The organism is Nocardia aurea (assembly GCF_003123685.1).
Taxonomy (GTDB): Bacteria; Actinomycetota; Actinomycetes; order Mycobacteriales; family Mycobacteriaceae; genus Nocardia; species Nocardia aurea.
Window position 1 is genome coordinate 56726 of the sequence record NZ_QCYJ01000003.1, and the last position, 57089, is coordinate 113814.

The following is a 57089-nucleotide window of genomic DNA, read 5'->3' on the forward strand; positions in this document are numbered from 1 at the left end:
CCGGCAGCGCGAGGCCGAGCACGCGGCGGCGGGAGCGCCTCGTTGAGTCGCGCCGTATTCGTCGGGGACAGCGCATGAGACGAGTTGTCATCACCGGGATGGGCGCGGTGACGCCACTGGGCATCGACGCCCCGACCACCTGGGCGAATATGATCGCCGGCCGCAGCGGCATCAGTCGGTTGAGAACCTTCGACTGCACCACCTTCCCGGTGCGGATCGCCGGTCAGGTACCCGACCACTTCGACCCGGCGGTCGCGGTGTCTCCGCGTGCCGACCGGCGTTGGGTCAATCGCCCGGGACTCTTCGGGCTGGCGGCGGTGACCGAGGCATTGCGCGATGCCGGGTTGGACGAGGAGATCCCGTACGACTCGGACCGGCGCGGAGTCGCGATGGGGGCCAGCGCGGGACGGCCGAGCGTCGACCTGCTGCTGCGTATCGCGGGTGCCCGGACTCGATCGGGAACCGGAGACGCCTTCGTCACCCAGGCGCCGAGTCAGGTGATGACCGGTAACCAGAACGTCCCACTCAACGCGATGGCGCGTCTGCTCGGGGCCCACGGTCCGATGGTCGGAATCCACACCGCGTGTGCGGGTTCCGGACACGCGATCGGCGAGGCGTTTCGGCTGGTCCAGGAGGGGGACGCCGATCTGATGGTGGCGGGCGGCTACGACTCGCTGACCGCGTGGGCGGACATCATCGGCTTCGGCGTGCTCGGCGCGCTGACCGACAAATACAACGACAGGCCGCAGGCAGGCTCGCGTCCGTTCGACGCACACCGGTCGGGATTCGTGCTCGGAGAGGGGGCGGGGGCCTTCGTGCTGGAGGACCTGGAATCGGCGCGCGCTCGCGGCGCGCGCCCGCACGGGGAGATCCTGGGGTTCTCCTCCACCCTGAACGCCTGGCGGATCACCGATTCGCCACCCGACGGTGCTGGCGCCACCGAGGCGATGGAGGCGGCGATCGCCGAATCCGGTGTGGGTACAGCGGGTATCGACTACATCGTGGCCCACGGCACCGGGACGCCGGGCAACGACCTCTCCGAAACCCGGGCCATCAAAAAGGTTTTCGGCGATCATGCCTACCGACTCGTGGTCAGTTCGCCCAAGTCCATGGCGGGCCATCTCACCGCGGCCTCGGCGGCGTTGAACGTGATCGCCGGACTCGGTGCGATTCGCGAGTCGATCGTGCCGCCGACGACCAATCTCGACACTCCGGACCGGGCACTGGATCTGGACTATGTGCCCCACATCGCCCGTGCGATGCCGGTGCGGGCGGTCGTGGTCAACGCCCTGGCCTTCGGTGGTTCTAACACCAGTCTCGTCATCGGAAGGGCCGCTTGATGAGGCGTGTGATGATCACCGGAATAGGGTTCGTGACGGCCTTCGGCGAAAGTGTCACCGCGACCTGGGAGGCGTTGACCGCCGGTCGCAGCGCCGTGGGCCCGTTGCGCGCTTACGACACAGGGCCGCTGCGCACCCGGATCGGCGCGGAAGCAACCGATTTCGACCCGGCGCGATTCATGTCGGCACGCACGATGCGGATGTCGACTCGCGGTGACCGATTCGGCATCGCCGCGGCACGGCTCGCCCTCGGCGACGCGGGACTGGACAAGGACGCACTGGGCATCCGCACCGGGCTGTATCTGGGCGGCAACAAAGACGTCTGCGATCTCGATCCGCTGATCGCAGGCATCGTCGGCATCCGGGATGTGGACGGGGAATCGAGTATCCGGATGATAGGGGAGCTCGCGCCGTCGGTGATCCCGCCGCTGATCTATGTGGAGGGGTTGCAGAGCGCCGTGTGTTTCCACGTGTCGTTGATGTTCGGCATACGAGGTCTCAACGCCTATTACGCGGGGGCCGCCGACGCGGGAGCCACCGCGATAGGCCGGGCCATGCGCACGGTGCGCCGCGGCGAGGCGGACATAGCGGTGGCGGGCGGCTGCGACGATGCCACCACGTGGTGGGCCATGTCGAAGATGGACGGCCTCGGACTGCTGACGACACACAATGAACTGGTTCAGCGGGCGTGTCGTCCCTTCGACCACGACCACAGCGGCGCGGTACTCGGCGACGGGGGTGTCGTCCTCGTTCTGGAAGAACGCGAGCACGCCCGCGCACGTGGCGCCCGGTGCTACGCCGAGGTGACCGGTTTCGGCATGGGCAACGAATCGGTGCGCGCGCCGGGCAGTTCCGCCGACGGCCGCGGCCTGGTTCGGGCGATCGATCGAGCGCGTACCGACGCGCGGGCGGTCGATGGTGTCGGGACCGTCGATCAGGTGGTCGCGCATGGATCGGGAACGCCGCTGGGCGACATCTCCGAAATGCGGGCACTGCGAACGGCTCTCGGGTCCGATGTCGACCGCGCGCAGATCACGAGTCCGAAACCCCAGACCGGTCATCTCCTCGGCGCCGCGGGCGCGTTGAACGTCGCCGTGGCCGCGCTGTCGCTCTACAGCGGCGTCATCGCGCCGACGTCGAACTTCGAGAAACCCGCTGTCGATTGCGATCTCGACGTCGTGGCGGGCGAGGCCAGGGAGTCCGCGCCGGGCAACGCTCTCGCGTTGGCACGCGGGCTAGAGGGCCAGGCCGTCGCGATCGGGCTGACCACAGCGAGTTGAAAGGACAGACATCAATGCCGACCACCTCATCCGATACCCGTCATGTTTCGGTGCTGGCCACCGGGGCGTACCTGCCGGGGGATCCGATCGACAACGCCGCGCTGACCGCGCTGTGCGGTGCGCTGCCGCCCGATGTCCTCGACGAGATCCAGGTACGGACCAGACACTGGATCATCGACCCGGCGACCGGTGAACATCGGACCGGCACCGCGGATATGGCGGTCGCGGCGGCCCGACAGGCGCTGCGACGTGCCCGTGTCGACGCGGCCGAAGTCGACCTGCTCGTCATGTCGACCGCCAGTCCCGAGTTCCCGCTGCCGGCCGCCGTGACCTATGTGCAGGAGAAACTCGGGCTGGAACAATGCGCTGCCATCGAATTTCGCGCGGGCTGCGTCGGGGCCGTACAGGGGCTGGACTACGCGCGGAGGCTACTGGCAGACGGCAGCTACCGCACCGCCGTCGTGATCGGCGCCGAATCGATCTCCCCGCTGTTCGCTCCGATGTTCCTCGGCCAGGACCCGGCGAAACTGCGTATGCGTGACCTGCTCACGATCTATACCTTCGGCGACGGCGCCGGTGCCCAGGTGCTGCGTGCGGGGGAGTCGGGAAGTGCCGACGTCGCAGCGGAATTCACGTTCGCGACCCGGTGTATGGGTGGTGCTCGTAAACCCGGTATGCAGATCATCGGCGGCGGGACGGACGCACCGGCCGCGGTCCAGGTGCGCCGCAAGCGGCTCGTCGAGATGAAACTCGATGTGTCGGGCACCCAGAAGTTCGGGCCGCGTGTCTTCGCGGAGGCCATGGTGGATATGTTCGCCCGTTCGGGTTCGGCCGTGGCCGATATCGACGCCTACGTGGTGCCCGAGGGCAACGCGGAGTACTTCGCCAAGGAATTCGCCGCCGCCGGAGTCGCGGACGCCGATCGCGCGACCCTGGCCAAACGGATGGTCGAAAACCTGGCCGATGTCGGTGCGACCGGGTCCGCGGCGGTGCCGCTGGCCCTGGACGCTGGCTGGGTCAGCGGGCGCGTACAACCGGGTGACACTGTCATGCTGCTGGCGATCGAGGCCAGCCGATATCTGTACGCGGGCCTCACCATGACCTGGGAGGCCCCGACGCCGGATGGAGCTGCCGGTGTCTCCTGAGCACAACCTCGAGATCGTGCGGTCGGTCTACGACGGTTTCGTCAACAGGGGCGACACCACGGTCTGCGATCGGCACTATCGAACCGACGTGGTGGATCACCAGGGCCTGCCGGGAGCACCGGACGGCATCGACGGCGTCAAATACACCATCGCCGGACTGCGCGCCGCCTTCCCCGATCTGCACGTGAGCATCGACGCGTCCAGTGCCCACGACGACTATGTCGTCATCCACTGCACCTGGCGCGGAACATTTCTGGGCACCCTGCTCGGTGTGGCGCCGACCGGCGCTCCGGTCGAATTCCGCGGGGTGGTGGTGTGGCGGCTCGAGGCGGGACGAATGGCCGAGCGCTGGGCGATCGGGGTCGACAACGGGATGATGGAAGCGCTCGGTCTCGGCTTCTTCGGCAAGCGGCGGAGACAGCGATCATGAGTGGACGGCCGACTGTACTCATCGCCGGGGGTGGAATCGGCGGACTCGCCGCCGCACTCGCCTTGCAGCGCGTGGGGATCGCCACCAGGATCTTCGAGCGCGCCGAAGCCCTGCGCGACGGTGGTGCTGGACTGCACATCTGGACCAACGGAACCCTGGCGCTGGATTACCTCGGCGTGCTCGGATCGGTGCTCGATATCGCCCCCGTGCAGCGGGTCTGCCACTTCGGCACTTGGCGCGGTGAGCTGTTCGGCCGGTGGCCGGTGGCCGATTTCATCGACCGTTACGGGACACCGACGGTAGCGATCCAGAGATCGGCCCTGCACGCGATCTTGATGACCGCGCTGGCACAGCGGGAACCGGTGCCGCAGGTCAGGACGGGCGCGGAGGTCGTCGCGGTCCAGAGCGACGATACCGGCGTGACAGTGGAATTGTCGGACGGAAGTGTGGAACGCGGCGATCTGCTGATCGGTGCGGACGGTGTACACAGCACGGTGCGCTCGGCGCTGTTCGGCCCGTCGCCCGCGCGTTACAACGGGCATATCGCATGGCGCGGTGTCGCCGAACTGCGGCACGAACTCATCCCGCCGGGCAGCTTCTACGGATTGTTCGGACCGGGAACGCGTTTCGCCTTCTATGACGTCGCGCCGGGCAAGGTGCACTGGATGAGCGTGGCCAACGGTCCCTCGGGCGGACGTGACGACGCCGCGGTGCGGCGGTTGCTGGCCGAGCGCCACCGGGGCTGGATGCCGCCGGTCGAGGACATCCTGGCGGCCACGCCGGCGAGCGCGATCATCCGCAACGATGTCTTCGACCGGAAACCGGCCAGGTGCTGGGGCCGAGGACGGGTGACCCTGCTCGGCGACGCGGCCCACCCGATCACCTTCGACATCGGGCAGGGAGCCTGCCAGGCATTGGAGGACGCGCTCGTGCTCGCCGGTCACCTCGGCGACACGGACGATCCGGTCGCGGCGCTGCGGTCGTACGAATCCGAACGTCGTAGGCGCACCTCGCCGATGCAGCGAACGGCTTATCTGATCGGGCAGGCGGGCGCCTTCGAACATCCGCTGCTGATCCGCACCCGTGAAGCGGTACAACGAGTGGTCTGGCCGATGATCGCGTTCCGGATCGCCGAACGAAACCATATTTCCTACGGCCGACGCTGGCGTGTGCCGGGGGCGGCCGTCGACAGCGAGACGAGACGATGACGGGTAACAGCACCGACGAATATTTCTTCGCCCAGTTCGCCGACACCTGGTGGTCCCAGGATTCGCAGATGAGTGGACTGGCTTCCTTCCAGCGACCGCGCTTCGCCTATTTCGATACCCACGTCGACGAGTGGGCGGGCAAACGGGTGCTCGATGTCGGGTGCGGCGGCGGATTCACCACCGAATTCCTTTCCGCCCGTGGAGCATCGGTGACCGGCGTCGATCCGTCGACGAGTCTGATCGCCGCGGCCCGGCGGCATGCCGAACAGACCGGGAAACAGATCGACTACAGCGTGGGAACCGCCGAGTCCCTGCCGTTTCCCGATGCCGCCTTCGATATCGTCACCTGTGTAGACGTGCTCGAACATGTGGCAGATCCGGCCCGGTCGATCAGCGAGATCGCGCGAGTTCTCACGCCGGGCGGGGTGTTCTGTTTCGACACGATCAACCGAACCGTTCGCTCGCGGATCGTCATGATCTGGATTCCCGAGTATCTCCTCGCGGTAGGCACAAAAGGCGTACACCTGTGGAAAGACTTCATCACGCCCGGCGAATTGCGCGGTTACCTCGCCGACGCAGGTCTGGCAGGCGAGGGGAGCTTGCGCGGGCTGACGATACTCGGAAAGCGCCGCGGCAAACTCGTCATCAGGGAAACCGGCGATCTATCGTGCACCTATATAGGAGTCGCACGGAAACCGCACTGACGAAAAGAAATAGAGAACATGGTTGAATCATCGATTTCCATCTCCGAGGTATCGGATACAGCGATCTGGATGGCCGCATATCGTGCCGAGGAATCGCTGCGGCCGGATGCTCTCTTCACCGACCCGATCGCTGAGAGATTGGCTGGAGAATTACGCGGGGCGGTGTTGTCATCCAAAGTGGCGGTGCCGGGCAGTCGCGGTGGATGGCCACCCGTGGTGCGCACGGCGTTGATCGACGGCCTGATCGCGAGATCCCTGGCCGAAGGCTGTGACCGCGTGCTGAACCTGGCGGCGGGTTGGGATACCCGTCCCTATCGACTCGATCTGCCGCAGGCCCTGTCGTGGTTCGAGGTCGATCTGCCCAAGATCGTCGACGCCAAGAACCGGGCGCTGGTCGATGAGGAGCCGCACTGCCGCGTGACGAGGAGTTCGGTCGACCTGACCGATCCGGCAGCGTGCGCGGCCTTCGTCACAGCCGCGGTCGATGGTGCGCGACGACCGCTGGTGATCACCGAGGGTTTGCTCCAATACCTGGAGCCCGCCCAGGTTCGCGGACTGTCGGAGGTTCTGCTCGCGGCCGGGGTGCGCTGGTGGATCACCGACCTGTGGACCCCATCCCTGCTGTGGTTGGTGAATCGCACGATGGGCAGGCATCTCGGACAGGCGCAGTGGGCTTTCGGGCCTGCGCGAGGGGCGGCCTTCTTTCAGGGCTGGACTCGGACGGACAACGAGTCGATCTTCTCGGCCGCGGCGCGGTGGCGTCGCTCGCCGGTGTGGCTGCGCCCGGCCGCCGTGCTGCCGGACGCGCTGCTGCGTTCCGGTGTCGTGCGGCTGTGTGTCGCGGAATGACGACCGTAATTCGCGTTACGTCCCTGTGAACCCTCGGAGAAAAGGTATTTGCCGCCGGTATTGGTGCATGCTACGCTCGCGAAACTATATGAACAGTGGTGTTCGCTGGTAGATATCTTTATCGGTAGGGGACATGGTCGAATTCAGACTGCTGGGGTTCGTGGAGCTTGTGGTCGACGGTCGGACCATAGATCTGGGGCCTTCCAAACAACGCGGAATTATGGCAGTCCTTCTCGCCGAACCCGACCGTCCGATATCCACCGATATTCTGGTCGACCGCGTGTGGGACGATCCGCCGGAAACCGTCCGGCATTCGGTATACACATACGTGGCCCGGTTGCGTCGGATTCTGCGCGCGGCCACCGGACATACCGAGACCCCGGTGCAGATCCGGCGTACCTTCGGCGGATACCGGCTGGAGGTGAACCCGGACCGCATCGATCTGACCGAATTCCGCCGCCTCCTCGCTTCGGAACGAGCCATGGACGCCGACCACCCCGATCGGGCCGCCACCCTGGCGCGGGCGCTCGACCTGTGGCGCGGTGAGCCGTGTGCCGGGCTCGACAGCGACTGGACCAGGAATTTTCGCGAGAGTCTGCGTCAACTACGGCACGAGGTGGTGATCGATCGGGCCGATACCGGGCTGCGATCGGGTGAACTGAAAATGGTTTCGGCCGATCTGCGCAAAGCGCTGATGGACAGCCCTCTGGCCGAGGATCTACACGAACGTCTGCTGACGGCCTACTACCTCGACAACCGAAGTGCGGAGGCGCTCTCGCACTACGACCGGATGCGCCGAGCGTTCGTCGCCGAACTCGGCGTGGATCCGGGCCCTCGGTTACGCGAACTACATTCGCGGCTGCTCGGCCGACAGCAGCCCGGCATCCCCCGTCTCGTCTCGACCTCGACGCGCGCGCCCGCCGAGGTCGCCCGGCTACCCGACGCGATGACCTTCCGTGGGCGCCAGGGCGAAATCGACCGACTCAGGCAAGCATTCACCGAAGACACCGGTCACGGAGTCCGGCCCGTACTGGTCACCGGAGGCCCCGGAATCGGCAAATCCGCCCTGGCGGCACAGACCGCGACCCTGCTCCACGATCGATTCCCCGACGGTGTGCTGCGCGCCGATCTCGGCGGCCTGACCTCCGAACCCGCCCCTCCCGGAGCTGTACTCGCGCGCCTGCTCCGCGGGCTCGGTCTTTCCGACACCGAGATCCCCGCCGACGCCCTCGCCCGAGCCGCTCGATATCGGGAACTACTGGCCGAGCGCCGCATGCTGGTACTGCTCGACGACGCCGCCAGCGACGAGCAGATCGCACCGTTGCTCACGGTCGGGCCTCGCAGTTCCGCGTTGATCACCAGTCGAGTGTCGCTCGGCCTCAACCGCATTCACACCGTGGTGCTGCGCGAACTCACGATGGCCGAGAGCATCGAGATATTGGAAGCCGATGTCGGGACCGAGCGGATCCACGCCGAGGAATGGGCAGCGAGTGCCCTCGTCCGCTGCTGTTCGGGCATTCCGCTCGCATTGCGGGCGGTCGGCGCGAGATTGGCCGCCCGCCCCCACTGGACCGTCGCGGGCCAACTCGGGAGGATGTCGGACGAGCAGCAGCGATTGAACGAATTCAGCTACGGCACGCTCGATATCCGCCGCAGCATGGCTCCCACGGTCGACCGACTGGGTCCGCGCGCCGCCGCCGCGTTCCGATATCTCGGCACCACCCTCGGTCCGCGCGAACTCTTCACGACCGTCACTCTGCCGGGCAATTCCGGCGCGTCGGGGATGGACGCCCTCGACGAACTGGTCGACGCTCACCTGCTCTCGGTCGTCGAGCAGACCGACGGCACCCGCGCCCAGTACCTCATGCTCGAGATCCACCGGCTGTACGCGAAGCAACTGGCACATGCCGCTGCCGCCGAACCTCTTCTTGCCTGAGTGGTACCCGCTCAGCCCGCGCACTCACCACAACGCCTCCCCGGCAATCGGATTCGCCCGAATCGACCCGGACCGTCGTATGATCCGGTGACGATGCCACCGATCCATGCATCAGGTCCCAGTTGTCGGACAATCGATCTCGGATTTTCGACTCCCGCGTGTCTCGTTCGGCGGTGTGTACGCGAGCGTCGACCGGTGTCGACGGCGGCGAAAGTCAGCTGTTCACACGACAATAGGACGGCGAGATCGCGCCTACGATCAGGTCCTCGTCGTCATTTCGAGCTCAGCGTGTGGCTGGCTGTCCGGCGGGTAGTGATCAGAGGAGGCTTGATGCGAACCAAGGGCACGCACAAGAACGGACGGTTCGATAGTCGGCTGCCCGCGACGCTGAAGATTCTCGGAGTCGCTTTGGTGCTGGGAGCGGGTTTCCTCAGTTCCTCAGGAACCGCCGAGGCGGATTGGCATCTGGCGGCAGTGAAAGTGGGAGGCGCCACCGTGCGTGACTGCTACCACCCCGTCCAGTACCCCTCGACAGACTGTAAGTCGGTCGGATATCTCCCCGAAGGCTCCACCGTCCACATCGTCTGCCAACGGGTGGGCCAAGCCGTGTACGGAGCATCCGGCATGACCGAGATCTGGGACTACGTCGTGGCTGAGAACGCCAATGCCCACCCCGCGATGGAAGGGCTGGTGTCCGACTCGAACATCTACACCGGCACCAACGACCTGGTTGCAGAAATCTGCCAGTAATCGACCTCGGTCGAGGTAGCCCCGTCCATTCGTACTCCGCAGCGAGCTGACCACCGACACGTCCCGGACGCGCCGGCCCGTGTCGGAGGCCCGCTCCGACCCGGCTGTTCAGCGACCACTGCGGACCGTGGATAGTCTCCGGTGCGCCAGAAATGTCCAGGTCGTGGGAACGCTGACAGGCCGCTCGGACCAACGATGGAATCGCCGCTGATGCCGCGTCTCGCGCGGTATCAGCGGCACCGAGCAGCGAAGTGGTGAGAGTGAGCCGACGCCCGCCCCTGGGCGCACCTCCCCGCCGGGGATCCGAAGGCCCGACATCCGGCCGAGCGCGACAAATCCATCACCCGATTCGGATGTCACGGCCGGGCCCTTTGCCCGAACACCGGCCGTGACGAGCGGCGACATTACTCGCTGGCCTCGCTGTAAAACGAGGATCGTGATGTCGAAGCGGTGTGTCGTCGCACCGGTACCGCCGATCGCCTGATTTCGACCCTCGGAGCGGCTCCTGTGCGGCATCGCACAGGCGGGAAGGGGCCGCGCGCGGTTTGAGAAGCGAAGGGCGGGCTATACCGTACACAACCCAGCGACTCATTTCGCCCTTCCTCGGCGCGGTGAGCGCGACTCAGCTCAGTGGATTCGGCAGCAAGGAATACCTCATGACCGACGCCCCGCACGCGCGCACCGCGACCCCCAGCGAACGACCCTCCGTTACCTGGCCCGATCCCAGCCCCCTCACCGGTTGGTGGGAAGAGATCATGGGTCTGACCGACCCCGAGCAGTCGCGCCCTTCCGCTGCCTGATTTCGGGCGTCGTCCCGAGGTCATCGAAACCGACCTGCGCTGCCAGGCCGATCCGGCGTTGCTCGAGGACAGCGTCGAGTATCGAATGGCGTGCTCAGCTGCGAGCGGGCAGGAGTTCGGCGATCAGCGCCTCGATCCGTGACCGGATCTCGTCGCGGATCGGGCGCACCGCCTCCACGTCCCGGCCTGCCGGGTCCTCGAGTTGCCAGTCGCGGTAACTCACGCCCGGCAGGACCGGGCAGGTGTCACCGCAGCCCATCGTGATCACCACGTCGGAGGTCTCGACCGCGTCGTAGGTGAGCACTTTCGGGACCTGAGCGGTGATATCGATCCCGACCTCGCTCATCGCCGCCACCGCAGCCGGATTCAATGAATCGGCCGGGGCGCTGCCCGCCGAACGGACCTCGATCTCGTCCCCGGCCAGATGGGTCAGGAAACCGGCTGCCATCTGCGAGCGACCGGCGTTGTGGACACAGACGAACAACACACTCGGTGTGGATGCCATGCGGGACGGTTCCTTTCAATGGTGAGACTGATTGTCGGCTTCGGTGCTCTCGTGCGGCACCACGACGTTGTCCGCCGAGGCGGCGCTGTCGGGGTAGAGCCACACGATCAATCCCAGCCCCAGCACCGCGCCCAGCAGCTGCGCGCCGACGAACGCGGGCACCGAGGCGGGGGCGATCCCGGCGAAGGTGTCGGAGAACATCCGCCCCACCGTGACCGCCGGATTGGCGAAGGAGGTCGAACTGGTGAACCAGTACGCCGCACCGATATACGCCCCCACCGCGGCCGCCGAGAGCCCCGCACGACCGGTCCGCGCCAGCGCGAAGATCACCGCCAACAACCCCGCCGTGGCCACCACCTCACCGACCACATGCCCGTCGCTGACCCGCACGTGGGTCGAGACCTGGAACGCGCCTACCTCGAACATCACATTCGCCAACACCGCTCCGGCCGAGCACCCCGCGAGCTGGGCACCGATATAGGCCGGCAGATCGAGGGTGCCGAGACCGGTTCCGTTGTGTCGCCCGAGCCACCAATCTGCCAGCGAGACAACCGGGTTGAAGTGCGCACCCGACACCGGACCGAACACCAGGATCAACACCGCCAGTCCGAGCACCGTCGCGGTCGAGTTCTGCAACAACTGCAACCCGCTGTCGCCGGGGGACAGCTGTTGCGCGGCGATCCCCGAACCGACCACTACCGCGACCAATGACGCACTGCCCACGAACTCCGCGACCACCCGCCGCGCCAACCCGCTCACCGACCCTCCTCCGGCGTCACGACATCGAGGAACGCCGAGATCTGCCGCAGCACCGCGGGTTCGACCCGGTAGTAGACCCACGAGGCGCGGCGCTCGCTGCTGAGTACCCCGGCCTCGCGCAGCACCTTCAAATGGTGGGAGATCGTCGGCTGGGTGACGTCGATGCCCTCCGACAGATCACACACGCACGCTTCGTGATCCGCCCGCGACGCGACCGCGCTCAACACCCGCAACCGAACCGGGTCCGACAACGCCTTGAACACCCCCGCCAGCGCACCGGCGGTCTCGGCCGAGATGGGCGGGCGCACGACCGGTGACCCCGCACACTCCTGCACCGGCGTGACCACCAGTTCCGATTTTGACATGAGTCGATATTGATAGGTGTCGAACCTGGACGCAAGCGAACAACGAGTGAACGACCTCGAAGGCGACAAGCGCGCGCCAGCGCCTCGACCTCAGTGCGGTGACGGCGCCGTGGCGGGTGAGATGGTGTCGGGTCGGAGGTCGAGGCGTCGCAGGAGTTGGGCGTTGAGGGCGACGACGACGGTGGAGGCCGACATGAGTAGGGCGCCGACTTCCATGGGCAGGGTGATGTTCCAGCGCGCGAGGATTCCGGCGGCCAGCGGGACGGCGATGATGTTGTATCCGGCTGCCCAGGTGAGGTTCTGGATCATCTTGCGGTAGGTCGCTTTCGACAGCTCGATGACCGAGAGAACCGAGCGTGGGTCGTCGCTGGCCAGCACGACCCCGGCCGAGGCGATCGCCACATCGGTGCCCGCGCCGATGGCGATGCCGACATCGGCGCGGGCCAGTGCGGGGGCGTCGTTGACGCCGTCGCCGACCATCGCCACGGTCCGCCCGGCGTCTTGCAGTGCTCGGACCTTGGCACCCTTGTCCCGGGGCAGGACACCGGCGAAGACCTCATCGATACCCAGGTGTGCGGCGACGGTGCGGGCGACGGGCTCGGCGTCGCCGGTGATCATCGCGACGTGGATTCCCCGCTCGTGCAGTGCGGCGACGGCTCGAGCGGACTCGGGACGGATCTCATCGGCCAGGGCGACCGCACCCACGATCTGCCCGTTCCGCACGATGTGCAGCACGGTGGAGCCCTGTTCGGCCCACGGATCGGTTTCGGGTAGGGCGGTGAGTCGGTGTTCGGCGAGCAGGCCGGGGCCGCCGACCGAGACGGTGGCGCCGTCGACGGCGGCGGTGACGCCGATACCGTTGCGGGCGGCGAAATCCGACGCGACGGGCACCGTCAGGCCGCGGTCGGTGGCGGCGGTGACGATGGCACGCCCGAGGGGGTGTTCGCTGTCGGCTTCGACCGCCGCGGCCAGAGCGATGACCCGATCCTCGGTGGTGCCGTCGGCGCCGGTGGCCTCGACCAGGGCGGGCTCGCCGCGGGTGAGGGTGCCGGTCTTGTCGAACAGCACCGCGTCCACGGTCCGCATGGCTTCCAGGGCTCGGCGGTCGGTGATGAGGACCCCGCCTCGGGCGGCGCGTTCGGTGGCGATGGCGATCACCAGTGGGATGGCCAGCCCGAGAGCGTGCGGGCAGGCGATGACCAGGACGGTGATGGTGCGGCTGATCGCGGACTCGGGTTCACCGAGAAGCAGCCACATCGTCGCGGTGAGTATGGCGGAAAAGGAGGCGAACCAGAACAACAGGGCGGCGGCGCGGTCGGCGAGGACCTGGGCGCGGGAGGTGGAGTTCTGGGCTTCGGCGACCAGTCGCTGGATGCCCGCCAGCGCGGTGTCGTCACCGACAGCGGTGATCCGTACGCGCAGGGCGGAATCGGTGGTGACGGTTCCGGCGACGACTTTGTCCCCCGGTGCGCGGCGCACGGGGGTGGATTCGCCGGTGATCATGGATTCGTCGACGTCGGCGGTGCCGGTCTCGACGGTGCCGTCGGCGGGCACACGCCCGCCCGGGCGCACCACGACCAGGTCTCCGGCACGCAGATCGCCGACGGCGACGGTAGTCGCCGCGCCGTCCTCACCGAGACGCTCGGCTTGGTCCGGAAGCAGGGCTGCCAGTGATTCCAGGGCGCTGGAGGCTCGGCCGAGTGAGCGCATCTCGATCCAGTGCCCGAGCAGCATGATCACGATGAGTAGCGCCAGTTCCCACCAGAAATCCAGGTCGTGGGCCAGCAGGCCGAGGGTCGCGCCCCAGGACGCGACGAAGGCGACGGTGATCGCGAGCGCGATCAGCAGCATCATCCCCGGTCGACGGGCACGGATCTCGGTGACCGCGCCGGTCAGGAACGGCCGCCCGCCCCAGAAGAACATGACCGTGCCGCCCAGCGGAGACACCCACGACAGGGCGTCGGGCACCGGGTAGCCGAGCAGATCGCCGAACATCGTCGAAGCCCCGACCACCGGCGCCGCCAGCGCCAGCATCACCCAGAACAGGCGGCGGAACATCTCGACGTCGTGGCCGGTGTGACCCTCGTGGCCGTGGTCGCCGGAATGTTGGGCGTGCGTCTCGCTGTGCTCGGGGTGGGTGTCGGCCTCCGGGGCAGCGGCCGTGGTGTCGATATGACCGGCGTGCCGATGCGCGTGACGGTCCTGGGCGGGAGTCTGATCGCTGGACATACCCGGACTATATACCCCTAGGGGGTACGGGTAAAGATGAGCTGCCGGGTGCGGTGGTGAGCGTGGTGCGCCGAGCAATCAGTGCGGGATCCGGGGTGGGCAGGTACCGACCCGGACGGACGGCTATTTGCCTGCCGGAGCGGAGGTCCGGCTCGAACACGGTGCGGCGGCGTGGGCTGTGGCAGGCATCGCCAACCGGGGTGGCCCTACCTCGCGCGATCTCGAAGCAGGGCCACCGGCCGGTTCGGGATCAGCCTTGCAGCAACTCCTGCATCCGAGCGATCTCGGCCTGCTGAGTGTCGATGATCCGCTGGGCCAAGGCCTTGGCCTCGGGGTCGGCACCCGCGGTCAGCTCGGTCCGCGCCATCTCGATCGCCCCTCGATGATGGGCGATCATCCCGGTCAGCCACAGCCGGTCGAACTCGGCCCCGGTCGCGTCCCGCATCCGCGCCATCTGCTCATCGCTCATCATCCCCGGCATGGCACCCGGGGTCATGGGCATACCGCCGTGATCCATCCCCGAACCGGTAGTGGGTGTGGCAGGGACTCCCCAAGCCCGCAACCACGCGGTCATGGTCACGATCTCGGGGTCTTGGGCGGCCTGGATGCGCGCGGCCAAGTCCAGCACCTCTGGATCGGTCGAACGCGACGGCACCATCGCCGCCATCGCGACCGCTTGCTGGTGATGCGGAATCATCTCGCGAGCGAAGTCGATGTCGGCGTCGTTGCGCACACCGGTCGCCGCGCCACTGCTCGTCGGGACGGTCGAGGCCGCCGCGCTGGTGGTGGCCGCGGCATCGGTGTGACCGTCGTGACCGCCGGTGGAATCGTCGTCACCACAGCCGGACAGCACAGCCGCCGAAGCCAAGATCGCCACGGCGGCCGAGGTAAGGGTCTTGCCGGACATGAAAACTCCTGAAGTTCTCGAAGAGGTTGAGGGCGTGAGAAGTCGGCGCCGCGACCCGGGGGAACTCACCGGGTCCGGCGGATGTCGATCACTGCCGCAACACACACAGAACAGCCAGGCGCCGCAACGTCGGCCCCGGCGGCGGACGCGCACGCTCGCCCACACCCGGGCACAGCCCCCCGCACCGGACTCTCGCGGGTGATGACCAGATCAGGGCGATGAGCACCAGCGCCACACCCGCGATCGCGACCATGATCGCCAGGCACAGATGCAGCAGATCGTGACCCCCGTGCTGCTCACCGGCAGGAGTACCGCCTCGGCTGTCCGACTCGACTTCATCCGCCGGTAGCGGCGACGCGCAGCAACCGGTGTTCGTTCGCGCTTCGGCGGGAACGGGGTGAGAGGCTGCGCCGTGCACCGTGGCGTCGGCAACCGAGAACAGGAGGTGATGCATGCCCAGCACGGCCATCGCGAGGATGACCATCAGCAACGGACGCGCGAACGTCCTCGAACAGCCGGACAGCACATCTCCGAATCTATCGTCCGAACCACTTCGCGGCCACAGCCCCACTCACACCGGAGAACCACGGGCCGGAGCTCGCCGGTCGGGGCCGGACTCCGGGTAGTCGTCCGGACAGGACGGGTAGAACGTGCCGGGCTATTCGATGACGAGAACCTCCTCGACCGGCCGTCGTGGCGTTCTCGGCGGCCCGGGCGCGGTGGGGCGGCCTATCCGCACGAAAATCTGCGGATGGGATTCACCGATCGCCTCGACGACCCGTGCGCGCGTGGCGGGTAATTCGGCGAGATGACTCATCACGCAACTCGACAGCTCATGGACAGTGCATCCGAGCAGCACAGCCGACAACGCCTCGCCACATGCCAGCAGCGATTCGACCGTGTCGTCGTCGGTGACCAGCGCGACGATCTGCGCCTGGTCCTGTTGTTCCGGCCCCTGATCACTTGTGCCGGAGAGGAACTCGCGATTCGTCGGAACTCGTTCGGCTGCTTCACGAGAGGGGAGAGCCGAGGCGGGGACGCCCGCGTCCGGACCCGCGCCGCCGAGCCACCAGGCCAGCTCGGTCCGATAGTCGGGATCGCGACGCCTCAGCGCCGACGCGCTCCACGAGATCCTGGCGAGCGTCTCGCGTGTCCCGTCATCGATCATCGACAGTCCGGTGTCGTGTCGGCGGCACAGTTCCCGCAGGACCGGCAGGAGATCGGGCCATCCGTGTGGCGCCGCGTAAGGAGCGCGGTCGGTGTAGCGGATATCGATCGCGGCGGCGAGCTCCACGTCGCTGTCCAGCGGGTCGCCGTGCTCGCGGAATTCGAGCGATGCGAGGTGGGATCGGTCGGTCGGGCGGGGGAAACGTTCGACCCGCAGACGCCACCCCGCCGCGGCCCACGCGGTCACCGCGTGATGGAGGGCGACTCCACAGCCGATGATTCCCTGCCTGTTGAAGGCGTCGGTAGCGGGCAGCAGCCTGTCGGCGTCGACGGCCAATGCCAAGCGGACACCGTTCCAGCGCCACTGCCACGGCTAGCTGTTGTGTAAGGAAGGTGCTCGGCCCGCGCGCTCCACGACCGCGCGCACCGTGGCCTCATCGGGAACGGTGACGTTCATGGCGTCCCCTTCTGCGTCGACCGTCGAAGTCGACGCCGTGATCGTGGAATACGCCGGGTGACCCGGCCCGAACTGTCGAGGAAGTGACGACCCCTCGATTCGACCAGCGGATGTTCGGTGGTGTCAGGGGCAGGGGTCCCATCGTGTGAGGCCATTGGGGACCCCGAGTTCGGTGCGCGGGGACGGTTCCCGCGCACCGGCGACGGCCTCGTGGTGTCTTGCCGGCTGTGTGAGTGGCGCGTACGGACCCCGGACGGTGACATCGGGCCACTGGATCGGTGACCGGGTGGCCCTGGCCCACACGGCGTGGTCGCAGTGTGATGGTGCTATGAAGACGAAAGGGACCCTCGCACCGCGCTCCACAACGACTCGCCGGTCGGTTCGGGTGGACGGTCGTACCGCCTACTACCGCGTCGGTGGTTCCGGGCAGCGTGTGCTGTTTCTGCACGGCTGGGGATTGGGCGGACCCGCCTATCTGCGTCCGGTGGAGAAACTTGCCGAGATGGGATCGCAGGTGTTCGCGCCGTCCCTTCCCGGTTTCGATCACCGTCCCCGGTGGGCACGCATGGTTGATGGACGACCCAGGCGCGTTCGGCGAACTCGTCACCACCGTCATCGATCCGGTCTCGCCGTTCGGGGCAGGTGAGTCCGTCGAGGGATCCTTCCCCACCGCGGTGACCAGTGGCGCCATCGCATGACCGGGTTCGCCCGCGGCGGTCTTCGGTTCCGGCGTTCGACCGGGCTGGTGGCTTTGGTCCTCGGGTAGAAGGCGGTTGGCCCTGACGCACACGGCAGGGGCCGGGGCAGGGTGAACAGATCGAACCCATCTTCCGCACAGACGAGGCAGATCCGATGAGCCTGAACACGCACCCCTCGGTCGCACCCGGTTCCGCGCGCGCGAGCGACCCTGCCACAGCGGGAAACCTACTGAGCAACTGCCTGGCTGAATATCTGCAGACACAGCTCACAGCGATAGGCGAAGGCCGAGACGAAGTCCAGCGCGACGAACCGGCCGCGATCGCCGACATCGTCATCGCGGCTCGCCGCGCACGCAGCGCCTTGGCCGCGCACCACAACGCCGCCGACCACCATGTCGAACTCCGCCGACTGATCGATGAACTACGGTGGTTCGGCTTCGGCCTCGCGGCCGCTCCGGATCTCGACGCGCAATCGAGACGCATCGGCGCGGCGCTGGACACGCTACGCCCGCGCTACGTGCGAGGTCCTGTTCGCGACCGGATGGCAGCGTACTTCGACGCGCGCATCCGACCGGCCCGCCTCGACGGTCTCGGGCTGCTCGGATCTTCGAGGTGCACAACCTTGCTCGACGACCTCACGACAGAGGTGGAAACCTTGCGTGACGGCGCGAGCGGTTGGGCGCGTACCGATCGAATAGAGGTTCTGCTCGGTGAACTCGCGACCCGGGTGCGGGTGCGCCTGCACGCGGTCGAGACCACCACCGGAGAGGACGAACACGACGCCGCCGTGCACGCGGTCCGCAAAGCCGCGCGACGTATGCGCTATTTTCTCGAATCCGTGCGCCCGGTCGACCCGGAACATTGCGACCGTGTCCTCACAGATCTCGTCGCCGTGCAGGACGTTCTGGGGGAATACCACGACGCCGTCGTCGCGAGACGTCACCTACTGCAACTGTGCAGGGAAGCGGAGAACGCGGGCGAGTCGAGCTTCACCTACGGTCTTCTCCACCAGCGAGAAGCCGAGGTCATGGTCCGTGCCGGACATCGGCTGCCGGGCCTGTGCCACACGGCATTGCGCGACGTCCACCTCGTTTCCGAGGCGGCGACAGGTCGGCGACAACAGGCGCGTTGACCGAATTCTCCCGTTCTTTCCGGACGTGGCGTCGTCGCCGAGATCGTCGCCGAATCGTGCGACGGAGGGGGCACGCACTGGCGTCCGAAGTCCCTGCGAAACAGGGCCGTGATGCCCTTTCCCGCACGCGGGTCGACGCGAGACGGTGAAACGACATCGACCGAAGGATGATGACATGGAACACGGAATGCCCGACGACGCCACAGTCAGGGCGGCGCTCGCGCTCGCGGTGCGGGCGCCGTCGGTCCACAACACACAGCCGTGGCGGTGGCGCATCGGTGATCGCACGATCCACCTGTACCTCGATCCCACCCGCGCGTTACCCGCGACCGACCCCGACCAGCGTGACATGTTGCTCAGCTGCGGCGCGGCCCTGCATCACTTCAGCGTCGCGTCCACCGCACTGGGCTGGTCGACCATCGTGCACCGCCTGCCCGACCCCGAGGACCCGAACCATCTCGCGGCGATCGAGTTGGTGCGGAATCACCCCACACCCATCGATGTCGCTCTGAGCGAGGCGATCACGCGGAGACAGACCGACCGTCGGCGCTACGGTTCATGGCCGATACCACCCGGGCATCGGGGGCTGTTGGTCGAACGAGCGGGTGCACTGGGCGCGATCCTGCGGCCTGTCGCGGATCGAGCTCGCGACCGATTGATCGAGACGACGCGGGCGGCCGCCGCACAGCACGCGCAGGATCCGGAGTACCTGTTCGAGCTGACGATCTGGAGCGGTCGCCACAGCACCTCCGACGGGGTGCCCACCCGGAATACGCCGAGCCCGCGACCGAAGGACGAGTTGCCCGCCCGCAAGTTCGCCGGAGGCGAACTGGTCGACACGGCGGAACAGCCCGACGCCGCGCAACTGCTGGTGCTCGGCACCTCCGCCGATGATCGGGTGTCGCGACTGCGCGCCGGAGAAGCGTTGAGCGCCGTCCTGCTGACCGCCACCAACATCGGACTGGCGACCTGCGCGCTCACCGAGGCGCTCGAGATACCGGAATTGCGTCGCCAGGTTCGGGTCGGCGTTCTCGACGATTCCGCCTACCCTCAGGTGATCGTCAGGTTCGGTTGGGCGCCGACGAGCGCGCCGCCGCTGCCGGAAACTCCCCGCCGCACTGTGGACGAGGTCCTGGATCGGTTCGAGATCCGCCGCTGATCATGTGACGGACTCGGATGCCCGCGGCACGGTGGACCAGTTCGCGTGTCTCGAGCACACCGCTTCTATTCGTCGGCAAGAGTCGCTCCCGGCGGCTGTCCCAGTGCGACAGTCCAGGATCGGCCGGGACCGAGAGTTCTGTCCTGACCTTCGACCGAGATCTGGATGGGGTCCGCGCTACTGGGATGCAGACGCAGTGTGACCCGGTCGTGGTTGACGACGATGGTGAGCGGTTGGTCGCGGTAGCTCAGGGTGAATTCGGCCTCGGGCAGTTCGATCGGCAGCACGGGGTGCAGGCGTAGCACGTCGTGGCGGGTCTCGACGCCTCCGTAGCAGCGCAACACCATGTCGGCGGTGCCCGCCATCGCACCGATATGCACGCCTTCGCGGGTCGTGCCGCCTTGCGTGTCGGCGAGATCTGCGGCGAGGGCTTGGGTGAACAGCGACCACGACAGCGCTCGGTTCGTACGAGCCAGCACCCACGCGTGGATCAGGCGGCTCAGCGTGGAGCCGTGGCTGGTGCGGGCGAGGTAGTAGTCGACGGTGCGCGGGATCAGTTCCGGCGGCAGCGCGTAGCCGAGCCGTCGGAAGATCTCTCGGAGTTCTTCGGCGGAGAACAGGTAGAACAGCATCAGCACATCGGCCTGTTTGGACAGTTTGTAGCGATTGGTGGTGTCGCCCTCGGCCTGGAGGATCAGGTCGAGGCGGCCGATGTTGCCGTATCGGGATCGGTAGGAATCCCAATCGAATTCGATGAGGTCCTCATACCCGTCGAACTGGCTGATGATGCCGTCGGCATGGAACGGCACGCGCAGGCGACGACTGATCCGATCCCACCGGTCCGGTTCGTCCGGGCTCAGCCGTATCCGGTTCCACAGGGGAGCGCAGTCGTGACCCGACAGCAGCGCGACCACGTCTCGGGCGCGGGACAGTACCCAGGCGGTCAGCACATTGGTGTAGGTGTTGTTGCGGATGCCGAGGCCGGGGGCGTCGGGGTAGCCGTCGTGATACTCGTCGGGGCCCATGACACCGCTGATGTCGAACCGATCCGCGGCTTGGTCGTATTCGGCCAGGCTGGTGAACAGTCGAGCCACCTCGATGAGGATTTCCGCGCCGTTCTCGATGAGGAACCGCAGATCGGCGGTGGACTGGTAGTACTGCCAGATGCTGTAGGCCACGGCGAGCCCGATATGCCGCTGGCGGTGCGAGTGGTCGGGCATCCACTGCCCGTTGCGGACATTGAACAACTCGGCGGGGGTCTCTTCGCGTCCGTCGCTGCCGCTGCGCCAGGGGAACAGCGCGCCGTCGAGTCCCTGTGCGCGCGCGGCGGTGCGCGCCGCGGGCAGTCGCCGCCAACGGTAGGTCAGGAAGGCCCGGGTCAGTTCGGGGCGTCGCAAGGTGAGGATGGGGTAGACGAACAGCTCGTCCCAGAAGATGTGGCCGCGGTAGCCCTCGCCGTGTAGCCCGCGCGCGGGCAGGCCCGCGTCGGAGTCGGGGGACGCGGCGACGGTGGCCTGTAGGACGTGGAAGACATGCAGGTTCAACGCGAGCTGGTGGCTGTCGCCGTCACCGAGGCGGATGCCGAATCGGTCCCACAGCTGAGCCCAGGCGGCGGTGTGGGCGGTGAGCAGCGCGCTGAATCGAGGGGATTCGCCGATGCGCCGGGTGACGGTCAGCGCTGCGGTCGACAGCCCACGTTCGCGTGAGGTCGCCGCGGCCGCGATCTTCTCCAGGATGATCGGTGTGGTGGGGGACAGGGCGAGCGTGAGCTCGACTCCCGGAGAGTCGTTCTCGTGCAGCAATTTCCGGTCGACGGGTATGGCGTCGGTGTGGGTGCGAGCCGCGATGGCGATCGTCACGTCGGATTGGTCGGTGCGCGTCTCGTAGAGGACGGTCCGTTCGTCGATCAGTCGCTGGTGACCGGGCCGCAGGTGCTGACCGTTCAGTGCCCGGTCGGCCGCCACATTGCGGTTGGCGACCCGGCCGTTGATCTGTGAGACGACCGTGATGGTTCCGGACCAGTCCTCTGCCTCGACGACGAGTTCGATCGCCGCCGAGTGGGGGCGGGTCAGCGACTGGAATTGTCGCGTGCTGATGCGAGTCGTTCGGCCGGAATCGTCGCGGTATCGGTTCGTGCGGGTGAGCACTCCGGTACGCAGATCGAAATCCTGGTGGTGGCCGATCATTTCGGGGGCCCCGGGGCACAGTGTCGAGTCGTTGTCGGTGCGTATGGTCAGCACGGTCCAGTCCGGGGCGTTGACCAGGTGTTCGGTGTCGCTGTAGTGGTCGTCGCGGTCGGAGTTCACGCGGTTGTAGATTCCGGCCAGATAGGTGCCCGGGTAGTGCACCGCGTCGGCTGTGCTACCCGGTGACGCCCCTCGGGTCGCCCAGTAGCCGTTTCCCGTGGTGCACAACGCTTCGCGGGTACCTTCCAGCGCGGGATCGAATGTGTCGTAGACGAGATTCCACTCGCCCGCGCCGGTGGTGGTGGCGCCGCCACCCCATCGGCTGCGACCGCGTTGGGTGAGGGGCAGGCTGGTGTGGGAGACCAGTGGTAGTTCAGCGAGGTCGGTGACCACGAGATCGGCGCCCGCCGCTGCCAGCCGCGTCCGGTTGTCGTCGCGATCCACTCCGACGACGAGACCGAAGTGGGCGGCGGCGGCCGCCTGGATTCCGGCGGCGGCGTCCTCGAGTACGACCGCGTCGACCGGTTCGACATGGAGGCGTCGAGCTGCCTCGACGAAAATGGCCGGATCGGGTCTGCTCGCCAGCGCCAGCGCCGCCGCGTCGATCCCGTCGACACGGACGGTGAACAGCGAGAGGATTCCTGCCGCGTCCAGCACGGCGGTGCTGTTGCGGCTCGCGGTCACCAACGCCGTGGGAATCCGGGCCACCCGCAGTTGTTCGAGCAGGTGCCTGGCGTCGGGAAAGACGCGGACACCGACCCTGGCCAGCTCTGTCGCGAACAGTTGTTGTTTGCGCGCGGCCAGCCCTGTCACGGTTCGGCATCCGGGCGGGTCGTCCCGGTCGCCTTCGGGGACTCGTAGCCCACGTGCGGCCAGGAAATCGCGGACTCCGTCTTCGCGGCTACGTCCATCGACCCAGGCACGGTAGTCGTTCACCGGGTCGAACGGCGGTTCCGAAGGGCCCGCCAGTTCGGCCAGCGCCTGGTCGAAGAGAAGCTTCCACGCCGCGGCGTGTACGTCCGCGGTATCGGTGACGACGCCGTCCATGTCGAAGACGACCGCACCGTAGCCGTTGACGGTCCGTCCGGGAGGCGCGGGAAGATTGTCCAGTCGCATCGTCGCTGCTGATTCTCCGTCAGGTCGGGTCGATGGGGCCTCGTGGTCGCCGTGAGGCCACTTGTTCGCCACTGTCCGCACGGCGTACACCTCGACGCTACAAGTGGAATGTCACGACGCACAGTGCCGAACGCCGCACGCGGGAGGACTTTCGACCGTGTGGTGCGCCCACCGCCTCCGAGGACCGGACCAACGGCATCGGCCACGGGGTCTTTCGATACTGTCCAGGAACCGGACCAGCGGTGACCATCGGTGTATGACAGAGATGACTCGCCACCGGACCGCCGGGTTCGGTGCCTCGGCGATGTTGACGGTGTTGCGCACGCCTTTCGGCCGTCGACTGGCTCCGAATCTGATCGAGCTGCGGTACCGGGGCGTGCGTTCGGGCCGCGATATCGCACTACCCGTGTCCTGTGTCCGGTCGGACAACAGCGTCGTCGTTCGGGTCGGGCGCCCCGAGACCAAGACCTGGTGGCGCAACTTCCATACGCGGCAACCGGTTTCGGTGTGGATCGACGGACGGTGGGTGAGCGGAACAGGCCACGTGGCGGCGTCCGGAACGCTCGAGCACGAAGAAGTCGCCGCGGTCTATCAGCAGAGATATCCGCGGATGGAGATCCCCGCGACCGATCCCTTCGTGGTGATCGACCTGGCCGTCGACCCTCTGCGTCGCGGCGCCGCGCGCCGCCGCGACGGCCTGTGGCGGCGCTGGTTCGCCATGGTGACAGTCGGCGAACTGCTCGGGTTCGCCGCACCGGCGGTGGCCGGTGCGCTCGTATGGGATGCCACACCGGCGGCGGTGATAGTCGCCATGCTGCTCGCGGGCGCCTTCGAGGGAGCCGCGCTGGGCTGGTCCCAGGCCCGGGTGCTTCGGTCGGTTCTGCCCGACATGCGTTCCGCCTCTTGGGTTCTCGCGACGATATCGGGCGCGGTGGTGGCGTGGTCGGTCGGCGTCGTTCCGATGATCTCCTCCGACGGTCTCGCGACGTGGCCGCTGCCGTTGCTTCTTCCCGCCGTGGTGATCGGTGGATCGATTCTGCTGCTCTCACTGGGAGTGAGCCAATGGACCGTGTTGCGACGCCACATTCCTCGCGCCGCCGAGTGGATCGTTGTCACGGCTGTGGCGTGGCTGGGTGGACTCGCCGCTTTCACCGCGATCACGAGTCCGCTCTGGCGGCCCGGTCAATCCGTTCCGGTCGTCGTGCTGATCGGCGTTCTCGGTGGTTTCGCCATGGCGGCGACCATGGCGGCCGTCACAGGCCGTGGTCTGACGCGGTTGCTGGGTGATGGTCCGCGCGCGCGGATCGACGACGCAGCAACCAGCGTCGGATCTCGTCGGCTCCCCACACGATGAACGGGAACGGCAGCGCGAACGCGATCATCGACGGCGTCAGCGCGGCGGTGCCGAGCAAACTCTGGAGGACCGGCACGTAGATGATCGCCGCGGTGAGCGTGAGCTCGAAGACGATCCCCCACAGCAGCAACGGGTTGGACAGGACACCGACCGACCGCAGGGAAGCATGCTCGGTGCGTGCCGCGAACGCTGTGCCGACCTGCCCCGCGACCAAGCCGAGGAAGGTCATCGTGGTGGCCTGTCGGTAGGTGTGATGCAGTGCGGTACCGGGTCCTGTCGGGTCACCCGGATGCCAGCCGCCACGGAGCAGCACGAAGAAGAATCCGGCCATGGCCAGGGCCGCCGCGATGAGTCCGACGAACAACCAGGCGCGCAGCAGCATGGGTGTGGTGATGACCGACTCGCCGCGTTCTCGGGGTGGTTGCCGCATGAGACCGGGCTCGGCCTTCTCGCGCCCGAGCGCGAGCGCGGGCAATGTCTCGGTGCCGATGTCGAAGGCCAGCAGTTGCATCACGGTCAGCGGTAGCGGGACCGCACCGCCGGACAGCGCGAAAACCAGCAGCGGGGTCACTTCCGGGGTGGCGTGGGCGAAGATGTAGAAGATGAACTTGCGAATGTTCTGGTAGACCAGCCGCCCGGCGCGGATCGCCGCGGTGATGGTGGCGAAGTTGTCGTCGGTGAGCACCATGGTGGCGGCTTCGCGGGCGACATCGGTGCCGGAACGTCCCATGGCGACACCGATGTCCGCGCGCCGCAGTGCGGGGGCGTCGTTGACGCCGTCGCCGGTCATGGCCACGACATGTCCGACATCACGCAGCGCGTCGGCGATGCGCAACTTGGCTTCGGGGGAAGAGCGGGCGAAGATGAGTTCGGCGGGGCCTGCCAACAACTCGTCGAGTTCGTCCTCGCTCATCGCCTCCAGTTGCTCGCCGGTGATCACGGTCGGCGTGGCGCGGGTGATCCCGATCTGGGAGGCGACTGCCGCCGCGGTCAGGCCGTGATCGCCGGTGATGACGATGATGCGGATGCCCGCCTCGTGGCACTGGCGCACCGCGTCGGCGACCTCGCGCCGGGGAGGATCGGCCATCGACACCAGGGCGAGCAGGACCAGATCCCGCTCGGCTTGTTCGCGGCTGTCCGGCAGCGCTGTACCGGCGAGCTCGCGTGTCCCCAGCGCCAGTACGCGTAGACCTTTGCGCGCCTGGGAATCGACCAGATCGGCGAGCTCGGCACGGCGCCGGGCCGTCAGGGGGATCGCGCGGCCGTCGAAGTCCAGTTCGGCGGTGCACAGTGGCAGCACCGACTCGGGCGCGCCCTTGGTGTTCACCGTGAGCCCGCCGGTCTCGTCGGCATCGACCGTGGACATGCGTTTGCGAACGGGATCGAAGTGGAACAGCCGTCGGCGTAATCGTTCCCGTTCGTCAGGACGGTTGCGCACGCCCATGGCGGCGCTCGCGGCGAGCATCGCCACCTCCGTCGGATCGCCGACATCGGGGCCGGAATCGGAAAGGCGGGCGTTGTTGCAGGCGTTCATCACCGCCGCCGCGCGAGCCAGCACGGAATCGAGTGGTGTGCCGGTGTCGTACGGGTCGCGGGCGCCGGTCGAGGTGTGGACAGAGATGACCCGCATCCGATTCTCGGTGAGCGTGCCGGTTTTGTCGGTGCAGATCACATCGGTCGAGCCGAGGGTCTCGACCGCGCTGAGACGTTTGACCACCGCGCCGCGGCGAGCCAGTCCGCGCACGCCGAGCGCCAGGGCGAGCGTGATCACCGGCAGCAGTCCCTCGGGAACGTTGCCGACCAGCAGGCCGACCGCGAAGATCACCGAGTTTATCGGCGAGAGCCCCGCTCCGAGCATCGCGAGCGGGATGAACGCCGCCGCCAGCAGCACCGAGATCAACGCGATCAGCCAGGCCACCCGGCGTACCTGGTGTTCGAGTGGGCTTTCGTCACGCTCGACCTGTTCCGACAGCGCCGCGATCCGCCCCAGCTCGGTCCGCATGCCGGTGGCGAAGACGATCGCGCGGGCCTCACCCTCGGTGCACGAAGTGCCGCTGAAGACCAGTTCGCGCGCCTGCTCGAGCGGTACGGCGGAATCGGTGGCGTCGGCGCTGCGGTAGACCGGCATCGACTCCCCGGTCAGCTCGGACAGATCGACTTCGACACCGCCGTCGAGCAGCCGCGCGTCGGCGCAGATACGGTCACCTTCGGCGATCACCAGGACATCTCCCGGCACGACGTCGGTCGCCTCGATCTCGGTGACACGCCCGTCGCGCAGGACTTTCGCGCGGACCGGCAGATAGGCGGCCAGTGCTTCCACGGCCTGCTCGGCGTGGCGTTCCTGTGCGAACGCGAAGGCCGCGTTGATCAGAATCACGACGACGATCGCGACGGCCACCGGGATGATTCCGACAGCCCCGGCCAGGGCGGCCGCTGCCCACAACAGCAGCGCCAGTGGATGAGTGAACTGACGTACCAGCTCTCTCGGCCAGGTGCGCCCGCCCCGACGCCGCAGGATGTTCGGCCCGTAATGGATCAGGCGGCGATCGGCCTCGCGGGTCGACAGCCCGGAACGGGCGCCGCGCAGATCACGGAGCAGCCGGTCGATCTGCTCGGTGGGATCTATGCGAACGCCGGGTTCGGTCTCGACGAGATCGGTCATCTCGATGCCTCCTCGAAGCGTCGTGAATCGAGGGTGCATCGCAGCGGTCAGCGATGCCCAGGGGCGAAGGTCCCGCGGTGGTGGGCACAACCGACTTCTCGCCGCGCAAGCGTCCGTGCCTCGTCGACTGTCCGACAGTGAGTGGTCGTCACAGGCCGACGGGCACGACGAACGGCCATCGTGATCCAGGACCTTGGTCCCTGTCCCGGCATTGCAGCCCCGGGCACACTGATACCCGGACGGCTCCACCCCGACCGAACAAGGGCTTCGAAGATGCCTGACGATACCGTGGTAATCGATCGTGCTGGTCTGGACCGGCTGGTGGACGCGCTGCACGCGCGGGGCTACCGGGTCATCGGTCCACAGGTCCGCGACGGCGCGATCGTCTTGGACGAATTGGATTCCGGGCAACGATTGCCCGCCGGTTGGGGCGTGGAGACGGCACCGGGGCGATATCGGCTTCACCGCCGCGACGACCCGGCGGTGTTCGCGCATTCGGCGGGCCCCGGGTCCTGGAAACAGTTCTTGCATCCGCCGCATCGCAAGATATCGGAGATCGGATCCGATCCGGAGGCAGCGGCACCCATCGAGGACGCGCCCGTCCGCTCCGCGTTTCTCGGCGTTCGAGGCTGCGACCTCGCATCGATCGCTGTTCTCGGACGAGTGCTCGGCGAAGGCAGCTGTCCCGACGCCTCGTTCACCGCCCGCCGCAAGGATCTGTTCGTGGTCGCCGTCGACTGCACCGAGCCGGGCGGAGTGTGCTTCTGCGCATCGATGGGAACCGGGCCCGGGGTGTCGGCCGGATACGACCTCGCTCTCACCGAGCGCGTCGACGCGACGAGCCACGAGTTCCTGGTCGAGGTGGGCAGCGAGACCGGGGCCGAAGTTCTGGCCGAACTCCGCACCCGTCCCGCGGCGGCGACCGAGATCGCCGACGCGCGGGCGGCGGTGTCGGAGGCATCCGATCGAATGGGCAGGCAGATGCCCGATGTCGATATCCGGGCGCTGCTGCGCGAGTCTCAGGAGTCGCCGCATTGGCACGACGTCGCGAGTCGCTGTCTGACCTGCGCCAACTGCACCATGGTGTGCCCCACCTGCTTCTGCACCACCACCGAGGATGTCACCGACCTCACCGGTGATCACGCCGAACGCTGGCAGCGGTGGGCGTCGTGCTTCGAATTGGACTTCTCCTACCTGCACGGTGGCAGCGTGCGCAGTTCGAGCGAGAGCCGTTACCGGCAGTGGCTCACGCACAAACTCGGGACCTGGTACGACCAGTTCGGTAGCTCGGGATGCGTCGGCTGCGGGCGGTGCATCGCGTGGTGCCCGGCGGGAATCGACCTCACGGCCGAAGTGGGGCGGCTCGCCGAACTGGCCGAGGAATCCGACGATGCCGAGCGTTGACGACCTGTCCGGATTCACGCGACTGGCCGCGCTGGGGCCGGACGGACTCGAAACCCTCAGGGCGGCCGGGCGTGAGGTTTCGTTCCCCGCCGGGCATCGGCTGATCGCGGAAGGCGGACCCGCCGACCGGTGTTGGCTCATCCGTGACGGGCGGATCGTGCTGGACGCGCAGGTGCCCGGGCGTGGCAGTGTCGTGATCCAGAGTCTGGGCCGCGGCGATCTGCTCGGCTGGTCCTGGCTGGTGCCGCCGTACCGCTGGCATTTCGGCGCATCGGCCGCCGAGCCGGTGCGTGCCGTCGAATTCGATTCGGCGGCGTTGGCCGATCTCGCCGCGGCCGACCCTGAATTCGGCCGGTCACTGATCTTGACGCTGTTCGAGGCATTGCTCGAACGACTCCAGGCCACCAGGGCCCGACTACTCGATCTCTACCGCAATCCCGGCGAGACGCCCACCGCCGACCGATCCGGCAGCCTCGACCGATGAGCGGCATCACGTGGGCCGACACGACCTCACGAAGTGACACGATGCTGCCCTACCGGGTCATCGGCCGCGTTCGGCAGACCCGCGACACGATGACGCTGCACTTGAAGCCGGTTCACACTGCCGCGCAACGGTTCAGGCCGGGGCAGTTCATGATGCTCTACAGCTTCGGCGTCGGCGAGATCGCCATCTCGATAAGCGGGAATCCGGTTACGGGCGACGATGTGCTCGAACACACGATCCGAGCCGTCGGCGCGGTGAGCGGCGCACTGCACGATACCGGCATCGGTGGTGTGATCGGTGTACGCGGCCCCTTCGGCACCGGGTGGGATCTGGAATCGGCCGCGGGCGGGGATCTCGTCATCGTCGGTGGCGGCGTAGGCATGGCGCCGCTGCGGCCCGCGGTGCTCGCCGCGCTGTCGGCTCGCGGAGACTACCGTCGGGTCATCCTGGTCACCGGTGCGCGCACGCCCGCCGACGTCATGTTCCGTTCCGAACAAAAGCGTTGGCGGACAGTCGATTCGATCGAGATGTATCAGACCGTCGACCACCCGGGGCCTGCCTGGGACGGGCGAATCGGCTTCGTCACCGAGCCGTTGGCGCATCTGGATCTCGAACCCGAGCGCACCACTGCGTTCCTGTGCGGCCCTGAACCGATGATGCGGTTCTGCGCGCGCGCTCTGCTGAACAAGGGCATCCCCGCGACCGATATCGGGCTGTCGCTGGAGCGCAATATGCAGTGTGGGGTCGCGCATTGCGGTCACTGCCAGCTCGGCCCACTGCTGCTCTGCCGCGACGGCCCGATCGTCGACTACGCGACAGCCGAACCGCTGCTCGCTGTGAGGGAGTTGTGATGAGTGTCGCGACCTTGGCTGTCTGGAAGTTCACTTCCTGCGACGGCTGCCAGCTCACTCTGCTGGACTGCGAGGACGAACTCTTGACCCTGGCCGACCAAGTCCGTATCGCGCATTTCACCGAAGCCTCGAGCGTGGCCGAATCCGGACCCTATGACCTCTCCCTGGTCGAGGGATCGATCACCACGCCCGACCAGCTGCGTCGAATCGCCGAGATCCGCGCGCACTCCCGGATCCTCGTGGCGATCGGCGCGTGCGCCACCCACGGCGGGATCCAGGCGCTGCGCAACTTCGCCGATGTCGCCGAGTTCACCGCGGCGGTCTATGCCAGTCCGGCCCATATCGCCACACTGTCCGACTCCACCCCGATCTCGGCGCACGTGCCGGTGGATTTCGAGTTGCGTGGTTGCCCGATAGACCGCCGTCAGCTGCTCGACACACTCTGCGCGCTGCTGGCCGGACGCAAACCCGACATCCCGAACACGAGTGTGTGCACCGAGTGCAAACGCCGGGGAACGACCTGTGTCACAGTCGCCGAGGGCATTCCGTGTCTGGGCCCGGTCACCCAAGCCGGCTGCGGCGCGCTGTGCCCGGCTCACCATCGTGGATGCTACGGATGCTTCGGACCGATGGCCGATCCCGATATCCACGCACTGTTGCCGATCCTGCGCGTCAACGGCATGTCCACCGACGACATCGATCGTGTTTTCACGACATTCGCTTGCGCGGCACCGGAATTCGCGCAAAGGAGCCGTGATGGGTCAGCGGACTAGGCGCCTGAGGGTCAACTCCCTGGCTCGCGTGGAGGGTGAAGGGGCGCTTCGCGTCGTCGTCGCGGATGGTCGCGTCGAACGCACCGAACTACGGATCTACGAGGCGCCGCGTTTCTTCGAAGCGTTCCTCCGTGGCCGTGCCTATACCGAACCCCCCGACATCACCGCGCGCATCTGCGGCATCTGTCCGGTGGCGTACCAGACCAGCGCCTGCAACGCACTCGAAGCGGCCTGTGGCGTCGAACTGGACCCGCCATTGGCCGACCTCCGCAGGCTGCTGTACTGCGGTGAGTGGATCTCCAGCCATTCCCTGCACATCTACCTGCTGCACATTCCCGACTTCCTCGGGTACCCCGACGCGATCACTCTCTCGGCCGACCACCGCGAACTCGTCGAACAGGGGCTGGCGGTCAAGAAGGCAGGTAACGCGTTGCTCGAACTCCTCGGTGGCCGGGCGATCCATCCGATCAACGTCAGGGTGGGCGGCTTCTACTCGGTACCGTCTGCCGAGGACCTGGCATCGGTCGCCGAGCAACTACGTCACGCGCGCGACTACGCGGTGAATACCGCACGCGCGGTCGCGAAGTTCGAATTCCCCGACACCGAAATCGACGCGGAATTGCTGGCAGCCGCCGAACCGGACCGCTACGCCATCGGCTCGGGTGTCGTGCACACCAGCACCGGACTGCGCTTCCCCGCGGCAGAGTTCCCCGCGCACGTGGTGGAGCGTCAGGTACCGCACTCGACCGCCCTGTACGCCGAACTCGACGGCAAGCGATATCTGACCGGCCCTCTGGCCCGGTACACGCTGAACCACGCGCAGCTGTCCCCGAACGCGCGGCAGTTGGCGGCCGAGATCGGGCTCGGACGCCGGTGCCGCAACCCCTTTCGCAGCATCCTCGTGCGCGTGGTGGAAGTCGTGTACGCCCTCGAGGAGGCACTGACGCTCATCGACGACTACGAACGCCCCGCCAGGGCAGCGGTTCCCGTCGCGGCTCGAGCCGCGACCGGCCACGGGGTGAGTGAAGCGCCGCGCGGATTGCTCTACCACCGTTACGAACTCGACGGTGACGGAATAGTCCGCGCGGCCGATATCGTCCCGCCCACGTCACAGAATCAAGGCGCGATCGAGGAGGATCTGCGCGCGGTGGTCTCGGCCAACCTCGACCTCGACGATGACGCGCTCACGGCACTGTGTGAGCGCACGATCCGCAACTACGACCCGTGCATCTCCTGTTCGGCACATTTCCTGAATCTGGACATGGTGCGCAGATGACCCGCTCGCGGACTGTCACGATCGGTATCGGCAACGAATTCCGTCGTGACGACGGCGTCGGACTCGTCGTCGCCTCCGCGCTCGATGGACTCGGCCTCGCCGATGTCGCGGTGCTGACCAGCGATGGCGAACCGAGCGATCTACTCGATATCTGGGCCGATGCGGACCTGGCGATCGTGATCGACGCCGTCCTCTGCCGACCCGCGACCCCCGGCCGTGTCCGGTGTGTCGAGGGCGACGCGCTGCCGATCGGCATCGGCACCGTCGGCTCCCACGCTCTCGGACTCCCGCACGCGGTGGCGCTGGGACGGGCCCTGGGCCGTTTCCCCCGCGAACTCGTCGTCGTCGCCGTGGAGGCGGCCTGCCTCGATGTCGGTGTCGGCCTGTCCGAACCTGTGGCCGCCGCCGTACCACGGGCGGTCGAGACGGTGCTGGCGGAGGTGAATCGAGTGCGCACCGGGGCACTACTGCCGGAGTGAGGGATGCCCCTTTCGGTCGACGGCACTCGACGGTTTCGGCCCCCCGGCGAGGTCGAGCACCCGCTGGAAACCCTCGCCGAGACATTCGACCAGCGAGGTGATGTCGGGGATCGCGGCGGTGTCGGCGTTGATGGCGATGCAGCAGGTGTCGATGTGCGAGGTGAGCGTGATATTGACCGCCGTGCCGATGGTGGGTCCGAACGCGAACATCCGGTCGATCCGTGCTCCCGCGAGATACAGGGGAATCGGGGATCCGGGAACGTTGGAGGCGACGAAATCGACGTGCTTGAGCATTTCGGTGAGCAATCCGACCGGTAAACGGTTGAGGGCGGCCGCGACCGCGCTCGACAACGGGATCGCCGGTTCGTGGCGCCAGCCCCTGATCGTGGCGTCCACCGCGCGCACGAGGTCTTCGGTCTCGGCGATGTCGATCGGTAAGGCGAAGCGCACGAGGGTGATCCGGTTGCCGCCGAGCGGATCCTCGGGTGTTCGAAGACTGATCGGCATGGTCACCCGCAGTCGATCCACCGCTACCCCGTGCTCGGCGTGGTAGCTGCGCAACCCGATGATCACCGAGGTGAGGAAGACGTCGTTCATCGTGGCGCCGACAGCGTGCGCGGCGTCGCGCAACCGGGCGGTGGGTACTTCGAGCATCGCCAGTTCCCGACAGGTACTCCGCTTCGTCATCAACGGCGACAGTGTCGCGGTGATGGGCCGGACCAAACGGGCCAGGGAGGCGACCAACATCGAACTGTCACGCACCGTCCGGGCCGGGTGGGTGACGGCTCGCCACGCGGTGGGCAGTGTCGCGGTGATACCGCCGCGCAGCAGGTCTGTGCCGACCGACCAGTTCCAACCGGCGATATCCCGCAGGAGGCCGTCACCGCCCGCCGGTAGACCAGGCGGGCGGTCGCGCTCGGTTCCCTCCCGATCGGCATCGAGGATCTCCGAGGCGATCCGAATTCCGCCGACACCGTCGGTGAGGCTGTGATGGACCGTCAGCACCAGCGCGGCCGCGGCGCCGTCCAGACCGGTCAGCAGGGTCGAGCGCCACAGCGGCCGGACCGGATCGAACGCGGTCATCGCCTCGGTGCGGGCGAAATCCAGCACCGCCGCCGGATTCGCCGGTTTCGGTAGCGCGACGCGGCGGACATGCCAGAGCAGGTCGAAATCCGGATCGGGTTCCCAGCGCGGCGGTGTGAGGCCGAACGGCACGGCGACGAGCCGATCTCGCAATCTCGGAACCACGCGCGTGCCGCGATCGATGGTGCTCACCAGACGGTTCCAGTCCGGATCGGCGTCGAGCAGCAGTACCGACACGATCGTCGAGCGCAGGGTGGGGTCACGCTCCATGTTCCAGGAGAACAGATCCGACTGCGACATATGGGATTCGCGGTGGTTCATGGCCTGCTGCCTTCGTCGACGTCGTCGTCCCCCGGTGTCGTGCGGCCCGGTCCGGCACGGACGAAAGATGTCCCTGTCCGACGCTTCTCAGCTCCGGGTCCTGGCGATGATGATCGGCACTTGCGCGCCGTGCAGCACCGCTTGACTGACCGAACCGAGCGTCATGCCCGCGAATCCGCCGCGGCCGTGACTGCCGACCACGATGAGTTCCGCGTGTTCGCCGGTCTCGAGTAGACGTTTCGCCGGGCGGTCTTCGACGACGATCCGCGACACCGGCACGTCCGGGTAGGTCTCGCAGTACCCCGCCAGGGCCTGGGCGACCAACTCTTCTGCTTCCTGCTGCATTTGGTGGCGAGGAAGGTAGCGCAACAGCTCCGTCCAGGTCAGCACGGCGACGAGTTCGGCGCCGCGGTGCGAGGCCTGGTCGAAGGCGATCTCCACGGCGTTGGTGCTGGCCGGGGAGCCGTCGACGCCGACGATGACGCGGCCGGGCCGTTCGGGGACGGCGTATGTCTGCGGTATCACCGCGACGGGGCACTCGGCGTGGCGCGCGAGCGCGGTGCTGACCGAACCGAGTATGCCTCGCCCGAAAGCGCCGAGTCCGCGAGTGCCCACCACGAGCATCCGCGCGTTCTTGGATCGGTCGCGCAGCGCCGGAATGGGCGGCGCCTGGATCAGGTCGGTGATGATGTCGATGTCACCGAGGGGAGCGGCGGCCGCCGCCGCGGCCTCGCGTGCGGTCTCGAGGGCGGCGCCACCGTCGCGCCGGTAGATGTCGTAGTCGAATTGATCGAAGGCGATGCCCGGGCCGAATTCGATCGGCGCGATGATCCCGTGCAGCAGAGTGAGCGGGAGGTGGCGCCGGGCCGCCTCGATGGCTGCCCAGCTCACGGCGGCCAAGGCGTTCTTCGAACCGTCGATGCCGACGATGATGGCGTTGTCATTGCTGGGGGACATGAGTCGGAGTCCTTCGGGTCCGTTGATTTCGACTACCCGTAGGTTAAGGATCGCGGGTGGTCGACCACGGCTGTCTTTGGTCCCGAATCACCGGGACCGAAGGCATGTTCTCGAGGGAGTGTCCGCGTAGCCCCACGCGGACGGGCGCGTCACGGTCATCGTGCTCGAACATGCCCTCCGGAGCGGGCACTCGACGCGATCCCCGCGTACGACTTATTCCTTCCATTCCTTGCGGGTGGGCGGATCGAGCTTGGAGGCGAGCACGGCGGCCTGTGTGCGCCGCTCGACACCGAGTTTGGTCAGCAGTCGGGAGACATAGTTCTTCACGGTCTTCTCCGCCAGGAACATGCGCCCGGCGATCTGGCGGTTGGTCAGTCCCTCGCCGAGCAATCCGAGCAGGACGCGTTCCTGGTCGGTGAGTGTGGCGAGCGGTCCGGTGTCGGATTCTGTTTCGGCGCGTAGTTTCGCCATCAGGGCGGCCGCGGCGCGATTGTCGAGCAGCGACTTTCCTTCCGCGACCTGGCGGATGGCAGTGACCAGTTCGAGGGTGCCGATGTCCTTGACGACGTAGCCGCTGGCACCGGCCAGGATCGCGTCGAGCATGGCCTGCTCGTCGGTGAAGGAGGTGAGGATCAGGCAGCGCAGCTCGGGATGGTGATCCAGCAGTTCGCGGCACAGCTCGATGCCGTTGCCGTCGGGCAGTCGGACATCGAGTACGACGACATCGGGTCGCAGAGCGGGGATACGGGCGAGTGCGTGCGACACCGACCCGGCTTCGCCGATGACCTCGAGATCCGGCTCGGCGCCGATCAGATCGGCGACACCGCGTCGCACGATGTGGTGGTCGTCCACCAGGAAGACTGTGGTCATGTGGCACTACCTCCATCGCACATGTTCTCAGCTTACGGCGGCGTTCGGTGACATGCGCCGAAGTCCGACGTCGATCTGCTGATCGAAACCCGTCGATTCCGCGCGGTCCCACGCGCGGCGCGCGGCGGCGATGGTGTCGGTGAGGGTCAACGCGGTATCCACCGGCACCGCCTCGGGCCAGACGCTCGCCGTCACCGCCATATCCGCGGCGATCTGTGGTGTCGCGTCGGAGTCACCGCCCGCGCGGTGGCGCAGACGATTGTCGGCGACCGATGGGGGGCAATGGCACCGAAGTCGCAGTATATCGGCGTCCGACTCCTCGGCGAGCTCGGCCGCGCGCTGTCTTTCGACGGCATCGATCCAGCTCGCGTCGAGAATCACGGAGCGGCCGGCGGCCAGCAGTTCTCTTGCCTTACTTCGTAATTCGCTGTATACGCGGGCCTTCGCGGTGGCCGAATACGCGCCGACGCCGAAGCTCCCTGTCGCGCCGGTGACTTTGTGCGCGGCGCGAAGCTGTGCGCGCACGTGGTCGCTGGAGAGCAGTGCCGCATCGGTGGCGGCGCCGAGTTCGCGGGCGACCGTCGATTTCCCGGTTCCGGGAAGGCCCCCGATCAGCACGAGACGAACGGCCGCGCGCTCGAGGTGGCGCAGAGCCAGCAGCAGGTGCCGGTGCACTCTGTCACGGGCGGCTTCCTCGCCTTGACCGAAACGGATGACGTCGACCTTCGCGCGGACAAGAGCGCGATAGGCGATGTAGTGCGAACGCAACGAGGTGGGGGCGGTGTCCTCGGTCGCTCGCTGGTAGTCGTCGAGAAGTCGCGTGCTCAGCTCGGCGTGTCCGCGGTACTCCAGATCCATCGCCAGGAACGCGATGTCGTCGAGGCAGTCCACGTAGCGGAGTCGGTCGTCGAAGTCGAGACAATCCAGCACACGGAATCCGTCCGCCAGTTCGAAGATGTCCTCGGCTTGCAGGTCGCCGTGTCCGTCGACGATGCGGCCTTCGGCGATCCTGGCATTCAGCAGAGGTTCTCGGCCGTCGATATAGCGCATCGCCAACCATTCGATCCTGGCGACGATTCGCGGATCGGCGACATCGGCCGGTTGATCGATGAAACCGTCCAGCAGAACGCGCCAGCGGCGGCGTAGCGCGGCCGCGGAACCTTCCGTGTCGATGTCGTGACCTCGCCGCGCGGTCCGGTGGAACTCGGCGATGACCTGAACCAGCGCGGACAGTTCCGCGGTGCCCGCGGCGGTGTCGAGGACATTGGACAGCCTGGCGTCCTCGGGCATTCGCCGCATCACCACCACCGGTTCGGCCGCGCCACCGCAGGGGTCGCTGAGATGGCCGACGCCCAGGTAGACATCCGCTGCCAAACGACGGTTCAGCTCGACCTCCCTGAGGCAGGCATGTTCACGCAGTCGCGGTGTACTGAAATCGAGGAAGTCTGTGCGCACCGACTTCTTGACCTTGTAGGCGCGGTCGGCACAGAGCACCACCAAACCGGTATGGGTCTCCCGTAGCTCGGCGGGCACCGTGTGATCGGTCATCGGCAATCTCTCTCGCGTGGGGAACAAGCCAACAATCGCCTATCCGCGACCACGTCGGGATGGCCGAAGGTCATCGAGGCGCGGGGACTTTCGCATCCGCGGTGTGCTGATTCCACCGACCTGACCCGGGGCAGGCGAACGCTGTTCCACTGTGTCGATGACCGCGACCATCCGCGATCCGAGCTCCCGCGCTATCGGTGTCGGTGCGGGTCGGTCGTCGTCGACCGGCGAACCGGCCGGGTCGGCCGTCTCGATGACGGTGTTCGCGCCATCCGCGCGCAGCACGAGGTTGCACAGCAGGACAAGACCGGCCGAGGGGTCGTGCTCGAGTGCGCGGCAGGCCAGTTCCGGGTGGTACACGCCGAGGATCAGCAAGCCTTCCGGCGCCACGCGGAGTCTGTCCCGCAACCTCGCGCGGAGATCGACCTCGGTGGCGATGACGAAACCGTGTTCGTCCAGCACCTCCCGCACCAACGCGACCGCGTCGGCGAGCGGCGCGGGTACGCGGACCACGAACTCGGATGCCGAGACGACAGGTACACGGAGTTCGGTCACCAGTTCGCTCGGGTGGACGGCTTCGTCCGGCGCGACGAGGTAGACCTCGGTCGCGGGTCCGCAGACCCGGAGATTCGAGGCGCCGATCCATTCGTACAGCTCCCGATAGGCGGTGCCTATGTGCTCGTACCCGCCGCGATGGGTCGTGTAGGCGAACTGCGCCGGACGGGTTCGCCGCACCGTGAGTTGGTCGAGGGTCTCGCCGACGGGGCCCGCGGTGACGGGAAGTCCGAATTCGGTGTCGATCGTGCGGCCGGACGCGAATTCGCCGTAGTAGGTCGTCGAGGGCGGTCCGGTCGGTGCCAGTCCGGTGCGGGCGGCCAGCTCGTAGAGCTGCCGCATACCCGCGCCGATATCGTCGCCCGCCCGGTCGGCGCGTACGGCGCGCCGCAGTTCGAGTCGAGTGTGGGACGGTGACCGTGCCACCGCGATCCGATACGACATCATCGATCCTCCATTCGGGTCGCATGACCCGTTCGAGTCCCCGACCTCGTCGCGGCTCCGATGTCCGGGTCCCTTATCCGCATGCACTCGTGGTGCGGCGGCGAGCATCCGCGCGACGGTTCCGGAGAATCGATGCTAGGTACGGGCTCGCTGGTCCGGCAGTGCCGAACCGCCATCGTTCGACGGACCTTCGGTAGTAGTCGTCGATCCTCGAGCGACTGTCGGTACGCGGGATTCCTCGGCGCGGACGCAAGGGACTTTCGTCCCTGCCGTGAGAAGGCCGTGTCAGGAAGGCTCGATATCGCCAGCGACACCCGCCGAGGAAGGGCAGACAATGACCGAGCACCGCACCGAGCACTCCGGTTCACAGCTGATCGCGGCTGTCGATGGTTCGGCGTGCTCGTATCAGGCGGCCGCGTGGGCGGCGGTCGAAGCATCGCTGCGCCGCCGCCCGCTGCACCTGATCACCGCGCTCTCGATCCCCTTCGGCTTGGGCCCGGGCCCGATATTGAGCGAGGCCGACGAGCGGTGGCTGCGTAGCGAACGCGAACAGATAGTCGCCGAGGCGGCGCGCATCGCGAGGGAGGTGGTGTCGGGCGAGGGGCTCGTTGTCACGACCGAGGTTTCCTACGACACCTTGATACCTGACCTGCTGGAGCGTTCGAAACACGCGGGCATGCTCGTCGTCGGAAGTCGCGGCATCGGCGCGTTCCAGCGTGGGCTGCTCGGGTCGGTCAGCACGGCCGTCGTCCGCCACGCGCATTGTCCGGTGGCGGTCATCCACGACATCGCGGGTCTCGATCCGGAATGGGTCGGCCGTCCCGTCGTCGTGGGGGTGGACGGCACAGACAACAGTGTGCCCGCGATCGAATTGGCCTTCGAGGAGGCCTCTATGCGCAAGGTGGGGCTCACGGCGGTGCACACCTGGAGCGATGCGGGCGGCGTTGATCTGCCCTGGTCCGGATGGGATTCGGTGCGTGGGGCGGAAGAGAGGTCGCTTGCCGAGCGATTGGCAGGTTTCTCCGAGCGCTACCCCGATGTCTCGGTGCGACGGGTGGCGAAGGTGGACCGCCCCGTCCGCGCCCTGTTCGACGAGTCGGAGAACGCTCAACTGGTCGTCGTGGGCAGTCACGGCCGAGGCGGATTCGCGGGTATGTTGCTCGGTTCCACCAGCAATGCGTTGCTGCATTCGGTGGAGTGCCCGATGATCGTGGTTCGCGGGTGAGGGGGGATGCTCACAGCCCGGAGGGATACGTCTCCGGTGTCGTACCACGCGACCATCGGCTCGTCGGTTCCAGCGGTTCGATGGCCGTGGTCCGATCGATGTGGATCAGCGCGTCGAATTGATCGGCGGGCCGGGCGTGAAAGTAATGGCTCTGGCGCTCGGTCTCGGGGCAGTAGATCACGCCGATGGCTCGTTGGAGGCGTGGTCGGCGCATCACCTCGACAGCCTCTCCCGGTACATCCATGCGGATCATGAATTCCGGTCGGCCGGTGTCGTGCATCAACTGCTCGACACTGGACGGCAGGGCATCGCGCACGAGGGCGTGCACCGCGGGGCCACCCCACTTCTCGGCGGCGGTGACAAAGCCGCAGCGGGTGCTGAAGCCGATCGAGCGGGAGTGCCCGCCGTGGCGCTCCCGCACCAACTGGCCCAGGGTCAACTGGTCTTCGGCACCCATTTCCGTGGCGCGGGCATCGCCCACGTGAGAGTTGTGTGCCCACACGACGACCCGAGCCGGTCGGTCGGTGTCCTCGCCGCCGCTGTCCAGGTGTTCGATGAGCGCGTCGAGGGTATCGGCCATGTGGCGGTCGCGCAGATTCCACGACGACGCTCGGTCGCCGAACATCGCCCGGTAGTAGGCCTCCGCGTCGCGCACCGCCCACGCGTTGCGCAGCGCGTCGAAGCGGTCCTCGGAGTCGGATTCCTCGCGCGCCGACTCGACACGCTGCAATTCGAGCAGTTGCCGTACGGCCTGCGCCTCGCAGGACCTTCCTGCCCCGAAGGCGGCCGCGAATCCGTACACCTGCCCGTCGTCGCCGGCCACGTGGTCGAAGCAGCTGTAACGGGCGCGCGCGCGTTGTGCGGCGCTGGGATCCACTCTGTCGAGGTAGGCGATGACCTGCTGCATCGACCGGTGCATGCTGTACAGGTCGAGGCCGTAGAAGCCGGTGCGCGGGCGGTCGCGCAGTCGCTGGGCGACGTTGTGATCCTGCAACCAGGCGACGAACTCGCGAACCACGGTATTGCGCCACATCCACGCCGGGAACCTTTCGAATCCCCGCAGCGCCTCTTCGGCGGTGGTGTCGGCGCCGAGTCCGTGCACGTAGCGGTTGACCCGGTAGGCATCGGGCCAGTCGGCCTCGACCGCGACCGCGGTGAAACCCTTGCGTTCGATCAGCCATCGGGTGATGGCGGCGCGTGCGGCGTAGAATTGCTTTGTGCCGTGCGAACTTTCGCCTATCGATACGATCCGCGCGTCACCGACCAGGTCATCGAGAACATCGGCGGGAGGCACGCCGTCGCGCGTTTCGATGGCGGCCTCGCGAATGCTCGTCACGGCATCGACGCGGGGGATCGCGGTTCCGGTGGTCTTCGTCGCCAGTAGCACCCGGACCTGCTCATCGGTGACCTGCGTGAAATCCCAGAACGACTCACCGACCGACCCGAACGGTGAAGGCATTGTCGCACAGACCATTTCGTCCACGCTGGCCCCGAGCTCACGGCAGGTCGACTCGGGTGCGGCCGGGACCGCGACGACGATCCGCTTCGGCTCCTGCGCCCGTATCGCGTCGACCGCCGCGAACATGCTCGCGCCGGTGGCCAATCCGTCATCGACGAGGATCACCGTGCGCCCCGCGATGTCGAGTGGGCCGCGCTCGCCCCGATAGGCCGCTTCGCGGCGATACAACTCCTCGGTCTCCTCGGCCGCGATCCGACGGACCTGCTCGCCGGTGATCCGCAGGCCGCGAATCATATCGTCGTTGAGCACGATTCGTCCGCCCATCGACAGGGCGCCGATGGCGAACTCGGGATTGTCCGGCGCGCCGAGCTTTCGCACGATCAGTGTGTCCAGTGGTACGCCCAGTGCCGCGGCGACTTCCCAAGCGACCGGGACACCGCCGCGAGCCAATCCCAGCACGACCACATCCCGGTCGGTTCGATAGTCTTCGAGCAATTCGGCGAGAACCCGACCCGCCTCGTGCCGGTTACGAAAGATCCTGCGTGAGACCTCGGGATCCACTGGGGTCTGCTTCATCGCCAACCTCCTGACAGTCCGCCGGGCGGACCGAATCGTGTGTTCACAGACCGCCGATGGCCGACTGCCCCTGTCCGGTCCGTCGGGTTCGACGATCGGTATACGGCAGTGATATCGGCCCAAGGCGGAGCCGCGGTCGGCTGCCCGGCCGCGTCTACTACCGATGCCGCGCCGACGATCTCAGCGTGCGCCGTGGCGCAGCGCCGTACACAGGGCCAGGGGTCACGCGGTGGGGGGCGTTGGTCCCGAATCGGCCGACGAGGCATCGCGAGTTCCCGGGCCGGGGCGAGGTGACTACCGAAAGTGAGGCCGGTCGACCTGACGGGTGGAGGACCTTCGTCTCTGCGATCGGACCAGCGGGATGCGAGATGCTCGACGCAGGCGTCGGACCCGATTTCGCGTGGCCGAGGCCCCGTCGGAAGAGGTGATCGCGGTGTCGGAATACCCATCGTTGCCTGTGCGGTTGTGGCGCCGCGGGCCGTGGCGCTCCAGTGCGCTGATGCGTACGTCGGATCGGATCCAGGGGCTGGTCGGAATATGCGCCGCCGTCGCGGTCCTGTTCGCGGTTCCGGTGGCGTGTGCGGCGGGCACGGCGGGGTACTCCGCCGCCGCCGCCCGTGTGGAAGCCGAGAGCGCGACGAAGGTCGAACTCACGGCCACGGTCGTATCCGAGCCCGATCGGATCCTGTCCGCGAGCCGGTACCCGACAGCCGAGCTCGGATTCGAGGCGAGGGTGCGCTGGATCCGGAACGGACACGACAGGACAGCGGTCACCGGCGTCCCGGCCGGATCACGAATCGGCGCCGAGGTCCCGATCTGGCTGTCCGCTGATGGCGAACCGACAACCGCGCCACCAGGATCCGACACCGCGATCAGTAGCGGCGTCGGTATCGGGCTGATGCTCCTGTCGGCGGTATGGGGTGCCGCGCTGACGCTGGTATGGGTCACCGGGCGGCTGTTGGACGCACACCGGGCCGGATCGTGGGCGCGGGAATGGAATCAGATCTGTCGGCAGAACGGGTATCTGCCGTGACCGAACCGTCTGCTCTCGGTCGGCGGTACACGGTGATCGAGTCGGTCGCATCCGTATCCGCATCGCGGAGCGTGTCGCGGTCGACGGACCGGGCCGCGTCCTGTGGGTGGCCGCCGAGACACTGTCACCCGACCTCGGTGGGTTGCTCGTCGAACGGGCCGGTGGAGACGCCCAGCAAGAGATCGCGCAACCGTGCGGGGAATACCGCGCAGGTCCGTGCGAGCTGTCCGGGCGCGAGCAGATCTCGCATCGCCTCGGATACCAGCCAGATCACGCCGACGGCTTCGTCTTCGTTCACCCCGGCTTCCACGGCGAACTCGGTGATGAAGGCAGACGAGGAAGGCGGGACCGGCACACGGGCCGGAACCCAGCCTTCGAAGAACATGCCGCGCAGTAGTTCGGGCAATTGAGCGCTCAGATGCGCGGCGCTGTCGACCTCGAGCCGATCGCGCACGGTGTGCAGCCACGCGCGTAGGACGCGGTGAGCGAAGACGCGGTCGTCGGTGGCCAGATCGTCGGTGATTCGACGCAGCCAGGCGTGGGCTGTGTGTTCGGCGTGGGCGAAGGGGTCGTCCTGATGCGACATCGCCGTTCTCTATTCCGGATGCGCGACCAGGACGGGGCAGAACGCCTGCTGCACGAGCGCGCCGCTGGTCGAGCCGAGCAGCAGCCCCAGAAATCCGCCGCGGCCACGACTGCCCACCACGATCAGCTGTGCTGTTCTCGACCATTCGAGCAGGTGCTTGCGGGCGTCGGCCGGATAGATCTTGTGCTCGACGGTGACATCCGGATATTTCTCCTGCCATCCGGCGAGCTGCTCGGCCAGCACTTCTCGCGCGACCAGCTCCAACTCACGGGCGGGGAGCACGGCGGTCAGTCCTGTGAAGGCGACCGCGGAGATATCGTTGGCGGCGTGGAGCGCGATCAGGGGCGCGTCGCGCAGGGAGGCCTCGGCGAACGCGGAAGCTATCGCGGCCGTGCTGGACGGGCTGCCGTCGACTCCCACCACCACCGGGCCGCTGTGCCGTGTCTGTTGCTCGGTGCCGGTGTCGCGCACCACCACGACCGCCCCTTCGGCATGGGCGGTGACGGCGAGCAAGGTGGACCCGAGGTGGACGAGTGGGCCGCCGGGGCCCGCGCCGAGCACGACCAGATGTGCCGCGGCGGACGCATCGATGAGGACCTTCGCCGGATGCCCGTCGCGGACCTCGGTCGCGACGTCGAGTTCGGTGTCGATCTCACGGGCGAGTCGGTGTGCGGTGGCGACCCGACTCCGAGCCTGCTCGCGCAGCGTTTCGGTGACCGAGGGCACCATCAGGTCGTACATGCCGAGGACGGCTTGGGTCGCGGCGAGATTCAGCGCGTGCACGATACGCAGCCGCCTGCGCCGTCGCGAGGCGATTTCGGCGGCCCAGCGCACAGCGAGGTCGGACGAGGGGGAGCCGTCGATGCCGACGACCACCTCGGCAGTCGCGAGCCGATGCGGATCGTCGGTTGGCTGGACAGACATGTGCGGTGTCCCTTCGGGTCCGGCAATTCGGTCACCCGTAGGTTATGGAACGCGTCCGGGTTCGCACGGCTGCCGTTGGTCCCGAATCGAGATGCCCAAGGACCGTTCCGGCCCTGCCGGCCGCCGGTCCATGGCCACGGTCGGGCGGGCGAAGTGTGAGCGGTTCGCGTCACCGGGGCGGGTAGGGGCGAACCGGCGCCCGCGGCGGGACCTTCGGCCCTGCCCCTGCCGGACGGGGCCGGCTCACGATGGGGGAATGGAGACCGATTCCGCGATTTCGATTTCCGGCCTGACGAAATCGTTCGGCCGTGCCAAGGCACTCGACGGGCTGGACCTGACGGTGCGCACCGGGGAAGTGCACGGCTTTCTCGGCCCCAACGGATCGGGGAAGACGACGACGATCCGGATTCTTCTCGGCCTGCTGCGCGCCGACGCGGGCCGGGTGAGACTGCTCGGCGGCGACCCGTGGAGCGACGCGGTCGAACTGCACGCCCGCCTGGCCTACGTCCCCGGGGAGGTCACGCTGTGGCCGGGCATCACCGGTGGCGAGATCATCGATCTGATGGGCAGACTCCGTGGCGGGATCGACCGGCGCAAGCGGGCCGAACTGCTCGAGCGGTTCGACCTGGATCCGCACAAGAAGGCCCGCGCCTACTCGAAAGGAAACCGGCAGAAGGTCGCACTCGTCGCGGCTCTGGCTTCCGATGCGGAACTGCTGTTATTCGATGAACCGACCGTCGGTCTGGACCCCCTCAAGGAATCGGAGTTCCAGCGCTGTGTCAGGGAACTGACCGAGCAGGGGCGGACCGTGCTGCTGTCGAGCCATATTCTCGCCGAGGTCGAGGCGCTGTGTCAGCGGGTGAGCATCATCCGTGACGGACACACGGTGGAAAGCGGCACACTCGCCGAATTGCGGCACCTGACCAGAACCGCTGTCACCGTCGAAACAGCTTCACCGGTCTCGGGTCTGGACACGATCGACGGCGTGCACGACCTCGTCGTCGAGGGCAACCGGGCCAGGTTCGATGTCGACGCCGCCCACCTGGACGCGGTGATGCGCGCGGTCACCGCATCCGGGGTCCGAAGCCTCACCAGCACGCCACCGACACTGGAGGACATCTTCCTGCGTCATTACGGTCCGGAGCCGGTGGAGGTGATGGTGTGACCACCCGGACACCGCGTGCGCGTCGACCGCTGTCCAGCGCGACCGGCACGGGCACTCTGCTGAGCTTCGCGCTACGGCGGGAACGCGTCGCGCTGCCCGCCTGGCTGATCGGTGCGATCGTGCTGTTGGCGATGCAGTCGCTGAGCAGTCAGCGTCTCTACGACACCGCGACCGAACTCGCCCAGCTGCGCGAGACGATGGGCGCGAACGCGGCCACCGTCGCCCTGGGCGGGCCGATCCGGCTGCTGGACACGATCGGGGGCGAGATCCTGTTCGAGATCTTCGCCTACCTCGCGATCGTCATCGCGCTCATGAACATGTTCCTGATCGTCCGGCATACGCGATCGGACGAGGAGGCCGGACGAGACGAACTGATCCGTTCGGCGCGGGTGGGTCGGCGCGCTCCCGCGCTCGCCGCGCTCGCGGTGGCGCTGGTCGCCGATCTCGCCGTCGCCGTGACAGTGTTCGGCGCCGCGGTCGCGACGGGACTACCCGCGGCCGGTTCGCTGTTGCTCGGGGTGAGCGTCGCGGGGGTGGGTCTGACCTTCGCGTCGATCACCACACTGGCCGCGCAGGTGTTCGAGAATCCGCGCGGTGTCTACGGGGCGGTGACCCTCGTTCTGGCCGCGTCCTACGTGGCGCGTGCCGTCGGCGATGTCGGTGACGGCACATTGTCGTGGGCGTCCCCACTGGGGTGGGGGCAGCGCACCTATCCCTATGTGGTCGACCGCTGGTGGCCGGTCACCCTGTTCGTTCTGTCGAGCGCGGTCCTGGTCACCGCCGCGTTCGTGCTGCTGGATCGGCGCGACTTCGGCGCGGGCCTGCTGTCCTACGGGACCGGTCCGGCGGACGCCTCGTGGGCGCTGGGCTCGCCGCTCGGCCTGGCCTGGAGATTGCAGCGAGGTTCGTGGATCGGGTGGTGTGTCGGCGTTTTCGCACTCGGCGCCGCCTACGGGTCGTTCGCCGACAGTATCGCGGACTACCTCGCCGACAATCCCGAGATCGCCGCCTTTCTCCCCGGCGGCGCCGCCGACGCCGTCGATTCCTATCTGGCGCTGTCGGTGTCGATGACCTCCCTTCTCGCGGCGGCGTACGGGATCACCGCTGTCCTGCGCGCTCGCGGCGAGGAAACCGCCGGACACGCCGAGGCGCTGCTCGCCGCCCCGGTCGGGCGCACGAGGTGGCTGGCCGGCCATGTGGCCATCGCCCTGCTCGGCGGCGCGGCTGTCGCGGCGGCCGGTGGTTTCGGGATCGGCCTGGCCCATGCGCTGACAGTGGGGGATCGGGGTCAAGCGCTGCGAATGACCGCCGCCGCCGCGGTCTACTGGCCTGCGGCGTGGTCGATCGCCGCGGTCGCGGTGATCGGATTCGGCTGGATGCCACGGGCCGCGGCGATTCTCGCGTGGACGATCTTCGGGTACTGCGTGGTCGCCCTGCTGTTCGCCGACTCCTTCGATCTGCCGAACTGGTTCGCCGTCGCGTCGGCGTTCGAGCACACCCCGACGGTGCCGCTCGATGATGTCACCGCGGCGGGGCTATCCGGAATCGGAGTGTTCGCGGTGCTCGTTCTGCTCGCCGGATTCGCGGGCTTCCGCCGTCGTGACACCGGGTACTGACAAGTCCGGTGCCTGCGGCATCGGAACGCACGTGGAGGAGAAGCATATGGACGCGACGACCGTTCGCTCCGGGACCGCCACGGCTGATCTACGTCGCGAGATCGGGCTGGGCGGCGGGTTGGCCCTGCTGGTGGTGTCCGGGCTGGCCGCCCGGCCGTTCAGTGAGTTCGCCGCGGATCTGCTGTGGATGTCGGCGGTGGTGGTCGCCATCGTCCCCGCGACCTGGTGGGTGCTGCGAGATCTGAGGAAAGGCCGCTACGGGGCGGATCTTCTCGCTCTGGTCGCCTTGGCCGGTTCCGCGATCGTCGGTGAGTACTTCGCGGGCGCGCTGATCGCGCTCATGGTCGCCACCGGGCGGATACTCGAGTCGTACGCGGGCAGGCGCGCGGGCCGCGATGTGACCGCGCTGCTTCAGCGAGCACCGGTCCAGGCGCACAGGCGGTCGCCGGACGGGGTGGAGACAGTCCCGGCCGCCACCGTTGTCCCCGGTGACGTCGTGACCGTCTTCCCCGGTGAGACGGTCCCCGTCGACGGGATCTTGATGGCGGAGGGCGTATTCGACGAGTCGGCGCTGACCGGTGAGTCGGTTCCGACCGCGCGCGGCGCCGAAACCCGGGTGCGCAGCGGGGTGGTCAACGCGGGTGCGGCAGTCGACATCCGCGCCGAGGCGACCGCCGAGAGCAGTACCTACGCCGGAATCGTCACCCTGGCGAGGCAGGCCGCCGCGACCAGTGCGCCGGTAGCTCGACTGGCCGACCGGGTCGCGGTATGGTTCCTGCCGCTCGCGCTCGCCGTGGCGGGTGTGGCCTGGGCGTCGACCGGTGATGCCGTGCGCGCGGTTGCCGTGGTGGTGACCGCGACACCGTGCCCGTTGCTGCTGGCCGTCCCGGTGGCGATCACGGCGGGCATGTCACGGACGGCGCGCGCCGGGGTGGTCGTCAAGGACGGTGCCGCGCTCGAGACGCTCGGGCGCGCACGGAGTTTGGCGATGGACAAGACCGGCACCGTGACGGTGGGCCACCCCGAGGTCGTCGAGATCCTCACCGCCCCCGGCGTCGACGAGGAGCGAGTACTGCGCCGAGCGGCTGCCGTCGAACAGTTCTCGCCGCATGTGCTCGCGCGCGCCGTCACTCTGGCCGCCACTCGTCGTGGCGTGGAACCCGCCCAGGCGCGAGAAGTGTCCGAGCACCCGGGTCGAGGCGCGACCGGGACCGTGGACGGACATGCTGTGCGCGTCGGTCGACTGCCCGCCGACATCGAGCCCGAGCCGTGGGCAGCGGGAGCGATGCGGCGGGCACGGCTGGACCTGGCGGGGATCATCTGGGTTTCGGTCGACGGAAAACCGGTGGCGGCCATGCTGGTTCGTGACCGTCTGCGTTCGGATGCCGCGCGGACCACGCGTAGGTTGCGGGCCGCGGGGCTGAAGAGATTGCTGCTGCTCACCGGCGACCGCGTGGACAATGCCACCGATGTCGCCAGGATGTTGGGCCTGACCGAGGTACTCGCCGAGGCCGACCCCTCCGACAAGATCGCCGCGATCCGCACCGAACGGCGTCACGGGATCACCGTCATGGTCGGCGACGGAGTCAACGACGCGCCCGCGCTCGCCGCGGCCGACGTCGGTATCGCCCTGGGGTCGCGCGGATCGACCGCCGCGGTCCAAGCCGCGGACGCGGTCATCGTCGATGATCGGATCGACCGGCTCGCCGACGCCGTCGAGATCGCTCAACGCACACGGCGCCTGGCGGTACAGAGCGCGGTCGCGGGTATGTCACTGTCCCTGCTGGCGATGATCGCGGCCGCGTTCGGCCTGCTGGCTCCGGCGGCAGGCGCCCTTGTACAGGAGGGCATCGACATCGCGGTCATCTCGAATGCCCTGCGGGCCATCCGAATCGGATCCGCGCGAGGTAGCACCGCGATCGACCCGCTGATAGGCCGATTCGCTCGCGAACACGAGCGGTTGCACGCGGCGCGTGCCTCGGTTCGCGCTGCCGCCGACTCGTTGGCCGATGGTCCGGGTCCGGCGGCCGATCGTGCCGTGCGTCGAGCGCTGGCGTTGCTCACCGACTATCTGCTGCCCCACGAGCATGCCGAGGAATCCGACCTGTATCCGGCGCTGGCCGACTATCTGCGCGACCCCGAGGCGATGGTCGCCATGAGTCGCGAACATGTCGAGATCGACCGATTCGCCGACCGAATCCGCCGACACCTCGATGCCTCGCCCGGCGGCATCCAGCCGGATCAGGTCGATGACCTACGGGCGACCCTCTACGGCTTGGACGCGATCTTGACCCTGCATTTCGCGCAGGAGGACGAGGCGCTGTTCACCTTGGCCGACAATCAGCAGACCGCCGCCGGGTGATCGCCGTCGTGTCGCGACGGCTCCGATCGGAAGCTCCGTCGGGGGAGGTATTCCGTGGTGACTTCCCGGGACTTTGTGCCCTGTCGACTTCGCGGCCGCGAATGATGCCATGGGTGGCGCTCGAATCCTGGACTCGGAAAGTGAGGTTGTGGTAGGTGGAACTGTCCGAAATGCGTCCGGCAGGCACGGTCACCCATTGTGAACTCGTAGTTGAGGGTGCGATCGAGCCGTGGGAGGTCGAACGCACCCTGCGATCGGTCGGTCGGGTCTTGCGCTGTCACCGGATCGGCGCGCCCTCTCGCCTTCGGCTCAGCGCGGCGGCGTGTCCGGACGGTCCGGTGCTGGCCCAGGTCAACACCCGATTTCGGGAGATACCGGTGCGGGTGCAGGTCGGCGGTCCGACCGGATTCCTCGCGGAATTCGTGGCCGAACGCCTGGATCGGCAGATCGCACGGATCGCCGCCGGTGACGTGGCGCGGGTCTGGCCGGATCCGGCAAGACCCGCGCTGGCCGCGGTGACCGAACCTCGACCGGTCGTGCGCCGCAAGTACTGTGAGCTACGCCGGGGCGATCCGAGAAGTGCGGCGACCGCGATGGATGCGATGGATTACGACGCCCATCTGTTCAGCGACGCCGAGACCGGCGAAGATGCCGCGGTCTACTGGGCGGGCCCCCACGGTGTGCGATTGGCGCGGCAGCGTCGGGTCGATCCACCGCGGTCGAACACCTTGCCGCTGAGCGTGAATCCACGCCCCGCACTCTTGCTGACCGACGCCGAGGCGGGAGTGCGGCTGTGCCGCTACGGGCTTCCGTTCGTATTCTTCACCGACCCGCGTGACAAGCGAGGCCGGTTGCTGTACCGACGGTACGACGGCGACTTGGCCCTCGTCGCTCCGGCGCCGACCGATCATGGCGGCGCGTGATGATCGAGGACTCCGCTCTCGACGAACCGGGCCGTGCCCTCCAGCGACTCGACCGCGCCGAGGCACTGCGATTGCTGGCAGGCACTCCGGTGGGCCGGGTGGTGTTCACCCGCCACGCGCTACCGGCGATCCGGCCGGTGAATCATCTGGTCGAGACGGACGGCTCGATCATCGTCCGCACTCGGCTGGCGGCATCGCTCACCACCGCGGTGCGCGGCAATTCGGGTGTGGTGGTGGCCTACGAAGCCGACGAGATCGATCCCGTTCGCCGGGTCGGGTGGTCGGTGGTGGTCACCGGCATCGCTCGTCCGGTGACCGAACCCGACCGGGTCGCGAGATACGAACGGCTCCTGCGGCCATGGGTGGACAAGGTCGTTGACACCGTGATCGCGATCGACCCCACCATCGTGAGTGGGATCCGACTCGTCGACAAGACCGAGATGGACGAGGTCGACCTGCGAAAATAGGGCGTTCACATCGGTCCGGGCCGAGTCCACGCGACTCGATCCGGCATGTGGATCGTCGCGTGTGCGCCGCTCATCGCTGCCGGAGCGTGAGAATGTCGGTGACCGGTCGACGTGGTGTCGGTGCGATCATGTCCTGCTCCGCGTCCTCGGGGGCCGTGCCGACGCGGATGACCACCTGCGGCACGCCCGGCCGGGGCAGGAGTCCGGCGAGGACTCCCCGTCCCGCGGGTAGTTCGGTGATGTGGGTCAGCGTGCAGGTCGCCAGCCCCGCCGCGGTGCATTCGAGCAACAGCACCGACAACGCCTCGCCGGTCTGGAGCCATTGCGACGTCGAGTCACTCACCGTGCTGAGGACCAACAGTCGAGCGCGGTCATCGATGTCACCGCGCCGGGCCGAATGCGGCGCCGAGGGAAAATTCCGCCCCACGCTCACCCGGGCGGATTCGGCGTCCGAAGGCAGTGCGTGGGACGGCACCCCTTCGGTCACATCGGAATGCCCTGCCCACCAGTGCAACTCGGTCTGGTATTCCATGTCGTACCGCTGTAGCGACGTCGCCTGATCGGACACCGCGGCGACGCGCGGCCCCGCGGATTCTTCGAGTACATCCAGCTCGAGATCATGCGGGTGTACGAGCAGGCGGGCGGTGTGCAACAGTTCGGACAGACCGTCGGGCGCGAGCATCGGCAAACGGTCGGTGCGCCGCGTTTCGATGGCGCGGGCTCGCTGTCGGACCCCCTCGGGTGGTTCGGGCCACGGTCGGAAGGTGATGGTCGCGAGGAGATCGGGGCGCTCGGGGTCGGGCAGCCGAACCGTGTCGGTGTGCCAGCCCTCGGCGGCGAAAGCGGTGCGCACATGGTGCAGCATCGCTCCGCAACTGATCACCTGCTGTCTGCCCCGGGGATCGGTCGTCACGAGAAGTCGGTCGGTATCGCGGAACAGATGCAGCCGGCTGTCATCGAAGATCCACCGCCAGGGCTGGGTGTTGTGGACCGACGGGGCCCGGCTCGCGAGCCGAATCGCCGACGACACCATCGCTTGGTCCGGTACGGAAAGGGCTGTAGAAGAGGTTTTGTCGGTCATAACGGTGATCCTCGTCCGAACCTCCCGGTGACGAATATGGGCCTTCCTCCTGTTCTCCAGGGTCGATGGTCACAGCGCACCCACAGGCTCACGCGTCGACCGCGGTCTCTCGCAGCGTCCGGATGGCCGAACCCAGCTTCGCGGTGGCTTCGGCGGCGATCGGCTCGAGGGTGGGTTCCCCGGTGACCCGGACCATCAACTCCGGGTCCATCGCCTCGATGACGACGGTGTCCTCGGCGGTGCGGTCACGGCGCACGACGACGTTGCACGGCAGCAGTAGGCCGATCTGGCGGTGCGCCTCGATCGCGCGCTGTGCCAGGAGAGGGTTGCAGGCGCCGAGGATGAGGTATTCCTCCATCTCGTGGCCGAGTTTCGCCTTCAACGTCGCTTGCACGTCGATTTCGGTCAGGACTCCGAATCCCTGTTGCGACAGGGCGTCGCGGGTGCGTTCGACAGCCTCGGCGAAGCTCGTGCGCAGGGTGGTCGACAAGGAATTGTTCATGACGATCTGCTTTCTCTCGTGTGGGTGGGACACGCCGTGGCGCTCGCCGGAATCCCGACCCTGGCCATCACCAGACTCGCCGGGCACCAACCGAGCGTGCCGTAGAGCAGTAGGTTCGCCGCGACGAACGCGGTGAGCAGCAGCCACCACGGCGAGACCACCGCTGTCAGCAGGGCGCTGACCAAGACCATGAACCCGGCCAGTAGCGGTACGACTCGCGGGATGGACCAGCCGTGCTGGCGAGGTAGCTGTGGCATCGGTCTTCTCCGTTGTTCTGTGGGTGGCGCCCACGCCGGATCCGGGTCAGGCTAGGGCCAGGAACAGTTTCTCGAGTTCGGCTTCGGTCATCGGGGTGGTCCCTTCCGGAGCCTGCCCGCTCAGGCATTCCCTCAGACCGGTGGCAACGATCTTGAATCCGGCTCTGTCCAGCGCCCGCGAAACCGCCGCGAGTTGGGTGACGACGTCCTTGCAGTCGCGGCCCTGCTCGATCATGGAGATCACTCCAGCGAGTTGACCGTGCGCGCGGCGCAGTCGGTTGAGCACCAGGGCGATACTGTCTTCGTCGCCGACCATGATGTGTTCCTCTCTCGGACCCCCGACTCCATGATACCCCTGAGGGTATATAGAGGGCTTCGTCGGCTGTGATGCTCGGCCGAGGCGATCAACGGTCGTGGGCGAAACTGATCCGGGGCAGGATCCTCGACAGCCAGGCCGGTGACCACCATGCGGCGTGCCCGGTCAATCGCAGCAGGACCGGCAGCAACACCAGTCGCACGAGCACCGCGTCGAGCAGTACGGCAGTGCCGAGGATGATGCCCATCTCCTTGGGGGGCAGCGGGTCGGCCAGGGCGAAGGTGAAGAACACGGCCACCATGACCGCCGCGGCGGCGAAGATCACCCGCCCGGAGTGTGCGAGGCCATCGATGTGGGCGATCTTCGGGTCGCCGGACCTCTCGTAGTGCTCCTTGGCTGTGGCCAGCAGGAACACCGTGTAGTCCATCGCGATCGCGAAGATCATCGCGAAGAAGAACACCGGCCCCCACCCGTCCAGAAATCCCTGGGGGGTGAACCCGAGCAGGCTCGCGCCGTGCCCGTCCTGGAAGATGAGTTTCGCGACACCGAACGCGGCGGCGGTCGAGAGCAAGCTGACCACGGTGCCGAGCACGGCGATGACCGGCGCCCGCAACGCGACGAGCAGTAGCAGGAATCCCAGGACCAGGATGATCCCGACGATGAGTGGGAAGTAGTCGTTCAACGCCTGTTGCAGGTCGAGGTTCTCGGCGGGGGCACCGCCCACCGCGGCGTCGGAGGGCAGCGCGGCGCGCAGCCGATCGAGGATCGCGCCCATCTGCGGATCGGAGGGATCGACGCCGGGAAGCGCCTGCATCATGACCACGGCGCTGCCGTCCATGGCGGGTTGGGGCGGGGTCACCATGGTGATGCCCTCGGTCGCGGCGGCGAGCTGTGCGGTCCGTGTCGCGTCGGCCGCGGGGGCGATGATCTGGAGCATGCCCGGCGCGCCCTCGCCCATCTGAGCCTGGACCAGTTCGTAGCCCTGGCGCACCGGGGCGTCACCGGGCACGACCTCGATCGAGGGCATGGCCACCTTCAATCCCAGTGTCGGCAGTGACAAGGCGATCAACACGAGCAGCGCGCCGATCGCGAACGGCCACGGATGCCGGTGGAGCAGATCGCCCCAGGCCGCGAAGCGCGGCGAACGATGCTGCTGCCTCTTGGCATATGGCAGCGAGCCCGCGTTCACTCTGCCACCGAGCGCGCCGAGTGCAGCGGGCAGCAGGGTCATGGTGGCCAGCAGGACGAATGCCACCGCGAGCATGATTCCGACCGCCATCGTCCGCACCGCGGGGGCTGGAACCAGCAGTACGGCAGACAGGCTGACCAGCACCGTGAGGCCCGACAGCACGACGGCCTTGCCCGCGGTGTCCATCGTTTCGGCGACCGCGTCGCGCCGAGAGGGCGCGTTGCGCAGCGCTTCGCGGAAGCGCGCGACGACGAACAGCGCGTAGTCGATGCCGAGGGCAAGCGCGAACATCATCGCGAAATTCATGGCCCACACCGAGATCGGGGTGATCTGGTTCAGCAACACCAACCCGCCCGCCGAGGCGACCAGACCGGCCAACGTCAGCAGCAGCGGCAGACCGGCCGCGACCAGTGATCCGAACGCCAGCACCATGATCGCCAGGGTCACCGGCCAAGAGAACAGTTCGGCCTTGATCATCGCGTCGTGATTGGCTTTGTTGAAATCGCTCCACAGTGCAGAGGCTCCCGTGGGGTAGACCTCGATCCCGTTCCCGGCCAGCGCGGTCAGCGCGTCCTTGTGCTCATCGACGGCTTCGACCATCTCGTCGGTGGTCGCGTTCGCCCCCGCGATGAGGATGCCGGTGTGGCCGTCCGGGCTGATCGACATGCCTGGCTGCGGCGCGATCACCTCGCCGATCCGGCTGTCACCGGCGAATACCTCGTCGATCTGGCCGAGTACGCGCTGCATCTGCGGACTCTGGATCGTGGCCGTGTCGGAGTGGACAACCACCTGTATCGCGGCAGAGGAATTACCGCCGAAATGCTGCTGTGCCAGCTCGCGGACCCGTACCGACTCCGATCCGTCGGCTTGCCAGCCCGCTCCGGCCAGTGAACTGAATACCGAGGGGGCCGCCGCGCCGAGCGCCACCAGTACGACCAGCCAGACACCGAAGACGATCTTGGTGTTGCCCGCCATGACAGCGCCCAGCCGGGCTAGCAAGCCTCCGGCGGCCGCCGGGGAACCGGGTGGGGCGGTCGGCTCGATGCTCGTGGTGTGACTCATCAAGGTTCTCCTCGAAACTGGGCGACAAATTTGCTGACAGACGCCGAGGCGTCATCGAAAGCCGTTGCGTATGCGACGCCTACGGGGTTCTGCTCCGGTCAACGACAATACCCCAGGGGGTATTCCTCTCACACGTCGAATATACCCCCTCGGGTATCTAGGAACGGAATGGGCGGCCGCACGCGCCTCGGCGTCATGCGCCTCGATGCCCGGCGTCGCCGACGATCGCGGCATCGGCGGATCGCTGATGTCAAATACCCTAGGGGGTATACTGATCAGTGCTGCTGATCCGAGAACGAGCTCGATGTGCCCCCCGTGTCGTGTCCGCGCCGGCTCGTCGGCCTGAAGAATTCAGCGTTCGAGAAAGGAATGCGCAATGACCGATATCGACCTGTATCTCGATCCCGTATGCCCCTTCGCGTGGGTGACCTCGCGTTGGCTACTCGGTTGCGCCGAGGCCGTCGGCGCCCGGGTCACCCTGCGGCAGATGAGCCTGGCTGTTCTGAACGAGGGCGAGGACGTCGATGCCGATCATCGGCCGATGATCGAGCGGTCGCGTCGGCTGGGGCGGCTGTTCGCCGCCGTCACCGCGCGCGACGGTCAGGAGGGATTCGCACGGCTCTACGAGACGATCGGGACACGAATACATGTCCACGGCGACGATGTGACGCACGACGGGCTCGATGGACTGCTCGACGATTGCGGACTCGATTCGGGGCTTTCGGCGTCTCTGGACGACCCCGCCTTCGATGACGCCATCGCGAATGCGCATGCTGTCGGTCAGCGGAGTCTCGGGGGACGCGGCGGCAGCCCGATCGTCGCTGTCGACGGCCGTGGATTCTTCGGCCCGGTATTGACCGAGGATCCTGGTCCGCGGCGGGGCGTGGCCCTGCTCGAAGCCGTTGTCACCATGGCGACGACGCCGGGATTCGCCGTGTTGCAACGGCCTTTCGCCGGACCGCCGACCATCGAGAAGGCCGGGGACCGCGGCGTCGCTCTGTCGGACGGCCTGCGATCGTGACCTCGGCCAGATCGCGGCGCGCGGACGAGAGACGCGCGGTAACGGTTGCGACCTTCGCCGCGCGCTCGACGCGAAACCGCGACCCGTGCCATCCCTCGCGGTGCGGCTCCCGTCGGAAAGTCCGAGGAATGGAGGGGCGTCTCATCCACGACACTCGAGGATGTCTTCGAGGGCCAGGCGGGGTGTGTCGGGTGGCTCGGCGTGGGACGGCGGCGCTGTACCGACGCGAACGAGTACCTGCGGTCGCTGGCCGCGGCCGGTCAGTTCGCGGACGATATCGCGGCTGCTAGGAAGTTCGGTGAGGTGGGTCAGGGGACAGGTCGCGTAGCCGGCGATCGTGCACTCGAGCAGAACGGTCGACAGCGTCTCGCCACATCGCAGTAGGGCTCGCGGGGAATCGTCGTCGGTCGAGAGCACCAACACGGCCGCTCGGTCTGTCCCGGTGTCGGCATCCCGGGGTCCAGCGGATCCGGAGGGGAACTTCCGGTTGATGCCGACACGTTCATAGTCTTCCTGGGAGGTCAGCACTTCGGGGGGCACTCCCGCGCTCTCGACGGGATGCCCGGACCACCAGCGCAATTCGGCCTGGTATCCGGAGTCGTAGCGCCGCAACGCGGCGGAGAGCTTCGAGGCTCGGGCGAGGTCGTGGCGGCTGTCGGCGGGAAGGATATCCAGGACCGCGCCGTCGGGGTCGAGGGTGCTGCGCAGCACTATCTCGAAATCTTCCCAGTCGGTTGGTTCCGCGAAGGGGAGCCGGTCGGTATGGCGGCGCAGGATGGCGTCGGCGCGTTCGCGGTCGGCGTCGGTGACGATCAGCGCCGGCCGGAACTCGACGGCGGCCAGGTAGTCGCGTTGGTTGAGATTGGGAAACCTCTCGATCACAGTTCTCCAACCAGCTGCTGCCATGGCGGCGTGAAGATGCCCCAACGCGACTCCGCAGCTGATCAGCAACTGTCGGCCCGCGGTGTCGGTGGCGGGCAGGATCCGACCGGACACCGAATACAGCCGCAACGTGTGACCGTCGAATATCCACCGCCACGGTTGGCTGTTGTGCAACGAGGGGGCGCGACCGGCCAGCAGCACGGCCTTCTCGATGACCTCTCCGGTGGGCGCGTTCATACTCTCCACCGTATGAACACGGA

General features: G+C 67.5%; 51 protein-coding genes and 1 pseudogene (1 of these 52 cut by a window edge). 29 read left to right on the top strand and 23 right to left on the bottom strand.

Features of this window, described 5'->3' with window-relative positions; translation table 11 throughout:
• The 11 genes from DAT37_RS00340 to DAT37_RS00390 all read left to right on the top strand — a co-directional run.
• Positions 1 to 46, top strand: partial view of an acyl carrier protein gene (locus DAT37_RS00340; RefSeq protein WP_109522629.1) — the 3' end only. 392 nt of this gene lie to the left of the window's left edge; only the last 46 of its 438 coding nucleotides appear in the window; its start codon lies off the left edge, out of view; it ends in the stop codon at positions 44 to 46.
• Between the two features lie 28 nt (positions 47 to 74).
• The gene (locus tag DAT37_RS00345) at positions 75 to 1340 is read left to right on the top strand and encodes a beta-ketoacyl-[acyl-carrier-protein] synthase family protein (protein WP_109522630.1); all 1266 of its coding nucleotides are present in this window, start codon (positions 75 to 77) and stop codon (positions 1338 to 1340) included.
• A gap of 11 nt (positions 1341 to 1351) precedes the next feature.
• The gene (locus tag DAT37_RS00350) at positions 1352 to 2620 is read left to right on the top strand and encodes a beta-ketoacyl-[acyl-carrier-protein] synthase family protein (protein WP_198654019.1); all 1269 of its coding nucleotides are present in this window, start codon (positions 1352 to 1354) and stop codon (positions 2618 to 2620) included.
• Positions 2621 to 2634: 14 nt separating this feature from the next.
• The gene (locus DAT37_RS00355) at positions 2635 to 3765 is read left to right on the top strand and encodes a 3-oxoacyl-ACP synthase III family protein (protein ID WP_109522632.1); all 1131 of its coding nucleotides are present in this window, start codon (positions 2635 to 2637) and stop codon (positions 3763 to 3765) included.
• A complete protein-coding gene (locus DAT37_RS00360; RefSeq protein WP_198654020.1) occupies positions 3755 to 4195 on the top strand; it encodes an ester cyclase in 441 nt (146 codons plus the stop codon). Before DAT37_RS00355 ends, DAT37_RS00360 begins: the two co-directional genes overlap by 11 nt.
• Positions 4192 to 5403, top strand: coding sequence for an FAD-dependent monooxygenase (locus tag DAT37_RS00365; RefSeq protein ID WP_109522634.1), 1212 nt, complete (start codon positions 4192 to 4194; stop codon positions 5401 to 5403). Before DAT37_RS00360 ends, DAT37_RS00365 begins: the two co-directional genes overlap by 4 nt.
• The gene (ubiG, locus tag DAT37_RS00370) at positions 5400 to 6107 is read left to right on the top strand and encodes a bifunctional 2-polyprenyl-6-hydroxyphenol methylase/3-demethylubiquinol 3-O-methyltransferase UbiG (RefSeq protein ID WP_109522635.1); all 708 of its coding nucleotides are present in this window, start codon (positions 5400 to 5402) and stop codon (positions 6105 to 6107) included. The genes DAT37_RS00365 and ubiG overlap by 4 nt, the downstream gene beginning before the upstream one ends.
• Before the next feature lie 18 nt (positions 6108 to 6125).
• Positions 6126 to 6956: a class I SAM-dependent methyltransferase gene (locus DAT37_RS00375; RefSeq protein ID WP_109522636.1), complete on the top strand. Its 831-nt coding sequence runs from the start codon at positions 6126 to 6128 to the stop codon at positions 6954 to 6956.
• Positions 6957 to 7089: 133 nt separating this feature from the next.
• A complete protein-coding gene (locus DAT37_RS00380) occupies positions 7090 to 8892 on the top strand; it encodes an AfsR/SARP family transcriptional regulator (RefSeq protein WP_109522637.1) in 1803 nt (600 codons plus the stop codon).
• Positions 8893 to 9222: 330 nt separating this feature from the next.
• The gene (locus DAT37_RS00385) at positions 9223 to 9642 is read left to right on the top strand and encodes a hypothetical protein (protein WP_157978223.1); all 420 of its coding nucleotides are present in this window, start codon (positions 9223 to 9225) and stop codon (positions 9640 to 9642) included.
• Between the two features lie 611 nt (positions 9643 to 10253).
• The gene (locus tag DAT37_RS00390; RefSeq protein ID WP_109522639.1) at positions 10254 to 10442 is read left to right on the top strand and encodes a hypothetical protein; all 189 of its coding nucleotides are present in this window, start codon (positions 10254 to 10256) and stop codon (positions 10440 to 10442) included.
• Positions 10443 to 10536: 94 nt separating this feature from the next.
• Here the strand turns inward: DAT37_RS00390 and DAT37_RS00395 are convergent, their stop codons facing one another.
• The 7 genes and pseudogenes from DAT37_RS00395 to DAT37_RS00425 all read right to left on the bottom strand — a co-directional run.
• Positions 10537 to 10947 (bottom strand): arsenate reductase ArsC, encoded by a 411-nt coding sequence (locus DAT37_RS00395; RefSeq protein ID WP_109522640.1) that lies wholly within the window; start codon positions 10945 to 10947, stop codon positions 10537 to 10539.
• A 15-nt stretch (positions 10948 to 10962) separates the two neighbouring features.
• Complete coding sequence (locus DAT37_RS00400) at positions 10963 to 11706, bottom strand: aquaporin (protein ID WP_109522641.1); 744 nt, start codon at positions 11704 to 11706, stop codon at positions 10963 to 10965.
• Complete coding sequence (locus DAT37_RS00405) at positions 11703 to 12071, bottom strand: ArsR/SmtB family transcription factor (protein ID WP_109522642.1); 369 nt, start codon at positions 12069 to 12071, stop codon at positions 11703 to 11705. The genes DAT37_RS00400 and DAT37_RS00405 overlap by 4 nt, the downstream gene beginning before the upstream one ends.
• A gap of 90 nt (positions 12072 to 12161) precedes the next feature.
• Complete coding sequence (locus tag DAT37_RS00410; protein WP_109522643.1) at positions 12162 to 14300, bottom strand: copper-translocating P-type ATPase; 2139 nt, start codon at positions 14298 to 14300, stop codon at positions 12162 to 12164.
• A gap of 250 nt (positions 14301 to 14550) precedes the next feature.
• Positions 14551 to 15207 carry a DUF305 domain-containing protein gene (locus DAT37_RS00415; protein WP_109522644.1) on the bottom strand — a complete coding sequence of 219 codons (657 nt, stop codon included), beginning with the start codon at positions 15205 to 15207 and terminating at the stop codon, positions 14551 to 14553.
• An 88-nt stretch (positions 15208 to 15295) separates the two neighbouring features.
• Positions 15296 to 15697: a DUF6153 family protein gene (locus DAT37_RS00420; protein WP_157978224.1), complete on the bottom strand. Its 402-nt coding sequence runs from the start codon at positions 15695 to 15697 to the stop codon at positions 15296 to 15298.
• Between the two features lie 168 nt (positions 15698 to 15865).
• Positions 15866 to 16735, bottom strand: a pseudogene (locus DAT37_RS00425) (Acg family FMN-binding oxidoreductase); the annotation flags it as partial.
• Positions 16736 to 17403: 668 nt separating this feature from the next.
• On the opposite strand from DAT37_RS00425, the gene DAT37_RS45995 reads away from it, so the two are divergent.
• The 3 genes from DAT37_RS45995 to DAT37_RS00435 all read left to right on the top strand — a co-directional run bounded on the left by DAT37_RS45995 (position 17404) and on the right by DAT37_RS00435 (position 19820).
• On the top strand, positions 17404 to 17529 hold the full coding sequence (locus DAT37_RS45995) for a hypothetical protein (RefSeq protein ID WP_269814725.1): 126 nt from the start codon (positions 17404 to 17406) through the stop codon (positions 17527 to 17529).
• Between the two features lie 154 nt (positions 17530 to 17683).
• The gene (locus DAT37_RS00430; protein WP_109522646.1) at positions 17684 to 18661 is read left to right on the top strand and encodes a CHAD domain-containing protein; all 978 of its coding nucleotides are present in this window, start codon (positions 17684 to 17686) and stop codon (positions 18659 to 18661) included.
• Positions 18662 to 18836: 175 nt separating this feature from the next.
• Positions 18837 to 19820 (top strand): Acg family FMN-binding oxidoreductase, encoded by a 984-nt coding sequence (locus DAT37_RS00435; RefSeq protein WP_109522647.1) that lies wholly within the window; start codon positions 18837 to 18839, stop codon positions 19818 to 19820.
• Positions 19821 to 19885: 65 nt separating this feature from the next.
• On the opposite strand, the gene DAT37_RS00440 is transcribed toward DAT37_RS00435, so the two are convergent.
• Complete coding sequence (locus DAT37_RS00440; RefSeq protein ID WP_109522648.1) at positions 19886 to 23122, bottom strand: HAD-IA family hydrolase; 3237 nt, start codon at positions 23120 to 23122, stop codon at positions 19886 to 19888.
• A 256-nt stretch (positions 23123 to 23378) separates the two neighbouring features.
• Here DAT37_RS00440 and DAT37_RS00445 point away from each other — a divergent pair, with 256 nt between their 5' ends.
• Positions 23379 to 24476: a hypothetical protein gene (locus DAT37_RS00445; RefSeq protein ID WP_157978225.1), complete on the top strand. Its 1098-nt coding sequence runs from the start codon at positions 23379 to 23381 to the stop codon at positions 24474 to 24476.
• Here DAT37_RS00445 and DAT37_RS00450 read toward each other — a convergent pair.
• Complete coding sequence (locus DAT37_RS00450; RefSeq protein WP_109522650.1) at positions 24376 to 27138, bottom strand: cation-translocating P-type ATPase; 2763 nt, start codon at positions 27136 to 27138, stop codon at positions 24376 to 24378. The two genes, DAT37_RS00445 and DAT37_RS00450, sit on opposite strands and share 101 nt — an antisense overlap.
• Before the next feature lie 273 nt (positions 27139 to 27411).
• On the opposite strand from DAT37_RS00450, the gene DAT37_RS00455 reads away from it, so the two are divergent.
• Genes DAT37_RS00455 through DAT37_RS00480 form a run of 6 tightly spaced genes read left to right on the top strand, consistent with a single transcriptional unit; the run spans position 27412 to position 32405 of the window.
• Positions 27412 to 28542, top strand: coding sequence for a 4Fe-4S dicluster domain-containing protein (locus tag DAT37_RS00455; protein ID WP_109522651.1), 1131 nt, complete (start codon positions 27412 to 27414; stop codon positions 28540 to 28542).
• Positions 28529 to 29026 (top strand): cyclic nucleotide-binding domain-containing protein, encoded by a 498-nt coding sequence (locus DAT37_RS00460; RefSeq protein WP_109522652.1) that lies wholly within the window; start codon positions 28529 to 28531, stop codon positions 29024 to 29026. The genes DAT37_RS00455 and DAT37_RS00460 overlap by 14 nt, the downstream gene beginning before the upstream one ends.
• Entirely contained in the window at positions 29023 to 29877 is an 855-nt protein-coding gene (locus DAT37_RS00465; RefSeq protein WP_109522653.1) for an FAD/NAD(P)-binding protein, read from the top strand. Before DAT37_RS00460 ends, DAT37_RS00465 begins: the two co-directional genes overlap by 4 nt.
• Positions 29877 to 30650 (top strand): NADH-quinone oxidoreductase subunit B family protein, encoded by a 774-nt coding sequence (locus DAT37_RS00470; RefSeq protein ID WP_109522654.1) that lies wholly within the window; start codon positions 29877 to 29879, stop codon positions 30648 to 30650. The genes DAT37_RS00465 and DAT37_RS00470 overlap by 1 nt, the downstream gene beginning before the upstream one ends.
• Positions 30634 to 31926, top strand: coding sequence for a Ni/Fe hydrogenase subunit alpha (locus DAT37_RS00475; RefSeq protein WP_109522655.1), 1293 nt, complete (start codon positions 30634 to 30636; stop codon positions 31924 to 31926). The genes DAT37_RS00470 and DAT37_RS00475 overlap by 17 nt, the downstream gene beginning before the upstream one ends.
• A complete protein-coding gene (locus DAT37_RS00480) occupies positions 31923 to 32405 on the top strand; it encodes a hydrogenase maturation protease (protein ID WP_109522656.1) in 483 nt (160 codons plus the stop codon). Before DAT37_RS00475 ends, DAT37_RS00480 begins: the two co-directional genes overlap by 4 nt.
• On the opposite strand, the gene DAT37_RS00485 is transcribed toward DAT37_RS00480, so the two are convergent.
• From DAT37_RS00485 to DAT37_RS00505, 5 genes are all read right to left on the bottom strand, one after another.
• Positions 32391 to 33809, bottom strand: a complete 1419-nt coding sequence (locus DAT37_RS00485; protein WP_232839408.1) for a wax ester/triacylglycerol synthase domain-containing protein — start codon at positions 33807 to 33809, stop codon at positions 32391 to 32393. The two genes, DAT37_RS00480 and DAT37_RS00485, sit on opposite strands and share 15 nt — an antisense overlap.
• An 87-nt stretch (positions 33810 to 33896) precedes the next feature.
• Positions 33897 to 34766: a universal stress protein gene (locus DAT37_RS00490; protein WP_109522657.1), complete on the bottom strand. Its 870-nt coding sequence runs from the start codon at positions 34764 to 34766 to the stop codon at positions 33897 to 33899.
• A gap of 213 nt (positions 34767 to 34979) precedes the next feature.
• Positions 34980 to 35636, bottom strand: a complete 657-nt coding sequence (locus DAT37_RS00495) for a response regulator transcription factor (protein ID WP_109522658.1) — start codon at positions 35634 to 35636, stop codon at positions 34980 to 34982.
• 27 nt (positions 35637 to 35663) lie between these two features.
• A complete protein-coding gene (locus tag DAT37_RS00500) occupies positions 35664 to 37184 on the bottom strand; it encodes a bifunctional aminoglycoside phosphotransferase/ATP-binding protein (protein WP_109522659.1) in 1521 nt (506 codons plus the stop codon).
• Positions 37185 to 37223: 39 nt separating this feature from the next.
• Positions 37224 to 38183: a GyrI-like domain-containing protein gene (locus DAT37_RS00505; RefSeq protein ID WP_198654024.1), complete on the bottom strand. Its 960-nt coding sequence runs from the start codon at positions 38181 to 38183 to the stop codon at positions 37224 to 37226.
• A gap of 334 nt (positions 38184 to 38517) precedes the next feature.
• On the opposite strand from DAT37_RS00505, the gene DAT37_RS00510 reads away from it, so the two are divergent.
• Positions 38518 to 39408: a universal stress protein gene (locus tag DAT37_RS00510; RefSeq protein ID WP_109522661.1), complete on the top strand. Its 891-nt coding sequence runs from the start codon at positions 38518 to 38520 to the stop codon at positions 39406 to 39408.
• 10 nt (positions 39409 to 39418) lie between these two features.
• On the opposite strand, the gene DAT37_RS00515 is transcribed toward DAT37_RS00510, so the two are convergent.
• Complete coding sequence (locus tag DAT37_RS00515; protein WP_198654025.1) at positions 39419 to 41443, bottom strand: erythromycin esterase family protein; 2025 nt, start codon at positions 41441 to 41443, stop codon at positions 39419 to 39421.
• Positions 41444 to 41804: 361 nt separating this feature from the next.
• Between DAT37_RS00515 and DAT37_RS00520 the strand changes: the two genes are divergently transcribed.
• On the top strand, positions 41805 to 42476 hold the full coding sequence (locus DAT37_RS00520; RefSeq protein ID WP_456320107.1) for an Rv1733c family protein: 672 nt from the start codon (positions 41805 to 41807) through the stop codon (positions 42474 to 42476).
• 124 nt (positions 42477 to 42600) lie between these two features.
• Here the strand turns inward: DAT37_RS00520 and DAT37_RS00525 are convergent, their stop codons facing one another.
• Both DAT37_RS00525 and DAT37_RS00530 read right to left on the bottom strand, forming a co-directional pair.
• Complete coding sequence (locus tag DAT37_RS00525; RefSeq protein WP_109522663.1) at positions 42601 to 43062, bottom strand: DUF2267 domain-containing protein; 462 nt, start codon at positions 43060 to 43062, stop codon at positions 42601 to 42603.
• A gap of 9 nt (positions 43063 to 43071) precedes the next feature.
• Positions 43072 to 43986 (bottom strand): universal stress protein, encoded by a 915-nt coding sequence (locus DAT37_RS00530; protein ID WP_109522664.1) that lies wholly within the window; start codon positions 43984 to 43986, stop codon positions 43072 to 43074.
• A 256-nt stretch (positions 43987 to 44242) separates the two neighbouring features.
• Between DAT37_RS00530 and DAT37_RS00535 the strand changes: the two genes are divergently transcribed.
• From DAT37_RS00535 to DAT37_RS00555, 5 genes are all read left to right on the top strand, one after another.
• On the top strand, positions 44243 to 45151 hold the full coding sequence (locus DAT37_RS00535; protein ID WP_109522665.1) for an ABC transporter ATP-binding protein: 909 nt from the start codon (positions 44243 to 44245) through the stop codon (positions 45149 to 45151).
• Positions 45148 to 46767 carry an ABC transporter permease gene (locus tag DAT37_RS00540; protein ID WP_232839409.1) on the top strand — a complete coding sequence of 540 codons (1620 nt, stop codon included), beginning with the start codon at positions 45148 to 45150 and terminating at the stop codon, positions 46765 to 46767. Before DAT37_RS00535 ends, DAT37_RS00540 begins: the two co-directional genes overlap by 4 nt.
• Before the next feature lie 46 nt (positions 46768 to 46813).
• Entirely contained in the window at positions 46814 to 49129 is a 2316-nt protein-coding gene (locus DAT37_RS00545) for a heavy metal translocating P-type ATPase (protein WP_109522666.1), read from the top strand.
• Positions 49130 to 49284: 155 nt separating this feature from the next.
• Entirely contained in the window at positions 49285 to 50052 is a 768-nt protein-coding gene (locus tag DAT37_RS00550) for a sigma 54 modulation/S30EA ribosomal C-terminal domain-containing protein (RefSeq protein WP_232839410.1), read from the top strand.
• Positions 50052 to 50519 (top strand): pyridoxamine 5'-phosphate oxidase family protein, encoded by a 468-nt coding sequence (locus DAT37_RS00555; RefSeq protein ID WP_109522667.1) that lies wholly within the window; start codon positions 50052 to 50054, stop codon positions 50517 to 50519. The genes DAT37_RS00550 and DAT37_RS00555 overlap by 1 nt, the downstream gene beginning before the upstream one ends.
• A gap of 70 nt (positions 50520 to 50589) precedes the next feature.
• Here DAT37_RS00555 and DAT37_RS00560 read toward each other — a convergent pair whose 3' ends face one another.
• From DAT37_RS00560 to DAT37_RS00580, 5 genes are all read right to left on the bottom strand, one after another.
• Positions 50590 to 51600: an Acg family FMN-binding oxidoreductase gene (locus tag DAT37_RS00560; protein ID WP_109522668.1), complete on the bottom strand. Its 1011-nt coding sequence runs from the start codon at positions 51598 to 51600 to the stop codon at positions 50590 to 50592.
• 88 nt (positions 51601 to 51688) lie between these two features.
• Complete coding sequence (locus tag DAT37_RS00565; RefSeq protein WP_109522669.1) at positions 51689 to 52102, bottom strand: DUF302 domain-containing protein; 414 nt, start codon at positions 52100 to 52102, stop codon at positions 51689 to 51691.
• Positions 52099 to 52359: a YgaP family membrane protein gene (locus DAT37_RS00570; protein WP_109522670.1), complete on the bottom strand. Its 261-nt coding sequence runs from the start codon at positions 52357 to 52359 to the stop codon at positions 52099 to 52101. Before DAT37_RS00570 ends, DAT37_RS00565 begins: the two co-directional genes overlap by 4 nt.
• A gap of 46 nt (positions 52360 to 52405) precedes the next feature.
• On the bottom strand, positions 52406 to 52675 hold the full coding sequence (locus tag DAT37_RS00575; RefSeq protein ID WP_109522671.1) for a metal-sensitive transcriptional regulator: 270 nt from the start codon (positions 52673 to 52675) through the stop codon (positions 52406 to 52408).
• Between the two features lie 88 nt (positions 52676 to 52763).
• Complete coding sequence (locus DAT37_RS00580; protein WP_109522672.1) at positions 52764 to 54926, bottom strand: MMPL family transporter; 2163 nt, start codon at positions 54924 to 54926, stop codon at positions 52764 to 52766.
• Positions 54927 to 55302: 376 nt separating this feature from the next.
• Between DAT37_RS00580 and DAT37_RS00585 the strand changes: the two genes are divergently transcribed.
• Positions 55303 to 55947, top strand: a complete 645-nt coding sequence (locus DAT37_RS00585) for a mycothiol-dependent nitroreductase Rv2466c family protein (protein ID WP_109522673.1) — start codon at positions 55303 to 55305, stop codon at positions 55945 to 55947.
• 141 nt (positions 55948 to 56088) lie between these two features.
• Here the strand turns inward: DAT37_RS00585 and DAT37_RS00590 are convergent, their stop codons facing one another.
• On the bottom strand, positions 56089 to 57066 hold the full coding sequence (locus DAT37_RS00590; protein WP_198654026.1) for an Acg family FMN-binding oxidoreductase: 978 nt from the start codon (positions 57064 to 57066) through the stop codon (positions 56089 to 56091).
• Positions 57067 to 57089: the final 23 nt, after the last annotated feature.

Excerpts from the sequence above, each read along its gene's own strand:
- DAT37_RS00345 (WP_109522630.1), top strand. The coding sequence starts at position 75 with ATGAGACGAGTTGTCATCACCGGGATGGGCGCGGTGACGCCACTGGGC.
- DAT37_RS00350 (WP_198654019.1), top strand. The coding sequence starts at position 1,352 with ATGATCACCGGAATAGGGTTCGTGACGGCCTTCGGCGAAAGTGTCACC.
- DAT37_RS00355 (WP_109522632.1), top strand. The coding sequence starts at position 2,635 with ATGCCGACCACCTCATCCGATACCCGTCATGTTTCGGTGCTGGCCACC.
- DAT37_RS00365 (WP_109522634.1), top strand. The coding sequence starts at position 4,192 with ATGAGTGGACGGCCGACTGTACTCATCGCCGGGGGTGGAATCGGCGGA.
- ubiG (WP_109522635.1), top strand. The coding sequence starts at position 5,400 with ATGACGGGTAACAGCACCGACGAATATTTCTTCGCCCAGTTCGCCGAC.
- DAT37_RS00375 (WP_109522636.1), top strand. The coding sequence starts at position 6,126 with ATGGTTGAATCATCGATTTCCATCTCCGAGGTATCGGATACAGCGATC.
- DAT37_RS00380 (WP_109522637.1), top strand. The coding sequence starts at position 7,090 with ATGGTCGAATTCAGACTGCTGGGGTTCGTGGAGCTTGTGGTCGACGGT.
- DAT37_RS00385 (WP_157978223.1), top strand. The coding sequence starts at position 9,223 with ATGCGAACCAAGGGCACGCACAAGAACGGACGGTTCGATAGTCGGCTG.
- DAT37_RS00395 (WP_109522640.1), bottom strand. The coding sequence starts at position 10,947 with ATGGCATCCACACCGAGTGTGTTGTTCGTCTGTGTCCACAACGCCGGT.
- DAT37_RS00405 (WP_109522642.1), bottom strand. The coding sequence starts at position 12,071 with ATGTCAAAATCGGAACTGGTGGTCACGCCGGTGCAGGAGTGTGCGGGG.
- DAT37_RS00410 (WP_109522643.1), bottom strand. The coding sequence starts at position 14,300 with ATGTCCAGCGATCAGACTCCCGCCCAGGACCGTCACGCGCATCGGCAC.
- DAT37_RS00415 (WP_109522644.1), bottom strand. The coding sequence starts at position 15,207 with ATGTCCGGCAAGACCCTTACCTCGGCCGCCGTGGCGATCTTGGCTTCG.
- DAT37_RS45995 (WP_269814725.1), top strand. The coding sequence starts at position 17,404 with ATGGACGACCCAGGCGCGTTCGGCGAACTCGTCACCACCGTCATCGAT.
- DAT37_RS00430 (WP_109522646.1), top strand. The coding sequence starts at position 17,684 with ATGAGCCTGAACACGCACCCCTCGGTCGCACCCGGTTCCGCGCGCGCG.
- DAT37_RS00435 (WP_109522647.1), top strand. The coding sequence starts at position 18,837 with ATGGAACACGGAATGCCCGACGACGCCACAGTCAGGGCGGCGCTCGCG.
- DAT37_RS00440 (WP_109522648.1), bottom strand. The coding sequence starts at position 23,122 with ATGCGACTGGACAATCTTCCCGCGCCTCCCGGACGGACCGTCAACGGC.
- DAT37_RS00445 (WP_157978225.1), top strand. The coding sequence starts at position 23,379 with ATGACAGAGATGACTCGCCACCGGACCGCCGGGTTCGGTGCCTCGGCG.
- DAT37_RS00450 (WP_109522650.1), bottom strand. The coding sequence starts at position 27,138 with ATGACCGATCTCGTCGAGACCGAACCCGGCGTTCGCATAGATCCCACC.
- DAT37_RS00455 (WP_109522651.1), top strand. The coding sequence starts at position 27,412 with ATGCCTGACGATACCGTGGTAATCGATCGTGCTGGTCTGGACCGGCTG.
- DAT37_RS00460 (WP_109522652.1), top strand. The coding sequence starts at position 28,529 with ATGCCGAGCGTTGACGACCTGTCCGGATTCACGCGACTGGCCGCGCTG.
- DAT37_RS00465 (WP_109522653.1), top strand. The coding sequence starts at position 29,023 with ATGAGCGGCATCACGTGGGCCGACACGACCTCACGAAGTGACACGATG.
- DAT37_RS00470 (WP_109522654.1), top strand. The coding sequence starts at position 29,877 with ATGAGTGTCGCGACCTTGGCTGTCTGGAAGTTCACTTCCTGCGACGGC.
- DAT37_RS00475 (WP_109522655.1), top strand. The coding sequence starts at position 30,634 with ATGGGTCAGCGGACTAGGCGCCTGAGGGTCAACTCCCTGGCTCGCGTG.
- DAT37_RS00480 (WP_109522656.1), top strand. The coding sequence starts at position 31,923 with ATGACCCGCTCGCGGACTGTCACGATCGGTATCGGCAACGAATTCCGT.
- DAT37_RS00485 (WP_232839408.1), bottom strand. The coding sequence starts at position 33,809 with ATGAACCACCGCGAATCCCATATGTCGCAGTCGGATCTGTTCTCCTGG.
- DAT37_RS00490 (WP_109522657.1), bottom strand. The coding sequence starts at position 34,766 with ATGTCCCCCAGCAATGACAACGCCATCATCGTCGGCATCGACGGTTCG.
- DAT37_RS00495 (WP_109522658.1), bottom strand. The coding sequence starts at position 35,636 with ATGACCACAGTCTTCCTGGTGGACGACCACCACATCGTGCGACGCGGT.
- DAT37_RS00500 (WP_109522659.1), bottom strand. The coding sequence starts at position 37,184 with ATGACCGATCACACGGTGCCCGCCGAGCTACGGGAGACCCATACCGGT.
- DAT37_RS00505 (WP_198654024.1), bottom strand. The coding sequence starts at position 38,183 with ATGTCGTATCGGATCGCGGTGGCACGGTCACCGTCCCACACTCGACTC.
- DAT37_RS00510 (WP_109522661.1), top strand. The coding sequence starts at position 38,518 with ATGACCGAGCACCGCACCGAGCACTCCGGTTCACAGCTGATCGCGGCT.
- DAT37_RS00515 (WP_198654025.1), bottom strand. The coding sequence starts at position 41,443 with ATGAAGCAGACCCCAGTGGATCCCGAGGTCTCACGCAGGATCTTTCGT.
- DAT37_RS00520 (WP_456320107.1), top strand. The coding sequence starts at position 41,805 with ATGCGAGATGCTCGACGCAGGCGTCGGACCCGATTTCGCGTGGCCGAG.
- DAT37_RS00525 (WP_109522663.1), bottom strand. The coding sequence starts at position 43,062 with ATGTCGCATCAGGACGACCCCTTCGCCCACGCCGAACACACAGCCCAC.
- DAT37_RS00530 (WP_109522664.1), bottom strand. The coding sequence starts at position 43,986 with ATGTCTGTCCAGCCAACCGACGATCCGCATCGGCTCGCGACTGCCGAG.
- DAT37_RS00535 (WP_109522665.1), top strand. The coding sequence starts at position 44,243 with ATGGAGACCGATTCCGCGATTTCGATTTCCGGCCTGACGAAATCGTTC.
- DAT37_RS00545 (WP_109522666.1), top strand. The coding sequence starts at position 46,814 with ATGGACGCGACGACCGTTCGCTCCGGGACCGCCACGGCTGATCTACGT.
- DAT37_RS00555 (WP_109522667.1), top strand. The coding sequence starts at position 50,052 with ATGATCGAGGACTCCGCTCTCGACGAACCGGGCCGTGCCCTCCAGCGA.
- DAT37_RS00560 (WP_109522668.1), bottom strand. The coding sequence starts at position 51,600 with ATGACCGACAAAACCTCTTCTACAGCCCTTTCCGTACCGGACCAAGCG.
- DAT37_RS00565 (WP_109522669.1), bottom strand. The coding sequence starts at position 52,102 with ATGAACAATTCCTTGTCGACCACCCTGCGCACGAGCTTCGCCGAGGCT.
- DAT37_RS00570 (WP_109522670.1), bottom strand. The coding sequence starts at position 52,359 with ATGCCACAGCTACCTCGCCAGCACGGCTGGTCCATCCCGCGAGTCGTA.
- DAT37_RS00575 (WP_109522671.1), bottom strand. The coding sequence starts at position 52,675 with ATGGTCGGCGACGAAGACAGTATCGCCCTGGTGCTCAACCGACTGCGC.
- DAT37_RS00580 (WP_109522672.1), bottom strand. The coding sequence starts at position 54,926 with ATGAGTCACACCACGAGCATCGAGCCGACCGCCCCACCCGGTTCCCCG.
- DAT37_RS00585 (WP_109522673.1), top strand. The coding sequence starts at position 55,303 with ATGACCGATATCGACCTGTATCTCGATCCCGTATGCCCCTTCGCGTGG.
- DAT37_RS00590 (WP_198654026.1), bottom strand. The coding sequence starts at position 57,066 with ATGAACGCGCCCACCGGAGAGGTCATCGAGAAGGCCGTGCTGCTGGCC.